At 59.1% G+C, this 55,913-nt stretch carries 55 protein-coding genes, 2 tRNA genes and 1 riboswitch (2 of these 58 only partly in view); of the genes, 19 read left to right on the top strand and 38 right to left on the bottom strand.

Annotated elements, in window-relative coordinates; genetic code table 11:
* Positions 1-606: the start of a ligase-associated DNA damage response DEXH box helicase gene (locus AC5I5B_RS13660; RefSeq protein ID WP_336377026.1), read on the bottom strand. Its footprint begins 1,986 nt before the window's first position; only the first 606 of its 2,592 coding nucleotides appear in the window; its start codon is at positions 604-606; its stop codon lies beyond the left edge, outside the window.
* A 50-nt stretch (positions 607-656) separates the two neighbouring features.
* Between AC5I5B_RS13660 and AC5I5B_RS13655 the strand changes: the two genes are divergently transcribed.
* Both AC5I5B_RS13655 and AC5I5B_RS13650 read left to right on the top strand, forming a co-directional pair.
* On the top strand, positions 657-1,160 hold the full coding sequence (locus AC5I5B_RS13655) for an RrF2 family transcriptional regulator (protein WP_003503511.1): 504 nt from the start codon (positions 657-659) through the stop codon (positions 1,158-1,160).
* A gap of 99 nt (positions 1,161-1,259) precedes the next feature.
* Positions 1,260-1,721, top strand: a complete 462-nt coding sequence (locus AC5I5B_RS13650) for a carboxymuconolactone decarboxylase family protein (protein WP_111791877.1) — start codon at positions 1,260-1,262, stop codon at positions 1,719-1,721.
* Between the two features lie 26 nt (positions 1,722-1,747).
* Here the strand turns inward: AC5I5B_RS13650 and AC5I5B_RS13645 are convergent, their stop codons facing one another.
* From AC5I5B_RS13645 to AC5I5B_RS13635, 3 genes are all read right to left on the bottom strand, one after another.
* Entirely contained in the window at positions 1,748-2,389 is a 642-nt protein-coding gene (locus AC5I5B_RS13645) for a YitT family protein (protein ID WP_020010974.1), read from the bottom strand.
* 72 nt (positions 2,390-2,461) lie between these two features.
* Positions 2,462-3,073 carry a YitT family protein gene (locus tag AC5I5B_RS13640; RefSeq protein WP_003503514.1) on the bottom strand — a complete coding sequence of 204 codons (612 nt, stop codon included), beginning with the start codon at positions 3,071-3,073 and terminating at the stop codon, positions 2,462-2,464.
* Between the two features lie 134 nt (positions 3,074-3,207).
* A complete protein-coding gene (locus AC5I5B_RS13635; RefSeq protein ID WP_162690242.1) occupies positions 3,208-4,149 on the bottom strand; it encodes a class I SAM-dependent DNA methyltransferase in 942 nt (313 codons plus the stop codon).
* A 169-nt stretch (positions 4,150-4,318) separates the two neighbouring features.
* On the opposite strand from AC5I5B_RS13635, the gene AC5I5B_RS13630 reads away from it, so the two are divergent.
* Both AC5I5B_RS13630 and AC5I5B_RS13625 read left to right on the top strand, forming a co-directional pair.
* A complete protein-coding gene (locus tag AC5I5B_RS13630; protein WP_003493739.1) occupies positions 4,319-4,585 on the top strand; it encodes a DUF6460 domain-containing protein in 267 nt (88 codons plus the stop codon).
* Between the two features lies 1 nt (position 4,586).
* Complete coding sequence (locus AC5I5B_RS13625; protein WP_003503518.1) at positions 4,587-5,084, top strand: CAP domain-containing protein; 498 nt, start codon at positions 4,587-4,589, stop codon at positions 5,082-5,084.
* 173 nt (positions 5,085-5,257) lie between these two features.
* Here the strand turns inward: AC5I5B_RS13625 and AC5I5B_RS13620 are convergent, their stop codons facing one another.
* Positions 5,258-6,349, bottom strand: a complete 1,092-nt coding sequence (locus tag AC5I5B_RS13620; RefSeq protein WP_111833722.1) for a quinone-dependent dihydroorotate dehydrogenase — start codon at positions 6,347-6,349, stop codon at positions 5,258-5,260.
* Positions 6,349-6,702, bottom strand: a complete 354-nt coding sequence (locus tag AC5I5B_RS13615) for a DUF952 domain-containing protein (RefSeq protein ID WP_495752740.1) — start codon at positions 6,700-6,702, stop codon at positions 6,349-6,351. Before AC5I5B_RS13615 ends, AC5I5B_RS13620 begins: the two co-directional genes overlap by 1 nt.
* A 252-nt stretch (positions 6,703-6,954) precedes the next feature.
* On the opposite strand from AC5I5B_RS13615, the gene AC5I5B_RS13610 reads away from it, so the two are divergent.
* Positions 6,955-7,605, top strand: a complete 651-nt coding sequence (locus AC5I5B_RS13610) for a response regulator (RefSeq protein WP_099085675.1) — start codon at positions 6,955-6,957, stop codon at positions 7,603-7,605.
* A 112-nt stretch (positions 7,606-7,717) separates the two neighbouring features.
* Positions 7,718-8,368 carry a S24 family peptidase gene (locus AC5I5B_RS13605; RefSeq protein ID WP_003503527.1) on the top strand — a complete coding sequence of 217 codons (651 nt, stop codon included), beginning with the start codon at positions 7,718-7,720 and terminating at the stop codon, positions 8,366-8,368.
* 68 nt (positions 8,369-8,436) lie between these two features.
* On the opposite strand, the gene AC5I5B_RS13600 is transcribed toward AC5I5B_RS13605, so the two are convergent.
* Positions 8,437-9,189, bottom strand: coding sequence for a polysaccharide deacetylase family protein (locus tag AC5I5B_RS13600; protein ID WP_099085676.1), 753 nt, complete (start codon positions 9,187-9,189; stop codon positions 8,437-8,439).
* 26 nt (positions 9,190-9,215) lie between these two features.
* Positions 9,216-10,511, bottom strand: coding sequence for a Wzy-type polysaccharide biosynthesis protein UppY (gene uppY / locus AC5I5B_RS13595; protein ID WP_111833723.1), 1,296 nt, complete (start codon positions 10,509-10,511; stop codon positions 9,216-9,218).
* A 286-nt stretch (positions 10,512-10,797) separates the two neighbouring features.
* Here uppY and uppX point away from each other — a divergent pair, with 286 nt between their 5' ends.
* Positions 10,798-12,090 (top strand): Wzx-type polysaccharide biosynthesis protein UppX, encoded by a 1,293-nt coding sequence (gene uppX, locus AC5I5B_RS13590; protein ID WP_162695475.1) that lies wholly within the window; start codon positions 10,798-10,800, stop codon positions 12,088-12,090.
* A gap of 37 nt (positions 12,091-12,127) precedes the next feature.
* Here the strand turns inward: uppX and AC5I5B_RS13585 are convergent, their stop codons facing one another.
* Entirely contained in the window at positions 12,128-12,889 is a 762-nt protein-coding gene (locus AC5I5B_RS13585) for a transporter substrate-binding domain-containing protein (RefSeq protein WP_060722864.1), read from the bottom strand.
* A 170-nt stretch (positions 12,890-13,059) separates the two neighbouring features.
* On the opposite strand from AC5I5B_RS13585, the gene AC5I5B_RS13580 reads away from it, so the two are divergent.
* A complete protein-coding gene (locus AC5I5B_RS13580; protein ID WP_162695462.1) occupies positions 13,060-14,991 on the top strand; it encodes a glycosyltransferase in 1,932 nt (643 codons plus the stop codon).
* 212 nt (positions 14,992-15,203) lie between these two features.
* Here AC5I5B_RS13580 and AC5I5B_RS13575 read toward each other — a convergent pair whose 3' ends face one another.
* The 5 genes from AC5I5B_RS13575 to AC5I5B_RS13555 all read right to left on the bottom strand — a co-directional run bounded on the left by AC5I5B_RS13575 (position 15,204) and on the right by AC5I5B_RS13555 (position 18,262).
* Positions 15,204-15,497 carry a hypothetical protein gene (locus AC5I5B_RS13575; RefSeq protein ID WP_035212595.1) on the bottom strand — a complete coding sequence of 98 codons (294 nt, stop codon included), beginning with the start codon at positions 15,495-15,497 and terminating at the stop codon, positions 15,204-15,206.
* 52 nt (positions 15,498-15,549) lie between these two features.
* Positions 15,550-16,275 (bottom strand): aquaporin Z, encoded by a 726-nt coding sequence (aqpZ, locus tag AC5I5B_RS13570; protein ID WP_003503541.1) that lies wholly within the window; start codon positions 16,273-16,275, stop codon positions 15,550-15,552.
* A 153-nt stretch (positions 16,276-16,428) separates the two neighbouring features.
* Positions 16,429-16,977 carry an RNA 2'-phosphotransferase gene (locus AC5I5B_RS13565; protein ID WP_111833724.1) on the bottom strand — a complete coding sequence of 183 codons (549 nt, stop codon included), beginning with the start codon at positions 16,975-16,977 and terminating at the stop codon, positions 16,429-16,431.
* Positions 16,978-17,035: 58 nt separating this feature from the next.
* A tRNA-Gly gene (locus tag AC5I5B_RS13560) sits at positions 17,036-17,109 on the bottom strand.
* A gap of 55 nt (positions 17,110-17,164) precedes the next feature.
* Positions 17,165-18,262 (bottom strand): 2'-deoxycytidine 5'-triphosphate deaminase, encoded by a 1,098-nt coding sequence (locus AC5I5B_RS13555; protein ID WP_111833817.1) that lies wholly within the window; start codon positions 18,260-18,262, stop codon positions 17,165-17,167.
* Positions 18,263-18,335: 73 nt separating this feature from the next.
* Positions 18,336-18,414: riboswitch (SAM riboswitch) on the top strand.
* 43 nt (positions 18,415-18,457) lie between these two features.
* Between AC5I5B_RS13555 and AC5I5B_RS13550 the strand changes: the two genes are divergently transcribed.
* Positions 18,458-19,642 carry an O-succinylhomoserine sulfhydrylase gene (locus tag AC5I5B_RS13550; protein WP_003503544.1) on the top strand — a complete coding sequence of 395 codons (1,185 nt, stop codon included), beginning with the start codon at positions 18,458-18,460 and terminating at the stop codon, positions 19,640-19,642.
* A 233-nt stretch (positions 19,643-19,875) separates the two neighbouring features.
* On the top strand, positions 19,876-20,268 hold the full coding sequence (gene apaG, locus AC5I5B_RS13545; protein WP_003503545.1) for a Co2+/Mg2+ efflux facilitator ApaG/CorD: 393 nt from the start codon (positions 19,876-19,878) through the stop codon (positions 20,266-20,268).
* A 53-nt stretch (positions 20,269-20,321) separates the two neighbouring features.
* Here the strand turns inward: apaG and AC5I5B_RS13540 are convergent, their stop codons facing one another.
* From AC5I5B_RS13540 to AC5I5B_RS13530, 3 genes are all read right to left on the bottom strand, one after another.
* Positions 20,322-21,311: an Hsp33 family molecular chaperone gene (locus AC5I5B_RS13540; RefSeq protein WP_003503547.1), complete on the bottom strand. Its 990-nt coding sequence runs from the start codon at positions 21,309-21,311 to the stop codon at positions 20,322-20,324.
* A gap of 240 nt (positions 21,312-21,551) precedes the next feature.
* Positions 21,552-22,469, bottom strand: coding sequence for an ornithine carbamoyltransferase (gene argF / locus AC5I5B_RS13535; protein WP_003503550.1), 918 nt, complete (start codon positions 22,467-22,469; stop codon positions 21,552-21,554).
* A 56-nt stretch (positions 22,470-22,525) separates the two neighbouring features.
* Positions 22,526-23,725, bottom strand: a complete 1,200-nt coding sequence (locus AC5I5B_RS13530) for an aspartate aminotransferase family protein (RefSeq protein WP_003503552.1) — start codon at positions 23,723-23,725, stop codon at positions 22,526-22,528.
* Positions 23,726-24,156: 431 nt separating this feature from the next.
* Here AC5I5B_RS13530 and AC5I5B_RS13525 point away from each other — a divergent pair, with 431 nt between their 5' ends.
* Positions 24,157-24,690, top strand: a complete 534-nt coding sequence (locus AC5I5B_RS13525; protein ID WP_003503553.1) for a GcrA family cell cycle regulator — start codon at positions 24,157-24,159, stop codon at positions 24,688-24,690.
* A 314-nt stretch (positions 24,691-25,004) separates the two neighbouring features.
* Here the strand turns inward: AC5I5B_RS13525 and phoB are convergent, their stop codons facing one another.
* The 7 genes from phoB to phoR form a co-directional block, all read right to left on the bottom strand.
* Complete coding sequence (gene phoB, locus AC5I5B_RS13520; protein WP_003493692.1) at positions 25,005-25,688, bottom strand: phosphate regulon transcriptional regulator PhoB; 684 nt, start codon at positions 25,686-25,688, stop codon at positions 25,005-25,007.
* Between the two features lie 30 nt (positions 25,689-25,718).
* Complete coding sequence (gene phoU, locus AC5I5B_RS13515) at positions 25,719-26,444, bottom strand: phosphate signaling complex protein PhoU (RefSeq protein WP_003503555.1); 726 nt, start codon at positions 26,442-26,444, stop codon at positions 25,719-25,721.
* 96 nt (positions 26,445-26,540) lie between these two features.
* A complete protein-coding gene (pstB, locus tag AC5I5B_RS13510) occupies positions 26,541-27,356 on the bottom strand; it encodes a phosphate ABC transporter ATP-binding protein PstB (RefSeq protein WP_003503557.1) in 816 nt (271 codons plus the stop codon).
* 14 nt (positions 27,357-27,370) lie between these two features.
* Positions 27,371-28,693, bottom strand: coding sequence for a phosphate ABC transporter permease PstA (pstA, locus tag AC5I5B_RS13505; protein WP_003503558.1), 1,323 nt, complete (start codon positions 28,691-28,693; stop codon positions 27,371-27,373).
* Positions 28,690-30,174 (bottom strand): phosphate ABC transporter permease subunit PstC, encoded by a 1,485-nt coding sequence (pstC, locus tag AC5I5B_RS13500; RefSeq protein ID WP_111833725.1) that lies wholly within the window; start codon positions 30,172-30,174, stop codon positions 28,690-28,692. Before pstC ends, pstA begins: the two co-directional genes overlap by 4 nt.
* A 261-nt stretch (positions 30,175-30,435) precedes the next feature.
* Positions 30,436-31,470, bottom strand: a complete 1,035-nt coding sequence (locus AC5I5B_RS13495; RefSeq protein WP_060722859.1) for a substrate-binding domain-containing protein — start codon at positions 31,468-31,470, stop codon at positions 30,436-30,438.
* Positions 31,471-31,665: 195 nt separating this feature from the next.
* Entirely contained in the window at positions 31,666-32,928 is a 1,263-nt protein-coding gene (phoR, locus tag AC5I5B_RS13490; protein ID WP_050816415.1) for a phosphate regulon sensor histidine kinase PhoR, read from the bottom strand.
* A gap of 242 nt (positions 32,929-33,170) precedes the next feature.
* Between phoR and ppk2 the strand changes: the two genes are divergently transcribed.
* Positions 33,171-34,052 (top strand): polyphosphate kinase 2, encoded by an 882-nt coding sequence (gene ppk2, locus AC5I5B_RS13485; protein ID WP_003503570.1) that lies wholly within the window; start codon positions 33,171-33,173, stop codon positions 34,050-34,052.
* Positions 34,053-34,104: 52 nt separating this feature from the next.
* Here ppk2 and AC5I5B_RS13480 read toward each other — a convergent pair whose 3' ends face one another.
* A complete protein-coding gene (locus AC5I5B_RS13480; RefSeq protein WP_111833726.1) occupies positions 34,105-35,250 on the bottom strand; it encodes a hypothetical protein in 1,146 nt (381 codons plus the stop codon).
* 255 nt (positions 35,251-35,505) lie between these two features.
* Between AC5I5B_RS13480 and AC5I5B_RS13475 the strand changes: the two genes are divergently transcribed.
* A complete protein-coding gene (locus AC5I5B_RS13475) occupies positions 35,506-36,468 on the top strand; it encodes an NAD(P)H-dependent flavin oxidoreductase (RefSeq protein ID WP_003503575.1) in 963 nt (320 codons plus the stop codon).
* A 136-nt stretch (positions 36,469-36,604) separates the two neighbouring features.
* Positions 36,605-36,680 (top strand) — tRNA-Thr (locus AC5I5B_RS13470).
* Positions 36,681-36,793: 113 nt separating this feature from the next.
* On the opposite strand, the gene AC5I5B_RS13465 is transcribed toward AC5I5B_RS13470, so the two are convergent.
* Positions 36,794-36,982, bottom strand: coding sequence for a hypothetical protein (locus AC5I5B_RS13465; protein WP_162692525.1), 189 nt, complete (start codon positions 36,980-36,982; stop codon positions 36,794-36,796).
* Positions 36,983-37,306: 324 nt separating this feature from the next.
* Between AC5I5B_RS13465 and AC5I5B_RS13460 the strand changes: the two genes are divergently transcribed.
* Positions 37,307-37,465 carry a YqaE/Pmp3 family membrane protein gene (locus AC5I5B_RS13460; protein ID WP_003503579.1) on the top strand — a complete coding sequence of 53 codons (159 nt, stop codon included), beginning with the start codon at positions 37,307-37,309 and terminating at the stop codon, positions 37,463-37,465.
* Positions 37,466-37,782: 317 nt separating this feature from the next.
* A complete protein-coding gene (locus AC5I5B_RS13455; RefSeq protein WP_003503584.1) occupies positions 37,783-38,025 on the top strand; it encodes a DUF982 domain-containing protein in 243 nt (80 codons plus the stop codon).
* A 94-nt stretch (positions 38,026-38,119) separates the two neighbouring features.
* On the opposite strand, the gene AC5I5B_RS13450 is transcribed toward AC5I5B_RS13455, so the two are convergent.
* The 6 genes from AC5I5B_RS13450 to AC5I5B_RS13425 form a co-directional block, all read right to left on the bottom strand.
* Positions 38,120-38,512 (bottom strand): PRC-barrel domain-containing protein, encoded by a 393-nt coding sequence (locus AC5I5B_RS13450; RefSeq protein WP_111833728.1) that lies wholly within the window; start codon positions 38,510-38,512, stop codon positions 38,120-38,122.
* 129 nt (positions 38,513-38,641) lie between these two features.
* Positions 38,642-39,523, bottom strand: a complete 882-nt coding sequence (locus tag AC5I5B_RS13445) for a helix-turn-helix domain-containing protein (RefSeq protein WP_162695464.1) — start codon at positions 39,521-39,523, stop codon at positions 38,642-38,644.
* A gap of 107 nt (positions 39,524-39,630) precedes the next feature.
* Positions 39,631-41,820 (bottom strand): TonB-dependent siderophore receptor, encoded by a 2,190-nt coding sequence (locus AC5I5B_RS13440; RefSeq protein WP_111833729.1) that lies wholly within the window; start codon positions 41,818-41,820, stop codon positions 39,631-39,633.
* A gap of 181 nt (positions 41,821-42,001) precedes the next feature.
* Complete coding sequence (locus tag AC5I5B_RS13435; RefSeq protein WP_020810559.1) at positions 42,002-43,678, bottom strand: ABC transporter permease; 1,677 nt, start codon at positions 43,676-43,678, stop codon at positions 42,002-42,004.
* 73 nt (positions 43,679-43,751) lie between these two features.
* Complete coding sequence (locus AC5I5B_RS13430; protein WP_111833730.1) at positions 43,752-44,768, bottom strand: extracellular solute-binding protein; 1,017 nt, start codon at positions 44,766-44,768, stop codon at positions 43,752-43,754.
* Positions 44,769-44,923: 155 nt separating this feature from the next.
* Complete coding sequence (locus tag AC5I5B_RS13425; RefSeq protein ID WP_003503604.1) at positions 44,924-45,973, bottom strand: ABC transporter ATP-binding protein; 1,050 nt, start codon at positions 45,971-45,973, stop codon at positions 44,924-44,926.
* A gap of 359 nt (positions 45,974-46,332) precedes the next feature.
* Between AC5I5B_RS13425 and AC5I5B_RS13420 the strand changes: the two genes are divergently transcribed.
* The 3 genes from AC5I5B_RS13420 to AC5I5B_RS13410 all read left to right on the top strand — a co-directional run bounded on the left by AC5I5B_RS13420 (position 46,333) and on the right by AC5I5B_RS13410 (position 50,769).
* Positions 46,333-48,045 carry a long-chain fatty acid--CoA ligase gene (locus AC5I5B_RS13420; protein ID WP_060722850.1) on the top strand — a complete coding sequence of 571 codons (1,713 nt, stop codon included), beginning with the start codon at positions 46,333-46,335 and terminating at the stop codon, positions 48,043-48,045.
* Between the two features lie 139 nt (positions 48,046-48,184).
* Positions 48,185-49,810, top strand: coding sequence for a glucose-6-phosphate isomerase (gene pgi / locus AC5I5B_RS13415; RefSeq protein ID WP_111833731.1), 1,626 nt, complete (start codon positions 48,185-48,187; stop codon positions 49,808-49,810).
* Positions 49,811-49,899: 89 nt separating this feature from the next.
* Entirely contained in the window at positions 49,900-50,769 is an 870-nt protein-coding gene (locus AC5I5B_RS13410) for a Rossmann-fold NAD(P)-binding domain-containing protein (RefSeq protein ID WP_495752739.1), read from the top strand.
* A gap of 15 nt (positions 50,770-50,784) precedes the next feature.
* Here the strand turns inward: AC5I5B_RS13410 and AC5I5B_RS13405 are convergent, their stop codons facing one another.
* From AC5I5B_RS13405 to AC5I5B_RS13380, 6 genes are all read right to left on the bottom strand, one after another.
* Positions 50,785-51,513, bottom strand: coding sequence for an esterase family protein (locus tag AC5I5B_RS13405; protein WP_111833733.1), 729 nt, complete (start codon positions 51,511-51,513; stop codon positions 50,785-50,787).
* Positions 51,510-52,475, bottom strand: coding sequence for an acetylxylan esterase (locus AC5I5B_RS13400; protein WP_111791939.1), 966 nt, complete (start codon positions 52,473-52,475; stop codon positions 51,510-51,512). Before AC5I5B_RS13400 ends, AC5I5B_RS13405 begins: the two co-directional genes overlap by 4 nt.
* A gap of 124 nt (positions 52,476-52,599) precedes the next feature.
* Positions 52,600-53,526, bottom strand: coding sequence for a carbohydrate kinase family protein (locus AC5I5B_RS13395; protein ID WP_020011013.1), 927 nt, complete (start codon positions 53,524-53,526; stop codon positions 52,600-52,602).
* A 99-nt stretch (positions 53,527-53,625) separates the two neighbouring features.
* Positions 53,626-54,324 (bottom strand): orotate phosphoribosyltransferase, encoded by a 699-nt coding sequence (locus AC5I5B_RS13390; RefSeq protein WP_003503621.1) that lies wholly within the window; start codon positions 54,322-54,324, stop codon positions 53,626-53,628.
* Between the two features lie 168 nt (positions 54,325-54,492).
* The gene (gene pyrC / locus AC5I5B_RS13385) at positions 54,493-55,530 is read right to left on the bottom strand and encodes a dihydroorotase (RefSeq protein WP_111784804.1); all 1,038 of its coding nucleotides are present in this window, start codon (positions 55,528-55,530) and stop codon (positions 54,493-54,495) included.
* Between the two features lie 113 nt (positions 55,531-55,643).
* Positions 55,644-55,913 carry the end of a 4-hydroxyproline epimerase gene (locus AC5I5B_RS13380; protein WP_060727044.1) on the bottom strand. It continues 768 nt past the right edge of the window, so only the last 270 of its 1,038 coding nucleotides appear in the window; its start codon lies off the right edge, out of view; it ends in the stop codon at positions 55,644-55,646.

Below are 55,913 nucleotides of genomic sequence, written 5' to 3'. Positions count from 1 at the left end.
TTTGGAGGTGACGAGTGAATGTAATTCATCGAGCACCACATATTTCAGGTCACGGAAAAAGCGCTCGGCCTCCTTGTTGGCGAGCAACAGCGAGACCTGTTCCGGCGTCGTCAGCAGAATATCCGGCGGTTTGACCTTCTGGCGCTGGCGTTTGCCCTGCGGCGTATCGCCTGTACGGGTTTCGATGGAAATCGGCAGGCCCATTTCGGAAACGGGCCTGGTGAGGTTGCGCTCGATATCGACCGCAAGCGCCTTGAGCGGCGAGATATAGAGCGTGTGCACGCCGACAAAGCCCGAGCCCGGCGGCACCTTGCCGCGTTCCGCGAGATCGGTGAGCGAGGCCATGAAGCCGCCCAGCGTCTTGCCGGCGCCCGTGGGCGCAATCAGCAGCATGTTCTCGCCGCCCAGCGCCCGCGCCATCAGCTCCAATTGATGCGCGCGCGGAGACCACCCCTTTTGCGCAAACCATTTCTGGAATGGAAGGGGCAAGGAACCGACATGCGTGCCGGAGATGGGAGACTCAGCGTGTTTCACGCTTTCAAGGTAGTGAGAAACCTTGAAAAAAGAAGAGCGGAACAGGACCGCTTGACAGGAATGCATAATCATGGATAAATTATATCCACGATACTTAAGCGAACCACAAAAGAGCAAAACGGATGAAACTCGGCGACGGCGTTGAACAGGCCATTCACAGTGTAGGCATGCTGGCGGGACTTTCCGAAGGCGGCGTGCTTTCAGCGGCGGCGCTTGCGGAATTTCACGGCGTTTCCACGAGCTATCTCTTGAAACACCTGCAATCGCTGTCGAGCGCCGGAATAGTCGCCACCGTGCCGGGGCCGAAGGGCGGCTATCGTCTTGCCCGGACGACCGACAGGATTACGCTGCTCGATATCGTTCTTGCCGTGGAGGGGCCGCAGCCTGCCTTTCGCTGTGCGGAAATTCGCCAGCGGGGCCCCAACCCCTTGCCGGGACGTTATTTCACCAAGCCCTGCGGCATCAATGCCGCGATGCTGAAAGCGGAGAAGGCCTATCGGGCGGAACTCGCCAAAACCAGCATGGCCGATATTCTGGGCGACCTTGCCGCCAATGACGACGGTGGCATTGCCGCACGCGGCTGTGCCTTTCTGGCGCTGAACGAGCGCAAGACGGCGGCGCGCTAAGACCCAAAAGAACCAATCACCCGAAATACCGGAAGCGTCACCGCTTTCCGGAACGATGACGCATACCCTTAAACAGACCCAACCAATGGAGAGAGACCCATGAAAACCCGTTTGAACTATGCCAAAGCATCCCCCGAAGCCTTCAAGGCCGTTATGGCTCTGGAAAATTACGTTCAGAGCAGCGGGCTTGAGCGCCGCTTCGTTCACCTCATCAAGCTGCGTGCCTCGATCATCAACGGCTGCGCTTTCTGTGTGGACATGCATGTGAAGGAAAGCCGTCATGACGGCCTTTCCGAACAATGGATCAACCTGATGAGCGTATGGCGCGAATCCCCCGTCTATACCGAACAGGAACGGGCGTTGCTCGGCTGGGTGGACGCGGTGACGAAGATTGCTGAAACCGGCGCTCCGGATGACGCCTTCGAGACGCTGAAGGCGCATTTCCCCGATGAGGACATCGTGAAGATCACCGTCGCCATCGGCGCGATCAACACCTGGAACCGCATCGCCGTCGGTTTCCGCTCGCAGCATCCGGTCGATGCGGCTGCGAAGGCGGCCTGACCTCTTAAACCCGGAACGGGCGGCCGCTACATGGCGATGTAGCGGTCGTTCCTGTGATTGATGGCAAGCGTGAGGTTCATGACCAACGCGCCAAGGATGGAGCAGAGGATGACGAAAGGTGTGGCCACGAAGAACGAGCAGGCCAGCACCATGCCGTCAAAGGCGAGCTGCACGAGGCCCGCGCGCCAGCCGAAACGATCCTGCAGATAAAGCGCCAAGATGCCGAAACCGCCGAGGCTGGTGCGATGGCGAAACAGCGCCAGCATGCCGGCCGCAACCGTCAGCCCGCCAAAAAGCGCTGCGGCAACCGGATTGATACTCTGAAAGGCGAAAAAGCCGGGCATATATTCGGAAAGCAGCGCCGTCATCGCGATAGCGCAGAAGGTCTTGACCGTGAAGGCGAGGCCGAGGCGACGGAAGGCGAGATAATAGAACGGTAGATTGGCAAGGAAAAACACCACGCCGAAGCTGAAGCCGGTGGAATAATGCGCCAGGAAGGCAAGCCCCACCACGCCGCCCGTCAAAAGGCCCGCGGACGAAAACAGCGTGACGCCCAGCGAAACCAGCATGCTGCCCGCCAGAACGCCCTGCGCGTCTTCCAGCAGCGAATGACGATCCGGCGCGGAGGCCCAAAGGTTCAGGCGCCTGCGCGCAGTCGTATCGTCCATGCCTTTTCCCCTGATTTTCAGGCCCTTGCCGAGCTATTGCACTCAAGCAGGACGGATTTCAAGCATGCTTATTCAGCGCACGACGATATATCTGTCCGAGCGGTGATTGATGGCCAGAAACATGTTGAGGACAAAAGCGCCGACAATCGAATAGGCGACCGTGGCCGGATCGATGACGAGGAAGGCGCAGAGCATCACGAAGGCGTCGAAGGCCAGCTGGATCAGACCGGCGCGGATGCCGAAACGGTCCTGAATATAGATGGCGAGAATGCCGATACCGCCTAGGCTGGCACGGTGACGATAGAGCGCCAGCAATCCGTAGCCCAGAAGCAGACCGCCGAGCAGCGCCGCCCAGAGCGGATTGATACTGTCAATCACCATCCAGCGCGCCTCCACTTCCGTTAGCACCGAAACAAGGCCGATAGCGATGAAGGTCTTGAAGGAAAAGGCAAGACCGAGACGGCGGAAGGACAGATAATAGAACGGCAGATTAACGACGAAGAACAAAAGGCCGAAGCTGATGCCGAAGGCATAATGAAGGAGGAAGGCGACGCCAGCGGTGCCGCCGGTCAGAAGGCCGACCTTGTTGAGGAGATAAAAGCCGAGCGCCGAGACGATGGCGCCGGTGACGATGCCCTGCACGTCTTCCACCGGCGCATGTCTGGCCGGATCGGAACTCCACATGCCGTAAACGCTTCTCGTTATGCTCACGCTTTTTTCCTCTTGTTCAGGTATATTTTGCACTGCAAAAAACAGCCGATCAAGATGGATAAGTAAGCAAGACTGACCTATCGTGAAAAAGGCAAGAAACGGAATGTTCAGGCTTTCGCGCGGGCAAGAAAAAGAATGCCGGAAAGGGGTTTTCCGGCATCCTTGCGAATGGTGGTTTTACGGATGTCGAGGAGGGAAAAGCCCGTCCGCTCAAGAAGGTCGGTCACATAGCTTTTGGAATGGGCGTAACGAAGGGATTCCCGCAGGATAAAACCGTCCTCATCCCCCGCATCCTCCACCGAGAAGGCAAAAAAGCCTGAAGGCCTGAGCAGGGCGGAAACGAGCGGCATGACGGTTTCGAGGCTGCCGAGATACATCATCACATCGGCGGCGGCGACGAGATCGGCGCGGTATTGCGCCAGGGTGGATATGAAAAGTCCCGAGGCCTCCGCTTCCAGCGAAAGATCAGCCTGACCCAGATAATCGTAAAGCCCCTTTTCCTCCGCCTTGGCCAGCATGTTCTGGGAAATATCGAAACCCTCAAGCCGTTTTGCGAGGGTGCGGATTTCGACACCGAGGAGACCCGTGCCGCAGCCGATATCGACAATGGTATCGAAGACGCCGCCATCCGCCGCCTTGCCTATCAGTTCCGCCAGCTTTTGCGGCACGCTGTAGTCAAGCTTCTCCACAAGCGAGGTTTCGAAACGGTCGGCATAATCGTCGAACAGCCCTTCCACATAACGGCTCGGCGGCTGCTCGGGTGTTTCCGCGGCGCCGAGAACCGCGAGCTTCAGTTCGGCTGCAAACAGCCCTTCCGTATCCAGTTCAGCGACTTTCTCGTAAGCCGCCACGGCTTTTGCCGTCTCCCCCGCCTTTTCATGATATTCCCCGAAGCGAAACCAACCCGCCGTCCACCGTGGCGCAAGTTCAAGCGCCTGTTCCATGAGTTCGGCGGCGGCGGGATAGTCACCGCCCTCCGCCAACATGCGGGCATAGTCCGCCCGGCGGTCGGCAATGACGTCACCGGAAGAAAACTGGTTTGGGGCCATCAATTATTTCCTGAGAAGATGCTGGCTGTCATTTATCAAGCCATAAAAAAACTCAAGTCCTATTTCATGGCCCCTGCGTGGAATTGACGGATATGGCGCGATATAATGCGCGAAAACTTGCATCGAAGCGGTGCGCCCCATATGTCAGGATAAAACAGGAGACTTGCTGATGGCCGGTGAGGTCAACAAAATGCTGGGTGATACGGTGGCCCGCACCGTGGTGAAACTACTCGTCGTTTCATTGCTCGTCGGCTTTCTGATGGCGATCTTCGGATTGACTCCGTGGAACATCATCTATGGCGCGCGCGATTTCGTGGTCGACCTGTGGCGCAGCGGTTTCCATGCGCTCGGCGCAATCGGCGACTATCTGATCCTTGGCGCGACGATCGTCATTCCCGTTTTTATCATCCTGCGCCTCCTGAGCTATCGCCGCTGACATGACCGATTCCACGTTTCAAACGCTTTCACGGCGCGGCTTCGTGCTGCTTTCCGCTGGTTCCGTTCTTTCCGCCTGCGTTTCCATGCCCACCAACAAGGGCATGCCATCGGGCACCCGCGACGAAACGGCGGCGGCACTTCCCATGGTCAATGACCTGCGCCGCACGAAGGGGCTTTCCCCGCTTTCCATCAATGGTCCAGCAAGCGGTGCTGCCGCCTATCAGGCCGGCCGCATGGTCAAGGCGCAGAAGATGGCGCATCTGATCGGCCTGACCGACAGTTTCCTTATCCGCATGAAGGACGGCAATGTCCCGCTTCCGGCGGCGGAAAACGTGGCTGCAGGGCAAGACAGTGTCGAGCGGGTGGTGAAGGCCTGGATCGGCTCCAAACACCATCTCGAAAATATGCTCGGGCCCTATAATGGTCTCGGCGTCGCGGTGGCCTATGACGCCGCCAGCCGCAACCGACCCTATTGGGCCATGGTGCTCTGCGCCTGAGAATGGGCGGAGACTAGGGTACCCCCGCGCCCTCATGCCTGCGCTCGTCACAGGAATCCAGTCGAAGCGCGTCTGCGCGGCGGAGAGACTTCTTTCAGCCCAAGGACTTGGGCTGGCTGGATTCCTGTGACAAGCACAGGGATGAGGGTAGAGAAACCCCACCCAGGTCGTACTCAACCGAGCTTACGGTCGGCCCAGCGATCCACCGCGCTGTCGCGCAGTTCACGGATCGACTCCACGCCCTCGCGGGCGACCAGCTTCGACAGTCCCTTGACGATGGCCGATGGCAGGCCGGGACCTTCATAGACCATGCAGGAATAAAGCTGCACGAGATCGGCCCCTGCCCTCACCTTTTCCAGCGCCGTTTCCGCGGAGGAAATACCGCCAACGCCGATAATCGGCAGATTGGCGCCGACGCGACGGCGCATCTTGGCGAGAACCGTGGTGGAAAGCTCGAATAGCGGCTTGCCGGACAGGCCGCCGGCCTCGCCCTTATGCGGACCGGGGCGCAGGCCTTCGCGGGAAAGCGTGGTGTTGGAGACAATCAGTCCGTCGAGATCATGGGCCAGCGCCTCTTCGGCAACATCATCCAGCCCCTCTTCAGTCAGATCGGGCGCGATCTTGAGGAAGACCGGGATGCGTTTGCCGAAACGTTCGGCTTCCGCCTTGCGGCGTTCCAGCACCGCCGTGAGAAGGGCGGCAAGGCTTTCGCGCGCCTGCAGGTCGCGCAGACCGGGCGTATTGGGCGAGGAAATATTGACGGTGAAATAGGACGCAACCGAATAAAAGGCCTCGATGCCCTGCACATAATCGGCGATGCGAGCTTCGCTATCCTTGTTGGCGCCGATATTGACGCCGACAATGCCGCGCAGACGCGCCTGCTTCAGACGCTCCAGCGCAGCGGCATGACCTTCATTGTTGAAGCCGAGGCGGTTGATGACACCTTCATCTTCGACCAGGCGGAAGATGCGCGGTTTGGGATTGCCGGATTGCGCCTTCGGCGTGACGGTGCCGATTTCGGTGAAGCCGAAACCGAGCCGGAGAAGCGGCCCCGGCACTTCCGCATTCTTGTCGTAACCCGCCGCCATGCCGAGCGGATTGGGGAACACGAGACCCGCCACGGTCTGCTGCAGACGCGGATCGTGCGGCACCATGCAGGTGGGCAGAAAGCCGCTTTTCAACGCCGCGATGGACAGGCCATGCGCCTTTTCCGGATCGACGAGAAACAAGCCCTTGCGGCCCACAGAGGAAAATAATCCGCTCATCACAAAATCTCCGGAAACTGGTGCTGGCCGTCGTGGCCGAGTGAAAGCGGCGTTTCCCAAAGCACGGCGGTCAAGGGAAGAGACGCGTAGAGATGCGGGAAAAGATCGCCGCCTCTGGAGGGTTCATAGACCAGCTTGTCGCCAAGGGCCACGCCATCGACTGCAATCAGAAACAGATCGACCTGGCCGGAAAAATGCCGTGCGGCGGTCTCGGCCACCTGTTTTGCCGTTGAAAAATGAATGAAACCATCGGTCAGATCGATGGCTGCGCCTTCGAAGACGCCCTTCGCCCTGGCCGCACTCCACAACGTCTCCGGCACGATTTTATAGATGATCGCGGGCGTTTCCTGCATGGGGCTCTCCAAGGCTTTCCAGCACTTTCCTGTCCGGGCGGTTTGCCGCAAAGCATGGCAATTGTCCACAGTTTCCACGGCATTTTTATTACGGAAGCCCTGAAAGACCGCCTGTCCACAAGCTTTTCCTTGTAATGCGGGAGCGATTGGCGCAACCTTTGGCAAAGGAGCCGGAAGCGTTCGACCGCCGGCAAATGGGAGTGCGCCAGTACCCAAAAAAGAACCGCATAACGCCCTTGGGAGGGGGCCAGAATGTCGGAACTTGTCATTATCATAGCAGATGACCACCCGCTTTTTCGCGGCGCCCTGAAACAGGCCGTATCCGGCCTCGACGGGCAGCAGACCATCGTTGAAGCCGGAGATTTCGAGGCTGCCCGAAGTGCGGCCGCAGCGCGCAACGACGCCGATCTCATGCTGCTCGACCTCGCCATGCCGGGGGTCAGCGGATTTTCAGGCCTGATGGCGCTGAGAGCGGAATTTTCCAGCCTGCCGATCGTCATCGTTTCGGCAACGGACGATGCGACCACCGTTCGCCGATCCATCGAACTCGGCGCTTCCGGTTTCATTTCCAAGTCCTCTGGTATCGATGATATCAGAGACGGCATCCGCGCGGTTCTGGAAGGTGATGTCTGGATACCGTCAGGTCATCAGGGCGATAAGGAACAGGATCCTGACGTGGCCGATCTCATCGGCCGGCTCAGAACACTGACGCCGCAGCAAAGCCGGGTTCTGGGCATGCTGGCCGAAGGGTTGCTGAACAAGCAGATCGCCTATGAGCTCAATGTTTCCGAAGCTACCATCAAGGCGCATGTCTCCGCGATCCTGCTGAAGCTCAAGGTCGACAGCCGCACGCAGGCGGTGATCCAGCTGGCCAAGATAAATACGTCGGCCATGGTGGCGTAGAGCAAGGATTTTATTCCTTTCCTTGCTTTACTCCTGACCGGATATGGTCTAGATTCCGGTCAATATACGACAGGAGCTTTCCGCTATCGGCTCCACTTGCGGGCTTTCTATCATGCTTTCACACGAGACGATCTGGAGCGCCATCGATACGCTTGCTAAACGCCATCAGCTGACGCCTTCGGCATTGGCGAAGCGCGCCGGTCTCGATCCCACCTCGTTCAACAAATCGAAACGTTTCGGGCCGGATGGCCGCAAACGCTGGCCTTCGACGGAATCCGTCTCCAAGGTGCTGGAAGCGACGGGGGCAAGCGTCGACCAGTTTTTCGGTTATGCTTTCGGCAGGGCGCAGACGATGCAGCCTTCGGGCGCGGACAACGCCATTCCCCTGCTCGGTTTCGCCCAGGCAGGCTCCGGCGGCTTTTTCGATGATGGCGGTTTTCCGGCCGGTCAGGGCTGGGATGTGGTAGAATTCCCCTCCTCTCCCGAGCGCAAACAGGGCGTCTATGCGCTGGAAGTACAGGGCGAGAGCATGATGCCGCTTTACCGTGACGGCGACATCCTCATCGTGGAGCCGGGCGCACAGGTGCGGCGCGGTGACCGCGTGGTGCTGAAAAGCCGCGACGGCGAAGTGATGGCCAAGGTGCTGGCGCGGCAAAGCCCCAAGAACATCGAGCTTCTTTCGCTCAACCCGGAACATCCCAACCGCAGCTTCGACATGGCCGATGTGGAGTGGATTGCCCGCATCATCTGGGCCAGCCAGTAGCCCGCAATTGCGGACACGGGCCTGCCGTTTCAGCCGTTGCAGCTCGGGAAACGCGCCGAGAATTTCCTCTACAGGCCGAGCGCCGTTGCCGCGGCATCGACCGTCATGATCTTCGCACCACCGGATACCGCCCTGCGGACGAGGCTCTGAAATCTGTCTTCAGGACAACCGTAAAAGCTTGGTGTGCGCGAAACATCATGGGTGAAGATGATGAGCCAGCCGCCTTTTTGCAAAACATCTTCCAGCCAGTGGTCGGCGGCGTCGAGGTAGTTCTGATCCGCACGCAACTCGACTGCGGCAAGATTATACGGGTCGACGCTGCCCCTGTTGATGCCAGGCATGATGCCGCGCGCAGTCCTGAACCGGCGCCGCAGTAGCGGCTGCATGACCGGTGAGGCCATGCCGAAGGGAACGGAGAAATTACGCCCGTGGCGGCCTCCATCGAATGATCCGAGCACGGTGTCATTACGATCGAGATCCGCCTCGAACCCCCGTCGTGAAAAGCTCGAAAGTTTGCGATGGGAAAAAGTGTGGCAGGCAAGTTCATGGCCGGCCGCTGCCAGTTCCGAACAGCCTTTTGTGGAAATCATCTGCTGCTGTTCATCGTATTTGTCGATGAACACGCCGGCGATATAAAACGTCCCGCAGACGCCCTCGTTTTCCAGAATGCGCGCACCCGCCGTCCAGGCGCTTGCCGGCACATCGTCGAATGTGAAGGACACGATCGGTTCGGATGTTTCGATCCGTGCCGCCGGCCCCGGAAAATAGCGCACCAGCCGGTTATTGATCCGGTCTGCAAAAGTCCCGATTTTTTGCGTCATACAAAGCCCCCCGGCCTGTCTGCAAATTACTGCCCCTGTTCAAGTATGTCGTAAGCCTGATGCCTCAAACAATAGATTGCGATCAGCAGAGAAGACCAGATAGGCCCGGTTCCGGTAAAGAAATTACTCTCAAGACACGAAGAAAGCAGCGCATACACCCAAATTCGTGCAAAAAGTCGGGTCAGGCCCGGATCAGTACCCTTGTCCACTGCGGTGCGGAAATCGTTCGCGGGGATGATGACCAGCCAGATGACGGTGAGAATGAAGGCCGGCAAGCCGCCATTCAGCAGGCTTTCGATATAGCCATTATGGGCATGGAAGGCTGTAACGGCCCAGGTGCCGGCTATATCGGCCTGCGACAGGAGCCGGTCGCTCGCCCAGAATGCCTGGAACCCCTGCCCGAAGATCGGCGATTGCGCGAAAGTGTCGAAGGACAGCCGCCATATGTCCGTGCGGCCGGTGAAGGTGGAATCGATGCCCAGGCTTTCGACAAAATTCTGTATGCTCGGGAAATAAGTGGAGCCAACCGCGGATATGTTGATGAAGGCGAGAAGACCGCCGATCATCAGCAGAGTGCGGTGGGCATGCCTTTCCATGACCCAGATCAGCGCCACGGTGACGGGCAAAAGCATGGCCGCGGTTTTTCCATTGGTCTTCCACAGGAAGAAACCGGCCAGCAGCGTGATGGCGATGCCGCCCAGCGTCGACCAGGCATTGCGCAGGTAAAGCCCGATCATGAAAAGAATGATCATGGCCGGAGCGGCGGCGTTCTTGTGGTTGAAAATGCCGCGCCAGTCTCCCGCGAGCGCTTTTTCATCGAGATCATAGGGCTGATGGATCGAGCGCGAGCTGAGGAAGATCACCCCCAGATAACACAGCGCCAGGAGAATGATGGCGAAGATGGCCATCATCCGGTCGAACTGCCGCCGGTCGCGCGGCATGACGACGAGAACGCTGGTGATGAAGCACAGGAGCGCCGTGAAGACCAGACGTTGCAGCGACGTGCTTGGCTGGGTTCCGACCACCGAACATATCGCCAGCCAGAAGAATAGCAGCAGAATGGGCAGTCGCGGTCGCAGCAGTAGACCCGTCAGCCGGTGGCGCAGCGCAAAAACGCCGAGGATCAATGCGATCACGAGGCCGGTTAGTTGGTTTGCGGCGGCGTGCGGCACCGGCGGCGCTGCCAGATTTTCGAAAGGGGCGACGGAAATCCAGATATAGAGCATGGTGGCGACGAAAAAAATCGCGTCGCGCCGGCCGCCGGCGAGTGATATGGCGCTGCCCTGTGCAGAGAGGGGCTGCGTGTCAGCCAAACGCGGCATGGTCGCCTGCACCTGATATGGATGATCGGATCATTGGCCTGCCTTGTGACGAACAACGAAACCCTTCTGAAACAGGGCCATGTCCAAATAACCATAAACAGTCATTATCATCATTATTATGCAATTGCTTTAACCCTCTCTTACCTCAAGAGGGATATGACAGGATAAACTGCCATTCATTCGGGTCGCGGACCTTCACATTATTGGCCGGTTGCGGCTTTTTCAGTTCGCCAGATTTTAAAAACAGCGCAGTCATTTTTGAATTCGCCCGGCAATGCCGGAAAACATGGAGAATGAGGTGTCGTTCAATACGCCGCGGCTCGGCCATCTAGTCAGACTGGGATTGACCTACATGGCGTCAGGCGGAGCGCTCCTCATGTCCAGCGCCGCCCAGCTTTTGACCTTCGCGTTGCTTGCCCGCCATCTCGGTGTCGAACAATTCGCGCTTTACGCCTCCATCACGGCCGTCACCAATCTCGGTGTCCAGATTTGCGGTATCGGTTCGCAGGAATCACTGATCCGCCGCGTCGCGCAGGATCGCAGCATGTTTCCCGTCATGCTCGGCCACAGCTATCTCCTGAGCGCCGCGACAGGCGTGGTGCTGACAATCATCGGCATGGTGACGATCCCGGTATTTTTCCCGACCTCGGAAACCCTGCTGCACACGCTGATCACCACCTTCCTGATCCTGTTCACCAACCTCGTCCTCCTGAAAGTCATCTCGCTTTCCACGCAGAGCTTCATCGCCCATTCCAACTTCGCCTCCGCCAACAAGCTGGAAGTGATGTTTGCCGTCGCCCGCACCATTGCCGCGGTAGTAGCCTGCCTCATCTTCAAGGTGGAAACCGTGGAGGCCTGGGCGCTGTGGAACCTCGCAGCCCACACGATTGCGGCCATGATTTCGGTGAAGGCGATCGCGAGACTCGGCCGCCCGGTGTTCCGCATCGTGCGCGAGGAAATCCGCATCGGCATCCTGTTCTCCACCCAGTTCCTGTTCAAGGCCGTGCGCGGCAATGCCGATATTCTCGTTCTCGGCGCCATTGCCAGCGCCGAGGTGCTGGGCAGTTATTCCATCGCCCGGCGCATTCTCGACAGTTCCTATCTCTCCGTCGAGGCCCTCAACCGGCTGATCTATCCGGGTTCGGCCTCCGCCGCCCTGCAGGGCATCACCAAGACCATAGAACGCGCTTATAATGTGCTGAAGGCTGCACTTTTCATCGCGACCGGCAGTGCGCTCGTCATTTTCATCATCGCACCCTTCCTGCCGCTTTTGTTCGGCGATGAATATGTCTCGCTGCCCGTCATCACCCGCGTGCTTTGCTGGGCGGTTCTGCCCATGGCCGTTGCCGCCACCGCGCTTGAGGCGCTGGGCGCATCCGGACGGCAGGATATTCGCGCGAAGATCTGGAACAGCGGCAATCTCATCGGCTCCGTCGTCGTCGCCTTCTTCACCTGGTCCTTCAGCATTTCGGGAACGATCGGCAGCTATTTCATGGTGGAAACCGCCATCGCCGCCGCCGTGTGGATCGCGCTGCTGCGCCTGCGCCGAAACGAAGAGGTTTTCGCGCCGGCCAAATAAGAGCGGGCGTCAGAACCGATCTGGTGGCCGGCTCTCTCTAATAGAGCCCGTAAGGGAAATAACGCCGGTATATTTCTTCCAGCCGGCCGTTGCGGGAAAGGGCCGCCAGCGCCTGATCGAAAGCCGGAACAAGCACGTTGTCGGGATCGACGGTCATGATGGACAGGCCTTCGCCGAGAAACCTGTCGGACATATAGGGACCACCGAAGAGCGCGCAGCAGCCTTCGGACGCGCTTCCCGAAACCCAGAAAGGCAGGCGCAGACCGTCGGCGAGGATGGCGTCCACCTTGCCTTTCTTCAACGCGTCATACATGGGTTCATAGCCCTCGAAACCCTCGGCCGCGGCCTTTGGAAAGAAAGCTTTCAGCATCTGTTCGTGCCGAGAACCGGCAACCACACCCACCTTCTTTCCAGAAAGCGCATCAGCGCCGGAGCCGGTGAATTTCGCCGCCTTGTTCACCGCAAGACGGGCAGGCATCAACAGATAGGGCCGCGAGAAAGTGAAACTCTTGCGCAGATCGGCAGTGGTGGCGAGGCCGGAAATGACCGCTTCGCCCTCCCCCATTTCAAGCGCCGCCTCCAGCTCGTCAAACGGCAGCGCCTGCACCTGGCATTTGCTTTCGACCTTCAACTGGGCGCAGATTTCACGCACCAGATCGACATGGAAACCTGCAAGCCGGCCTTCCTGATCGGTAAAATTGAACGGCGGAAAATCGACCGACATCAGAAATCTGATGCGGGGAACTGAAGAAAGGTCGCCGCCCGGAAATCGCTCCTGCGCATCGAACAACACCGGCATCCGGTTTCCGTCCGACAATCCCTCCGCACGAACTTCACCAATAAAACCAGTCAATTTTAAAGCGAGAGCTAAAGTAAAACCGATACCTATATTCCGCGTTACATTCGTCATTCTCATCTATACTATCCGTGACAGAAAGTGGGGCGGCACCATGACGGCGGCGGCGATGCATGGATTATTTTAGGCAATATACACGAGATTCGTTTTGTACGACGCCGGCGACACGAAAAATTGCATTTTCCCGTACCAGCGATGATCCGCTTTGGGCCGCTTCCGAACAGGACCAGGCCGAACAAGCCCGCTTTCTCTCTTCGCTGGGATTTGGCAAGACCTATATCGAGGCATTCGAACAGCGGGCGCTGGAAAATGGCTCGACTGTAGAAGACGAATTGCTGGCAAGCAGTCTCGTAACGGCGGATGCCTATTTCAGCGCTTTCGCCAGATTGCTGCGGTTGCCATTTCTTCCGGAAATAAGCCCGGGCCGGGTGGTGGACCTGAACCGACTGGACACTCAACTTGCCGAACCAAGGTTGCTGCGGCTGACACCGCTGCACGGCACGCCGACGCTGCTGATCGTGCCGGAACTGGCGCGGATGGCGTCTCTGAAAAACATGCTGGATCAGCGCCCGCGTCTTCTCGACGAATTTGCCGTAACCACACCGCAAGCCATGCGCAACGCAATCTGGAAAGCGGGCGAGGCCCGCCGCCTGGCGGAAACCCAGCAGCGGCTTTTCAATACGGCGCCACACCATTCCGCCAGGATCACGCTGCACGGCCAGCAGGGTTTCTGCAGTGGCGTTCTCGTTACCCTGCTCATTCTGTCGCTGCTGTTTTATACGGAAGCGGCATTTGCCTATCTGCATATCACCCTGACGCTTCTTTACCTCTTTACCCTGCTTTTCAGGCTGTTCGCCCTCGTCCATGCACCCACGGAAAACGGTGCCGTCTCGCTTTCTCGGCAGGAAAACGAACTGCCTGTCTATACCGTTCTGGTGGCGCTTTACCGGGAAGAGGCCGTCGTCGGGCAGCTCATCGGCGCATTGGAACGTCTGGACTGGCCCAGATCCCGACTGGACATCAAGCTTGTCTGCGAGGCTGACGACGACGCAACGATCGAGGCGATCCGGCGGATAAACCCCGGCCCGCATATAGAGGTTGTCAGGGTGCCGCCTTCCCTGCCGCGCACCAAACCCAAAGCCCTCACCTATGCGCTTTCCGGCGCGCGCGGCGCATTCGTTGTGGTCTATGATGCCGAGGACCGGCCCCATCCGCAGCAATTGCGTGAAGCCTATACCACCTTCCGCAATGAGCCAGACGAGGTGGCCTGCCTGCAGGCGCCGCTTATCATCAGCAATGCCTCTTCCTCCTGGCTCAGCGCCTGTTTCGCCTTGGAATATTCCGGTCTCTTCCGCTGCATGTTACCTGTGCTATCCGCACACGGCTTGCCGCTGCCGCTTGGCGGCACCTCCAATCACTTCCGGACCGCCGTGCTGCGGCGGGCCGGTGCCTGGGATCCCTATAATGTAACCGAGGACGCCGACCTCGGACTCAGGCTGCATCGGCTCGGTTATCGTTGCGGCGTCATCCGACGACAGACGCTGGAGGACGCGCCGACCTCGCTGCCCGTGTGGCTGAACCAGCGAACACGCTGGTACAAGGGTTGGCTGCAAAGCTGGCTGGTGATGACCCGTGCGCCTTTTGCGACCGCGCGCGACATGGGATGGTTTGCCTATATGGTTTTTCAGCTGCTGATCGGCGGCATGCTTCTGTCGTCGCTTGCCCATCCCCTGCTCTTCGTTTCCCTGGCATTCATGACTATCGCCATCCGGGAAAACGGTGCTGATCTGCTACTCACCTGGCAAGGTCTGCTGTTTTTTATCGATGTGCTGAATATCGCCGGGAGCTACACGATCTTCGTGCTGATGGGCCGAAGCAGAATGATCGCCTATGAAAGACGACATGTCGGAAGGCGATGGCTGGCGATGCCCGCATATTGGCTGATGTTATCAGTCGCGGCCTGGCGGGCCGTGGTGGAGCTCAAAACCAAACCCTTCACATGGAACAAGACACCACACGCGCCGGTCGTCAAAAAAACCGACTGACCCGGCATTTTCGAAAACAGTCAAAATAGATTTGGTGCTTCTTTCGGTCAACCGCGGCGACGCTTCATGGTTTCAGCGACATGCTGTTATCCGCAAATCCGCTTCAGGCCTTGCATTACCGGTGTCATCAATAATAGAAGCCAATGCCTTGCCGAACGAAGCTCCTCCTTCGGCAAGGTCCGTCATTTCATCCTGAAGGCGACCGAACCGCTCTACTTGGCAACGAGCTTGTTCTTGATCAGGCCGACGATGATCTGCACGATCAGACCACCGACACCGCCGCCAACGAGCTGACCGGCAAGAGCGCCGATATCCACGCCGCCAGCTGCTGCACCTCCGGCCGCGCCAAGCAGCGATCCGAGCACGGTTCCGCCGCCGAGGCCGCCAATGGCGCCGGCAATCAGGTTGCCGAGCGAACCAAGATCGGAGTCCTTCACTATCTTTCCACCGGCCGTGCCGCCTACCGCACCGCCAACGATTTGGGCCAATATCGAAGCAAGATCCATGTCATCCTCCTCAGTCGTTTCCTCGACCATTCGAGGAAACAAAGCCTCTTATTCATGTCTGCGCAGGTTGAACCGAACCGGTGTGGCCGGCCTTCTCTTCCTCGCCGAAAATTTTCCAGATCACGGCCCCGATGGCGCCGCCAAGGATCGGAGCGAGCCAGAACAGCCAGAGCTGCTGCAGCGCCCATCCGCCGACGAACAGCGCCTGTCCTGTCGAGCGGGCCGGATTGACGGATGTGTTGGTGACCGGAATGGAAATCAGATGAATAAGGGTAAGGGCAAGACCGATGGCGATCGGCGCGAAGCCGGCCGGAACCCTGCCATGCGTCGAGCCCAGAATGACGATAAGAAAAAATGCCGTCAGAATGACTTCGATCAGCAGCGCCGATACGAGAGAATATCCGCCCGGCGAATGTTCGCCATAACCATTGGCGGCAAAACCGCCAATGTCAGCCCCTGCCTTGCCGGTGAGGATGACATAAAGCGCCGCAGCCGCGACGATCGCCCCCAGAACCTGCGCCACGATATAAGGCACGAGGCTTGCCGCCGGGAATTTACCGGCAACCGTGAGGCCAACTGAAACAGCCGGATTGAAGTGACCGCCTGAAATGCCGCCAACCGCGTAGGCCATGGTCAGAACCGTCAGACCAAAAGCGAAAGCGACACCAAGGAAGCCGATGCCGAGTTCGGGAAAGGCGGCGGCAAAAACCGCGCTGCCGCATCCTCCGAATACGAGCCAAAAGGTTCCCAGAAATTCCGAAAGAAGTTTGCGACTCATAACACTTTCCCTATGTTACGACTGCATCAACTATTACGTGCAATTTAATCGTAGTCAAGCTAAATTGTGTACTACTCCCAAAAGCCGGCTCCACGACGATCCGGCCAAGACCGTATCCCACCATTTCAGGCTGTTCCGCGGAAAATAGTGGCTTCAGCCCACCTCTTCCGGCAGCCCCGGAAGAGAGCCCGGCTCTATCTCATTCGTGAGCCAGACACCATTTTTGGCCTGAAAGAAACGATGGCCTCCCTGATGCAGCGCCAGGGCGGAGATCGTCAGAATAACAGGTTTTCCGTGCCTTTCTCCAACTCTTCTCGCTGTTTCTTTATCAGCGGAGAGATGGACATATTGCCGGTTCTGCGGGAGCAATCCCTTTTCCCTGATGCTGCCGAGAAAACGGGTGGCTGTGCCGTGATAGAGCAAAACGGGTGGCTTTACAGGCTCGAGACCGAGATCCACCACCACCGAATGGCCCTGATTGGCCCGGATGAATTGCCCATCGGCAGAAATGGCGAACCGCTTCTTGTCGCTGGTATCGACAATCTCAAGCAGCAACTCATGCGTAAGGGGAATATCGGCTCTTGCTATCAACTCGTCGATATTGGCCCACCCTTCCGCGTCGAGTTCGATACTGATCGCATCCGGTTTGTGACGAAGGACATAGCTTAGAAATTTACTGATCTCGCTGAGGGACTGCGCCATCGGGATGCTGCTTTCTCTTATGACCTTTAATATTCCGGCACATGGATCGCGGCATCGCTGGAGCGGGTGAAGGGAATCGAACCCTCGTATTCAGCTTGGGAAGCTGCTGCTCTACCATTGAGCTACACCCGCGCGCGCATAAGACATCGGATAGTTCGCAGCGGGTGTCAAGCACCCGCCGGGTTCGTTATTCCGCGCGAAAATGCTTGGAGAGCTTCAGTCCCTGCGCCTGATAGTTGGAGCCGAGGCCGCTGCCATAGAGGCCTTCCGGTTTTTCCAGCATATGCTCGTAAACAAGCCGGCCAACGATCTGCCCGTGTTCCAGAATGAAGGGCACTTCGTGGCTGCGCACTTCGAGCACGGCGCGGCTGCCCGTGCCGCCGGCCTCGGCATGGCCGAAGCCCGGATCGAAGAAGCCGGCGTAATGCACACGGAACTCGCCCACCAACGGGTCGAAGGGCGTCATTTCAGCCGCGTAAAGCGGCGGAACGTGGACAGCTTCGCGTGAGACGAGAATATAGAATTCATCCGGGTCGAGGATCAATTCGGCGCGGCCGCGTGCGTAGAGCGGTTCCCAGAAATCGAGAACGTCGTGCTGGGCCTTCTTGTCGACATCCACCACCGCCGTGTGATGTTTGCCGCGATAACCGATCAGCCCGTTTTCACCGAAACCCTTGAGGTCGATCGAAAGCGCGATGCCGCCGCCGGTCACGTTGGGCGTGTCGCTTGCGACCAGCATTTCCGTCTCGTGCAGCTTCAGCAGTTCACTTTCGTTGAGCAGCGAATGGCCAATGCGGAAGCGGATCTGCGACAGGCGTGAGCCCCGGCGCACCACGATGGGGAATGTGCGCGGGCTGATTTCCAGATAAAGCGGGCCGGCATAACCGGCCGGTATCTTGTCGAATTCCTGCGCATTATCGGTCATCACGCGGGTGAAGATATCGAGACGGCCGGTCGAGCTTTTCGGATTGGCCGAGGCAGACATGTCCGCCGGCAACGCAAGGCTTTCCATCAAGGGAACGATATAAACGCAACCGGTTTCCAGCACCGCGCCCTGGGTGAGGTCGATCTCGTGCAGACTGAGACGATTGAGCTTGTCGAGGACGTGGGTTCCGGGGCCGGGCATGAAACTGGCGCGCACGCGATAGGCCTTCGAGCCGAGCCTGAGATCAAGGCTGGCGGGCTGCACCTGATCAGCATCGAGATCGGCCTCGCTCTTCAGCTTGCCGCCTGCAAACAGCGCCTTGATCGCGCCATCCGCCAAAATGCCCGTGGTTCTCGTCATGGTCATCATTCCTTTTTACGGCGACAAAACCAAAAGGAAAGCATTGACGCAAGCCGGTAACGGCAGTATGGCAAGCTTATCCCGTGGTGATTTGGCCGGTCGGCTTGCAGCCACGTTAAACAAGTGGCTAAAAAGACCGGGTGCTAGGAACCGGTCTGCTTTTGCGGCCGGTTTTTTTGTTTTGAAGGTGATCACATGAGCAATAAATGGCGCCCGGCAACCCAGCTCGTTCACGGCGGTACGCTACGCTCCCCTTACGGTGAAACGTCGGAAGCGATCTATCTGACCCAGGGTTTCGTATACGAAAACTCCGAAGCAGCCGAAGCGCGCTTCAAGGGTGAAACGGACGGGTTCATCTACGCCCGTTATGCGAGCCCTACCAACGACATGTTCGAAAAGCGCATGTGCCTGCTGGAAGGCGCTGAAGACGCCCGCGCACTTGCGTCGGGCATGGCCGCCGTCACCGCCGCCATCATGTGCCAGCTGCGCGCCGGCGACCATATCGTTGCTGCCCGCGCCCTTTTCGGCTCCTGCCGCTGGGTGGTCGAAACGCTCGCGCCGAAATACGGCATCGAATGCACGCTGATCGACGGTCGCGATCTCGGCAATTGGGAAAAGGCGATCCAGCCCAACACCAAACTGTTCTTCCTCGAAAGCCCGACCAATCCGACGCTCGAAGTGGTGGATATTGCCGGCGTGGCAAAGCTCGCCAACCAGATCGGCGCCAAGGTGGTGGTCGACAACGTCTTTGCGACGCCGCTTTTCCAGAAGCCGCTCGAACTCGGCGCCCATATCGTTGTTTATTCGGCCACCAAACATATTGACGGTCAGGGCCGCTGCCTCGGTGGCGTGATCCTTTCCGACAAGAAGTGGATCGAAGAAGAGCTGCAGGATTATTTCCGCCATACCGGCCCGGCCATGTCGCCGTTCAATGCCTGGACGCTACTGAAAGGCATCGAGACCCTGCCGCTGCGTGTGAAACAGCAGACGGCCAATGCCGGCAAAATCGCCGATTTTCTCGCCGATAACGGCAAGGTCGCCAAGGTCATCTATCCCGGCCGCGCCGACCATCCGCAGGCCGACATCATCGCACGGCAGATGTCCGGCGGTTCGACGCTGGTGGCCTTCGAACTGAAGGGTGGCAAGGAAGCGGCCTTCAAGCTGCAGAACGCGTTGGAAATCGTGAAGATTTCCAACAATCTCGGCGACGCCAAGAGCCTTATCACCCATCCCGGCACGACGACGCACAAGAACCTCTCCGACGAGGCGCGTGCTGAACTCGGTATTTCCGGCGGCACCCTGCGCCTTTCCTGCGGCATCGAGGATACCGACGATCTGCTGGAAGATCTGGCGAAGGGTCTGGCGGCCGTTTCGGCCTGAAAATTCAATCAGCAAATCGCCATGGCCTGACCGCGTGTCGGGCCATGGTTCGCCGGTGCGGTCCGAAAAGACCCTATCAGGCAACCAATATTTACCTTTCCCGTTATCCCTAACGGTGGAAAGCAGCGCAACAGGAGATGCCCCCTGCCCGTCAAGTCATTCATTTTCTTGACGATAGCCAGAACCTATAGTGTAGGATGTGGCGGCAGGCATAATATCGAGGTGTGGCGCGTATGTATCGTGCTCTGACAAGGGATATCGAGGTAACGGTCGACCCGTATTATCTCGAGGAACAATCCGACCCGGATGACGATCGTTACGTCTGGGGCTACAAAGTCGTGATCGCGAACAACTCCGATATTCCGGTTACCCTCGTCAATCGCTATTGGCACATCACCGATCAGAACGGACAGGTCGATGAGGTCTATGGGCCTGGCGTCGTGGGTGAGAAGCCACATCTTAAACCCGGCGACAGCTACGAATATTCCTCCGGTTGCCCGCTGGACACACCTTCGGGCCTGATGTTCGGCCACTATGAAATGGAAACGGAAAATGGCGAGGTGTTCAACGTCACCATACCCGCCTTTTCGCTGGATTCACCGGGCCTGATGCGGGTTCTGAACTAACCACTCGCCCGGCAATGAAAAAGCCGCACCCTTTGTGGGGCACGGCTCTCTATTCAGGCATTTTCAAATTCGCTGACATCGTAGCGATAGGTGGTGGAGCAGAACTCGCAGGTCACGGCAATGGCGCCGTCTTCCTCGCTCGCCTTGATCTCTTCGGCGGTGAAGCCTGACAGCACACCCTTGATCTTGTCCCGCGAGCAGCTGCAACGGTCGAAAACCGCCTGCGCATCATAGATGCGCACGCCGCTCTCATGGAAAAGCCTGAAGAGCAGGCGTTCCACCGGCACCTGCGGATCGGTCAGCTCGTCGGTATCCACCGTGTTCAACAGCGTGACGGCTTCCATCCAGGCATCATCCTCCTGCACCTCGTGACCGCTTTCATCGCCGTCGCCGCCATGCAGGTCGCGCATGCGCAGCCGCTCGGGCGCCTGCGGCAGGAACTGCGCGATAACGCCGCCCGCACGCCAGCCATGACGCGGCTTGCCTTCGCCATCACGGTCGAAGAACTCGGCAACGCCCAGCCGCACGCGGGTGGGCAGCTGTTCCGACTGACGGAAATAAACCCCGGCAATGTCTTCCAGCGATGAGCCATCGAGCGGCACGATGCCCTGATAAGGCTGCATGCCCACGCCCTGATCGATCGTGAAGGCCAGAATGCCGGTGCCGAGCAATTGCTCCGGCGAGGTTGCGCCTTCCGCGATCGCCGCCGCCAGCCGCTCCTCGTCGAAACGGGCGTAAGCGCGCATGCTTTCAGGCGCGGTAAAATCCGCGACCAGCAGGTCAACCGGGCCGTCGCCCTTGGTCTGGAGGGTCAGCTTGCCGGAAAACTTGAGCGACGTGCCGATCAGCGCCGTCAGAACAGTCGCTTCCGCCAGCAGGCGGGCGACCGCGGCAGGATAATCGTGCCGCTCGAGAATGGCATTCAGCAGCGGCCCAACCTGTACGGCGCGGCCGCGCACATCCAGACCTTCGACCTGAAAGGGCACAACCTTGTCGTCGCCAGCAAAATCGAGATCGTCCAGTTCAACCGTTACATCTGCCATGTCATACTCCTTGGCGCAGCCGTGGCGCCGCTACCGTCCAAAAGTCCGGCTTTTAAAATGTGCTTTTTCCGCTTGTCGCACAGAGACCCGGGAAGAGAAACCGCTTCCGGGGAAAAACGTGCAAATCGTGATGATGGCCCGCCAGCAGAACCGACGAGCCTCTTCGAAGTCCCACAGATGGTAATCTATGCGGGCAAGTTCAAGCACCCGGCGTGACGCGTGTCAGGCCGGGGGAATTGCTCAGATGGCGCCCATGCACCAGGCAATGATGGACTTCTGCGCGTGGAGGCGGTTTTCCGCCTCGTCGAAGACCACCGATTGCGGACCGTCGATCACGGCATCCGTCACTTCTTCACCGCGATGGGCCGGCAGGCAATGCATGAACAGCGCGTCTTTTTCCGCCTTGGCCATCAGGGCTTCGTTGACTTGATAGGGCTGGAAGATGTTGTGGCCGCGCGCCTTGTGTTCCTGGTTCATGGAAACCCAGGTATCGGTGACGACGCAATCGGCCCCGGCCACGGCCTTGTCGGCATCGTGGCACAACATGATCTCGCCGCCATTGTTGCGGGCCCAGTTCAGGAACTTGTCATGGGGTTCGGAACCCATCGGCACCGCCATTGTCATGCGGTAACCGAAGCGGGCCGAGCCTTCCACGAAGGAATGCAGGACGTTGTTGCCGTCACCCGTCCAGGCAATGGTCTTGCCTTTGACCGGGCCGCGATGTTCCTCGAAGGTCATGATGTCAGCCATGATCTGGCAGGGATGCGTGTCGTCAGTCAGGGCGTTTATAACTGGCACGGTTGCGTGCTCGGCAAGCTCCAGCAGGCGCGAATGATCCGTCGTGCGGATCATGATGGCGTCGACATAACGCGACAGCACCTTGGCCGTATCGCCGATCGTTTCGGCACGACCGAGCTGCATTTCAGTACCGGAGAGGAAAAGCGTCTCGCCACCAAGCTGGCGCATGCCGACATCAAAGGAGACGCGGGTGCGGGTGGAGGGCTTTTCGAAGATCATTGCCAGCATCTTGCCGGCAAGCGGCTTTTCCGCCGTTCCGGCCTTGGTTGCGGCCTTGCGCGCGCGGGCATCGTCGAGAATTGCCCGCAGGTCCTGCGAGCTGACGGCCGACAGGTCAAGAAAATGTTTAGGTGAAGCCATTTCAAACGTCCCATGCTCGCGAGCCTCCGGGAAGAGGCCCGCCCTTTATTGTTTCCTCAGGCGATTTTTGCCTGTTTCGCTGTCAGGGAAGCGGCGGCCGCTTCCACGCGTGCCAGCCCCTCACGGGCTTCTTCCGCCGTGGTAACGAGCGGCGGCAGGAGACGGATGACGTTGTCGCCCGCGGGCACGCCGAGCAGATGCTCGCCGCGCATGGCCTGCAGCAGTTCGCCCGACGGGACCTTCGCCTTGATGCCGAGAAGCAGGCCTTCGCCGCGAATTTCCTCGATGACATCAGGATAACGATCCTTCAGCGAAGCAAGGCCCTGGCGGAAGACCAGCGCGACATCACGGACCTTCTCCAGAAAGCCCTCGGAGAGGACGACATCGAGCACGGCATTGCCCACAGCCATGGCCAGCGGGTTGCCGCCATAGGTGGTGCCGTGCACGCCCGCCGTCATGCCGGAAGCGGCATCCGCCGTCGCAAGGCATGCGCCGAGCGGGAAACCGCCGCCGATACCCTTGGCCACCGCCATGATATCGGGCGCGACACCCGTCTGCTCATAGGCAAACAGCTTGCCCGTGCGGCCGACGCCGGTCTGGACCTCATCGAAAATCAGCAGCATGCCATGCTCATCGCAGAGCGACCGCAGCAGCTGCAGGAATTCCTTGCTGGGCGCACGGATGCCGCCCTCGCCCTGAATGGGCTCGATCAGAAGTGCAGCCGTCTCGGCCGTGATGGCGGCTTTCAGCGCATCAACGTCACCGAAGGGCACCTGGTCGAAACCTTCGACCTTGGGACCGAAACCTTCGAGATATTTCTGCTGGCCGCCGGCGGCGATCGTCGCCAGCGTACGCCCATGAAAGGCGCCTTCGAAGGTGATGATCCGGAACTTTTCCGGATGCCCCTTGGAATAATGATAACGGCGCGCGGTCTTGATCGCGCATTCCAGCGCTTCCGCACCGGAATTGGTGAAGAAGACCTTGTCTGCGAAGGTCGCTTCCGTCAGGCGCTTGGCGAGCTTTTCCTGGCCCGGCACTTCATAAAGGTTCGAGACGTGCCAGACCTTCTCGGCCTGGGTCTTGATCGCTTCCACGAGGTGCGGATGGGCGTGGCCCAGCGAATTGACCGCTACGCCGGCCGCAAAATCCAGATATCGTTCGCCGCTCTCCGTGAACAGCCAGACGCCCTCGCCTCGCTCGAAGCGCAGGGGGGCTCTTGCAAACGTATCGAACAATGGCGCGGCGGCTTCGGCCATGGCTGTATCACTCCTTGCGCGGATGCGCTGTCAGACGGTTGTCAATAGGCTCTGAGGGTTATCCCTCGCCTGAAAATCAAAAATGCCGCCTCGCGGCGGCAGGGGCACTATTGTCACTTCGCCTGCCGATGTCAACAAAAGTCCGTATTTCCCGGGCTTCTCAAGCCCTAGTAGGTGGCGGCCTGCGAGGCCCAAGGTGTTGCCTTTCAGACTCAACTCGCCAGCAAGTTGGGGAAAACCGGAAAATCGATTCGAGATGATTCCCGTGACTCTTGCCACGGAGTCTGCGTGGCACTAGGTTAATCGCTAATTACTAGACTGCATTGCGGCGGAACTAGTCACCAAAAATCCGGCAGAAACCACGCTCGCGGCACGCCCGCGAGACGGAGAAGGATTCTGCCGACATTATACGCGACGAGCGGAGAAGCGGCATGAACTGGACAGACGAACGAGTCGAGAAACTCAAGAAATTATGGTCCGAGGGCCTTAGCGCCAGCCAGATTGCAGCGCAGCTCGGCGGCGTCAGCCGTAATGCCGTGATCGGCAAGGTCCATCGCCTCAATCTGCCGGGACGCGTCAAGGCTGGCGGCCCGGTCACTTCGGCGCGCTCTGCGCCCAAGCGCACCGCTGCACCTGCCCCACGCGCGACGACCTTTGCAGGCCGCGTCAATGCGGCGCCGGCGCGGATCCTCACCCGTTCCAACGCGGCAACCGCGCTGAATGAGGAGATCGACATCGAGACCGCACAGGTTCTTGATTACGTTCCTTCCAAAAACGTGGTCTCGCCGATTTCCCGTCGCCTGACGCTGACGGAACTGACGGAGCGCACCTGCAAGTGGCCGGTCGGCGATCCGCTGAAGGATGATTTCCATTTCTGCGGTTGTGAAGCGCTGGAATCTTCGCCCTATTGCAAGTTCCATGCGAAACTCGCCTATCAGCCGGTAAGCGAGCGCCGCAAGGCTTGAGTGTTGCGGCACGCATTCGACACTCAAAAACTACGGGCCTTCGGGCCCGTTTTTTTATGACAAAGTTCAGGCGGTTCCGGGGTCAACTCACCAGCGAAGCGCCGAACCCTATCCCCCATCGCTGTCGAACCCGACCCACAATCCCGATTGAGCGGGCGGGATTTCAGCCAATTGTCCGTCATCCCATCAAGAAGGATGAAGCCGTCGTGTTTGGGGACGTCCAAAAACCGAAAGGCCCGACACCATTCCGGTTTCGGGCCTTTCGGTTTTTGGCGGGATGTTGCCCCGAGTGTAACTCGTCGGTCGAGTCTTGCTCAGGCTTCCATCGAATATCCGGCGCCGCGCACGGTACGGATGACATCCTGCATATGCGAAAAATTGAGCGCTTTGCGCAGGCGTCCGACATGCACGTCGACGGTGCGCTCATCCACATAGATATCGTGACCCCACACGCCATCCAGCAATTGCGAGCGGGAGAAAACCCGGCCTGGAGAGGTCATCAGGAATTCCAGCAGGCGGAACTCCGTCGGGCCGAGGCGCACTTCGCGGCTCTTGCGGTGAACGCGATGGGTCTCGCGATCCAGCTCGATATCACCGCATTTCAGCACCGAGGAGAGAACCTCGGGACGGGCCCGGCGCAGCATGGCCTTGACCCGGGCCATGAGTTCTGGCGTCGAAAACGGCTTGACGACATAGTCGTCGGCGCCGGTGGCAAGGCCGCGAACCCGTTCGCTTTCTTCGCCGCGCGCCGTCAGCATGATGATGGGCAGGCGTTCTGTTTCCGGCCGCATTCTGAGCCGACGGCACAGTTCTATACCGGAAACGCCGGGAAGCATCCAATCCAGGATAAGAAGGTCCGGAATACGTTCCTGCAGCCTGATTTCTGCTTCGTCTCCACGGGGTATCGTGTCGACGTCATATCCCTCAGCCTCGAGATTGTAACGAAGGAGGACGCTCAGCGCTTCCTCGTCTTCCACAACTGCAATCTTGGGCACCATATGCTAACTCCGCAAGCCGCTGCTCGTCTGTTACTCGGTCACCGAACCGAGCGTGTTGGAACTGTCGTCCTTCGGACGCTCACCTTCCGGCTGGCTGCCGGTGGTCATGTAATAGATCGTCTCGGCGATATTGGTGGCGTGGTCGCCGATACGCTCGATGTTCTTGGCGCAGAACAGAAGATGCGTGCAGGTGGTGATGTTGCGCGGATCTTCCATCATGTAGGTCAGAAGCTCACGGAAGAGCGACGTATACATGGCGTCGATTTCCTCATCGCGCTCGCGGATGGCATTGGCCTTCTCGGCGGAACGCGTGGAATAGACGTCGAGGACTTCCTTGAGCTGCACCAGCGCAAGCTCCGACAGGTGCTCTATGCCGCGGGCGAGCTTGCGCGGTACACCGGTTCCGGCAACCGCGATCACACGCTTGGCAGTGTTCTTGCCAAGGTCGCCAACGCGTTCAAGGTCGCCGGCAATACGCAGCGTGCCGATGATCTCGCGAAGGTCGGCCGCCATCGGCTGGCGTCTGGCGATGGTGACGATGGCCTTGTCGCCGATCTCGCGCTCGGAATGATCGAGGATCGCGTCATCGGAAATGACCTTCTGAGCGAGCGCGGCGTCGGAATTGACGAGCGCACGCACGGCATCGGCGCACATCTGTTCCGCGAGACCGCCCATTTCGGCGATGCGGCGCGTCAGGAATTTCAGTTCGTCGTCATAGGCCGACAGGATATGCGAATGGGTCGTTGTCTGTGTCATGGTCTAGTCCTCCGGCTTGGCCTGCATGCGCGTACCCGGAAGCGGGCACGGCAGAGGCACCAGTCTTGTTCGGTTTCGATAAAGCGCCGGCCGGGATCAGCCGAAGCGGCCCATGATGTAGTCCTGCGTGCGCTGGTCGTCCGGATTGGTGAACATCTTGTCGGTTTCGTTTTCTTCGACAAGATGACCAAGGTGGAACATGGCAGTGCGCTGGGAAACACGCGCCGCCTGCTGCATGGAGTGCGTGACGATGACGATCGTGTAATTGGTACGCAGCTCGTGGATCAATTCCTCGACCTTTGCGGTCGCGATCGGGTCCAGCGCCGAGCAGGGCTCGTCCATCAGGATCACTTCCGGGCTGACGGCAACCGCGCGCGCGATGCACAGGCGCTGCTGCTGACCGCCGGAAAGGCCGGTGCCGGACTCCAGCAGGCGATCCTTCACTTCGTTCCAGAGACCCGCCTTCTGCAGGCTGTGCTCGACGATCTGGTCCATATCCGCCTTGTTGCGGGCAAGGCCGTGGATACGCGGGCCATAGGCGATGTTCTCGTAGATCGACTTCGGGAAGGGGTTCGGCTTCTGGAACACCATGCCGACGCGGGCGCGCAATTCCACGACGTCGATCGCCTGATCGTAGATATCGTCGGTATCGAGCGTGATCTTGCCGGTGACCCGGCAACCGTCGATCGTGTCGTTCATACGGTTCAGGGTGCGCAGGAAGGTGGATTTACCGCAGCCGGACGGGCCGATAAGCGCGGTCACCGTATTTTCCCGAACGTTGAGGTTCACGTCGTAAAGCGCGCGCTTTTCGCCGTAATAAACCGAAACGTCCTTGCCGATCATCTTGTATGAGACTTCATTCATTTTCTTGTCCAGCGCCTTTTCAACTGCTGCTTCCGACAACATGTTCATTGCTCAATCTCCCTCTACCAGCGCCGCTCGAAGCGGCGACGCAACAGGATTGCGCCAACATTCATGACGATGAGGAACAAAAGCAGGATGATGATAGCGCCGGATGTCCTTTCGACAAAGGCGCGCTCGGCTTCGTTCGCCCACATGTAAATCTGCACCGGCAGGGCCGTGGACGGATCCATAGGCGTTGTCGGGTAATTCGCAACGAATGCCACCATGCCGATCAGGAGCAGCGGCGCCGTTTCGCCCAGCGCGTGGGCGAGACCGATGATGGTGCCGGTCAGAATGCCGGGCATGGCGAGCGGCAGCACATGGTGGAAGATCGTCTGCATCTTGGAAGCGCCGAGGCCGAGGGCTGCGGCGCGGATAGACGGCGGCACGGCTTTCAGGGCAGCGCGGGTCGCGATGATGATCGTCGGCAGGGTCATCAGCGTCAGGACAAGACCGCCGACCAGCGAAGCCGAGCGCGGAAAGCCCATGAAGTTGATGAAGACGGAGAGGCCGAGCAGACCGTAAACGATCGAAGGAACAGCCGCGAGATTGTTGATATTCACCTCGATAAGATCCGTCAGACGGTTCTTCGGGGCGAATTCCTCGAGATAGATCGACGCCGCGACGCCGATCGGCAATGACAGCACCAGCACGATCAGCATCATGTAGAAGGAACCGATCAGCGCCACGCCGACACCCGCCGCTTCCGGACGGCTCGAAGCGCCGTTGACGAAAATGCCGGTGTTGAAATGTTTGCCGAGCTGGCCGCTTTCGGCGAGCTGGTTCATCCAGCCGAGCTGCTGGTTCGAGATACGGCGATTGGCTTCATCGGCGGTCATATCGACCTGGCCCTTGAAGGCGCTGTCGACGTCGCCCGAGGCCAGGAGCGTGACCGTGCGCGTGGTGCCGATGACGGCGGGATCGGCGACGACGATGTCGCGAAGCTGCGTGCGCACGCTGTCGGAGATCAAGAGGTTGACGGCACGAAGACCGGCGCGGTCCGTCGGCGCAACACCAAGGACCTTGGCGACCGCGTCACGGGCAACAACGGGATAATTGGCCGTCATCAGCTTTGCCGGATTGGTGGCGCGCTCATTTTTCGGATCGATGATCTGTTCGGAAAACTCGACCGGAACGGTGATCATCGTCTGCTGGAAGGCGGTGTAACCCTTGGAAACCACCGAGAAAAGCAGCAGGAAGAGAAAGATGAGGCCGAAGGAAATCGCTGCCATGCCGTAAGCACGGAAGCGGCGTTCGGCGGCATAACGGCGCTTGATGCCGATATCACGGCGCGTGGCCCTGTTCGCGGCGTTCGCGCCGGCTGCGGGAGAGACGATGTCGGTCATTCATATTGCTCCCGGTATTTGCGCACGATGTAAAGCGCGTAGATATTCAGGCAAAGCGTGATGGCGAAAAGCGTGATGCCGAGCGCAAAGGCGACCAGCGTCTGCGGCGAGGTGAATTCAAGGTCGCCGGTCAGCTGGCTGACGATCTTGACCGTCACGGTGGTCATGGGCTCGAATGGATTGAGCTGCAGGCGGGCCGCAACGCCGGCCGCGAGAACCACGATCATGGTTTCGCCGATGGCGCGCGATGCCGTCATCAGCACAGCGCCGACGATGCCGGGAAGAGCGGCGGGAACGATGACCCTCTTGATGGTTTCGGACCGCGTGGCGCCGAGACCGAGGGAACCGTCACGCAGCGAGCGTGGCACGGCGGTGATGATATCGTCCGACAGCGACGAGACATAGGGGATCAGCATGATGCCCATGACGAAGCCGGCGGTGATGACGCTCTGCGCCTGGATGAAGTTGGCGTAATTACCCGTCGCGAGACCATTGATCTGCGTGGAAATGTCTCTGAGGAAAGGACCAACCGTCGTCAGCGCGAAGAAGCCGTAGACGATGGTGGGGATGCCGGCGAGCACTTCGAGCAGCGGCTTTGCCACGGAGCGCAGACGCGGCGAGGCATATTCGGACATGTATATCGCCGAAAACAGACCCACGGGAACCGCGACCAGCATGGCGACGAAGCCGATGTAAAGCGTACCTGCGAGCAGCGGGATCAGGCCGAACTGGCCGGAGGAGTCGGTCGCACCGGCTGCCGCAAAACGCGGATCCCATACCGTTCCGAAGAAGAACTGGTGCGCCGGGACCATGGTGAAGAACTGGATCGCCTCCGTCAGCATCGACAGGACGATACCGATGGTCGTGAGGATAGCGATGGACGAGGCGACGAGCAGGGCCGCAAGAATGACCTTCTCGACCTGGTTGCGCGCCCGGAAGCGCGGCGCGATCGCACGCAGCGCATAGGCGCCCCCGCCGAGCGCGGCTAGCAGCACGACGGCAATCATCGCGATGCGGCTGGTGGAGGTCATGCCGTTGAGCGTCTGGGCGGCATCAACCATGAAGCGCTCGGGATCACCGGCGATCGCCACACCCTTCGATGCCAGAAGAGGCCGGACCGCAGCCGTATCGGCCTCAACCTGAGCGGTTTCTTCCGGCGTCAGCCGCTGAAGACCGCGGGCGATGGAGGTCACCATACCATAGGTCAGGCTCTGCTGCGCTTCGGATAGCGCCCGCACGTCCTCGGGGAAATTACCGCGCACCGCCGATGTGACGAACAGGGGGCTGATAACGAGCCAGGCACAGAGAATGAACGCCGCGGGCAAAACAGCCCAGACGACCGCGTAAGAGCCGTGATAACCGGCACGGGAATGCATGCTGGAGGGGCGACCACCAGACAGGGCAACGGCGCGGCGGCTGCCGAGCAGATAGCTGCCGATGCCGATGAGCGCCAGTATCAGCAAAAGGATCGATGTGTTCATTAGAGTTCCCTCGGCGTGCCTCAAGAGCACGGTGCGATATCGGGCAAATCAAAAAGTCATCAAAACGAGACCGCTGGACCATCCCATGATGCCTGCCGCCTGACTGTATCATCGTCTGGCAAGCGTCAAGGTTGATACATCCTATCCATCTGTAATCCATCGACAATCATGTGGATGGCGATGAGTAGGAACTGTCAACCGCGGATAACGGCCTCAGCGAAGTGGAATGAGGGGCACGGCAGAGCCGCACCCCTCTTTCTATTACATCGTGGAACCGGCCGAGAACTTCGAGCGGATTTCTTCGCGCTCTGCGTCCGGGGCGGCAACCAGGCCGTAGTTGGCGAGCGGGGAATCCGGGCCGATCATCTCGTCGGAAACGAAGAACTCGACATATTCCTTAAGGCCCGGGATAACGCCCAGGTGAGCCTTCTTCACGTAGAAGAACAGCGGGCGGGAAACCGGGTACTTGCCGCTGGCAACGGTTTCGGTGGACGGAACGACGCCCGAAACGGTCGCGACCTTCAGACGGTCAGCGTTGTTTTCATAGAAAGCCAGGCCGAAAACGCCAAGGCCGGTCTTGTTGGCATCGATACGAGCGAGCGTTTCGGTGTAGTCGCCGTCGATGTCGACAGCTGCGCCGTCCTTACGGACTGCAACGCACTTTGCAGCAGCCTGCTTGGCGTCGGTGATGAGCGTCTTGATGACGTCGGTCGCCTTGGCTTCCTTGCAGCCGTCAGCCATGATCTTCTCTTCGAAGACTTCGCGCGTGCCGTGCTTGGAACCCGGGATGTAAGCGGCGATCGCTACGTCAGGCAGTTCCTTGTTGATTTCCGACCACTTCTTGTAGGGGTTGGCAACGAGCTTGCCGTCCTTGACGACTTCAGCAGCGAGCGCGAGGTAAAGATCCTTCGGCTCGAGCTTGATGTCCTTGTTGGAAGAGTCCATCGCAAAGACGATACCGTCGTAACCGATCTTCACTTCCTGAACGTCGGTGACGCCAGCAGCCTTACAGGCAGCCAGTTCGTCGCTCTTGATCTTGCGCGAAGCGTTTGCAATGTCGATGGTGCCTTCGCCCACGCCCGAGCAGAATGCCTTCAGACCACCGCCCGTGCCGCCGGACTCAACAACCGGAGCCTTGAAGTTCGGGAAGGTTTCGGCAAAAGTCTCGGCAACGATCTTGGCGTAGGGCAGAACCGTGGAGGAACCGGCAACCTGGATCTGGTCGCGAGCAGCGGCGGCGCCAGCGAAGGCGACAGAAGCCACCAGAGCTGCTGCGGAAAATTTAACGATGTTCATTTGTCTCTCCCGTCGTGGGCTTTGTTGTGGACGCAGCCGATAGCGACACTCGCTCTTAGCTTGCGCTCGGCGACCTTTTCTTAACCACCGTAGCCACATCCTTTTATGTCACTTTGACGAAAGATTTGTGACAGTCTAAATTACTGATTTAATTTATAAATATTCACGACGTTAAAAGCAGATGCATATTTTATGTCAGAATCTCACGGTGAAGTCCGTGCCGCTGCCCAATTCCGATTTAATGATGAGGCGGGCGCGGTGGCGGGTGAGGATGTGCTTGACGATGGCAAGCCCGAGGCCCGTGCCCTTTTTCGAGCGGCTGTCGGCGACGCTGACACGATAAAAACGCTCCGTCAGGCGCGGCACATGTTCGGCGGGAATGCCCGGCCCCTTGTCGATGACACTCACCTCCACCGGCTTGCCGGGTTCGGCGCGCAGCCAGACATCCACGACCTTGCCTTCCTGGCCGTATTTGCAAGCATTTTCAACTAGGTTCTGGAACACCTGCACCAGCTCGTCGCGATCCCCCTGCACTTCCGCCGGCCGGTCCGGCAGGTGCAGCGTGATGGTTACATCAAGCTCGTCGGCAAGGGGCAGCAGCGTATCGCGCACATGGCCGATGACGGGAACGAGATTGACTTTCTGGTCGGGCGCGATGTTTGCGCGCAGTTCCAGCCGCGAAAGGGACATGAGATCGTCCACCAGCCTGCTCATGCGGGTTGCCTGATCCAGCATGATGGCAAGGAAACGCTCTTGTGCCTTCGGGTCGTTGCGCGCCGGCCCCTGCATGGTTTCGATGAAACCGCGGAGCGAGGCGAGCGGGGTGCGCAATTCATGGCTCGCATTGGCGACGAAGTCGCTACGCATGCGGTCGATGCGACGAAGCTCCGAAACGTCGCGGAACGACAGGATGTAGAACGGCGGACTGGCCCCCTCTCCCACATCCGCACGGGCGATGCGGACGATAAAGACCCGTTCGGAAGGAAAGCGCTCCGAATGTTCGACCTGGTTGGGTTGGCCGGTGGTGATGGTTTCGCGAATGACATCCAGCAGGCCGGGAGAGCGCAGCCGGGCGGAAATATGTGCACCGGCAAGCAGCTGGCCGAAGGCGCGTTCGGCCGCACCGTTCTGAAAGAGCACGCTGGCATTCTTGTCGAGAATGAAAACGGGGGTATCCAGAACCGCGAGGCCCGCCCTTACGCCCGAAATGACGTTTTCGCCGGGCACTTCCGGCTCATCCGTCTCCGCCGCCGCAACTCCGTCCTTTGCGGAGGCGGCCGCCGGGCCCTCCGCAACGGCCAGAATGGCAATGACGGCGCAAAGCCAAAGGGCGGCGGGCATATAGGGTGTATGGAGTTCCGCAACGGCCACGATTGCGAGCATGCTGACGATGAGGACAGGCAACCAGTTCCGGCCGAGCTTCCTTCCCAAAAGCCTTAATCCACCATCGCCTTTCATGACTGCCATTTCAGCCTGCTCTTTCCATTCTCATCTGACAGCGCATCGAAATCTCATAGGCCAGCTTCATGACAGAGATTCATCATCGCGCATTTTCCACAACGTATATGCGCAAAATCGACGCGGCAATCGCTCCCGCCGCCGCATCCCGGTCAACCGGTCCTGTTTCACTTGAATTCTGGCAATGGATGTGAACTCATTGGCGGCGAGTTGCCTTTACACAACAACATCTGGAGGAACCCATGGGCGAAGAAACGAAGAAGCGGACGGTCGAGATCACCATTGGCGGCAAACTGCGCAGCTTCGACATCGACAATCCGGTTCTTCCTGAATGGGTTGAGGAAAAGAAACTTTCCGCCGGCAATTTTCCCTACGACAAGAAGATGAAGCGGGAGGACTACGACACCGCTCTCGAGGCGCTGCAGGTGGAACTGGTCAAGGTTCAGTTCTGGCTGCAGGCGACCGGCAAAAGGGTCATGGCGGTTTTCGAAGGCCGCGACGCCGCGGGTAAGGGCGGTGCGATCTTCGCGGCCCGGGCCTATCTCAACCCCCGCTATGCCCGCGTGGTTGCGTTGACCAAACCCACGGAAACCGAGCGCGGCCAATGGTATTTCCAGCGCTACATCTCGCATTTTCCGACCGCCGGCGAATTCGTTCTCTTCGACCGCTCATGGTATAACCGCGCCGGGGTCGAGCCGGTCATGGGTTTCTGCACGCCGGAAGAACACAAGCTCTTCCTCAAGGAAACGCCGCGTCTGGAAAAGATGTTGGCCCATGAAGACATCAATCTTTTCAAATTCTGGCTCGACATCGGTCGCGAAACGCAGATCGAGCGCTTCCATGATCGCCGCCACAGCCCGCTGAAGTGCTGGAAGCTTTCGGATATGGACATAGCCGCGCTGACGAAATGGGACGACTATACGCAAAAGCGCGACGAGATGCTGGAAAAGACCCACACCGATGCCGCCCCCTGGACCGTGGTGCGCGCCAACGACAAGCGCCGCACGCGGGTGAACCTCATCCGTCACATTCTTCTTACGCTCGACTATGAGGGTAAAGACGAGAAGGCGATCGGCGAAATCGACGACAAGATATTGGGATCAGGACCGGATTTTCTCAAATGAGACCGGAAGACGATGACAGGCGCCGCCACTCGAGGCGCCTGTCGTTTTTCCGTTACTGGCCCGGCAGAATGCGCACGGAATAAAGATTAACCGGGCGGCCGCTGCCGTCGATATCGCTGTTGATGAAGATCTTCCCCGGCGCATTGGGGGCGAGAGATCGTTCGAATGTCGTGTTCAGCAGCATGTCCGCGCGCTCGGCCGTGGCGGTGAAGCGGTGGCGGGAGCAATCGCCCAATGTGGCGAAATCGCAGGCAACGGAAACCTGGGTCTGCCGGTCGCTGGAGGATTGCAGCGTGATCGAAATGGTCGAGGACTTGCCCGCCATATCCCGCATCACCTCCACCGGAACCTCGACGCTGACGGCGCCATCCTGCGCCACACTTCTCGAGGTTATCTTTATAGCCTTGCCGGCGGGTGTGGCGATGTTTTCGACATTGGCGCGCTGGCCGGCCGAAACGCCCGAACTGCCACGCTCCGCATTGAAGACCTCAACCCAGTCATCGGAAAAACCCCGGCCGGCGGAAAGGCTCGGCGCAGGCTCCGTCCCGTTGAAATCCTCCGCCTGCACCTGCGCCGGCGGATTGGGTACGCTGGTATCACGTTGCTCCGGCGAGAGCAGGAGACCGGAGGAATAAACCCACCAGGCGCCGAAACCGATAAAAGCCAGAAGCGTCACATAGATAAAAAGCCGGGCAAAAAGCCCCCGGCGCTTGCGGCGGCCAACCGCGCCCTCCGGACGGAAAGCAAGCGAGGAGTCGCTGGCGCGGGAGCCTCTCTTCGGCGGCTTTCCATTGCGCTGCCCCGCATTCAGCGGCGCCGGAGCAACGGCAGCACCCGGCTGCACATCGCGCGTTTCACCGCGCAGTTCCGGCTCAACACCCAAATCGCCGTGGTGAGGCGTCTGCGAAACGGGATCGACCGCGTGATCATCCTGCGCCGGACTTTCCGGTGCTGGTGGGCGCAATTGCTGCTCCACCCTGTCCAGAAGACTGTTGCGCTCTTCATTCTCGATCTGGTGGATCAGGCCTTCAAGCCGCTGCCGCTGCTGGGCGACGACCTGTGGATCGTCTATGCCCTGCTTGCGCAGCCCTGCTTCCAGTGCCTGACGGGACGATTGGTAAATCCGTGCACGAACTTCGGCGTTCGATCTGTCCGATTTTTCCAGAGCATTTCTGATTGCCGTTTCCAGTCCGCTCACGACCGATCCTTGTTCTATTACGCTTTGCAAAAAATATGCGGCGCTGCGCCATTGGTTCACGATTCGGTAACGGCTATACCGCCCCTCCGCAAGCTTCGTTTATGATAAAGACCGGATTGCTTTCAGGAAAATCGATCCATTGTGGCGCTACGAACGCAGATTCGAGATGCAAATGCCACGCTGTTTTCGCTTTCAATCCGCTCCTGAACGCGATATTGAGTTACGTGCGCGTAAACGTAATTCGTGGGAGGAGACATGCTACCGTCCGTGCTGAAAGACAATCTGCGTCTTCCGGTCATAGCATCACCGCTATTCATTATTTCACATCCGCAACTGACGCTGGCGCAATGCAAGGCCGGCGTCATCGGCGCTTTCCCGGCGCTCAACGCGCGACCCGAAAGCCAGCTCGACGAGTGGCTGGCGATGATCACCGAGGAACTCGACGCGCACAACCGTGCCAATCCCGAGCGCCCGGCCGCACCCTTCGCGGTCAACCAGATCGTGCACATGTCCAATCGCCGGCTGGAGCATGATCTCGGCCTTTGCGTGAAATACAAGGTGCCGGTGGTGATTTCCTCGCTTGGCGCGGTGCCCGAGGTCAATGCAGCCGTGCATTCCTATGGCGGCATCGTGCTGCATGACGTCATCAACGACCGTCATGCCCGCTCCGCCATCCGCAAGGGTGCGGATGGGCTGATTGCGGTCGCGGCGGGTGCCGGCGGACATGCGGGCACACTTTCGCCCTTCGCCCTCGTTCAGGAAATCCGCGAGTGGTTCGACGGCCCGCTGCTGTTGGCCGGCGCCATCGCCAATGGCGGCTCCATTCTCGCCGCGCAGGCCATGGGTGCTGACATGGCCTATATCGGCACCCCCTTCATCGCCACTCAGGAAGCGCGCGCTTCCGAAGGTTACAAGCAGGCGATTGTGGAAGCCCAGGCCAAGGATATCGTTTATTCGAACTATTTCACGGGCGTGCACGGAAACTACCTGAAAAGCTCGATCGTCGCCTCCGGCATGGACCCCGACAATCTGCCCGAAGCCGACCCCTCGAAGATGGACTTTGAAACTGCCACCGGTGGCGCAAAGGCCTGGAAGGACATCTGGGGCGCTGGGCAAGGCATCGGCGCCGTGAAAACGGTGGAACCCGTGGCAGCACTCGTCGATCGTCTGGCAAATGAATATGAAACGGCCAAAAACCGCATCTGCGGGAAAGGCTGACGCCACCGCCAAACAACGGACAGGCAAAGCTTTTTGCGGAAATTTCAAAACCGGTACATTCAAGGCTTGAAATCCGTCAGCATTGCCTGTATCAGCCCGCCATGAAGCTGATCCGCAACAAACGGGTCACAATCGGGCCGCTTTAGCTCAGTTGGTAGAGCACGTCATTCGTAATGACGGGGTCACGTGTTCGAGTCACGTAAGCGGCACCATTTTTCGCATTCAAGATTGCCCAGCCGATTATATAAATAGACGCGCTGTCGGAAATCGCCCCATGGCGGGCCGCGCAGACCGGCGCGATAAGAACGCCGCCGTTAACGAACAATCACACCATATTGACCGTAAGACGGTGGGCGCGGGCGGTGACGATAGTCACCGCGCCAATCCCTGCGATCCCGCCACTCTCTGTGTTGTCGCCAGTTCCGGCGGTCGTAATCCCGGTAATATCTGTCTCGATCATAAGATCGATAATAGACGCCGGACGAGTAATACCCGCCTGTGCGGTAACCGCCATCGTCAACGCATCCGCTCAGGATGCCAACCGATAGGAAGCAGATTGCTGCGGTTAGAATTTTCATGATCTCATCTCCCAATGACGGACTTCAACGTCTGTCTGTGTCCTCGGTTCCGTGAGTCAAGAGTGATGCGGCACGCATGAACGAGGGCTGAATGGTGCTGAGCCCGCTCGCCTAATGCATCACGCGGGAGTGGATCCCTCAGAATTGGCGGCTTCCGGTTGCCAGATGAAGGAAAGTATTCGTCATCAATAGGACGTTGAAACCAACCGGGCTCCACTTACGTTGATTGCCTAGTCTTGGTTAACTTGAAAGCACCCACTGTGGACGTCATCCGTATCCTGATCGCCATCATCCTCCCGCCCGTCGGCGTCTTTCTTCAGGTCGGGCTCGGCCTGCATTTCTGGATCAACATTCTCCTGACACTCTGCGGCTATGTTCCCGGCATCATTCACGCCATCTGGGTAATCCTGCGCAGGTGACATAGCCTTTTATCGACGATGGGGTGTTCGCAACACTTTAGTACGTGATTAAATTCTCATTGGCTGCTGGAACCTCGTCTTCTTCCTCACGTTATGGTGATGACACCAGCCAAGGAGAAAATCATGAACCAGATCATCTACATCGTCGGCCTCGTCGTCATCGTTCTGGCGATCCTGTCGTTTTTCGGCTTCCGCTGATCCCCGTTGTCAATTCGATCGCTTGCGCATATCCTAAGCAGCAGTGACACACGACTGCGTTCATGGGTTGCTTCGCTGTCGGGTGTATTTCGGGATCGCGTTGCTCTGGGAGGTGCACGATGAAGAACGAGAGATGGACAGAACCTGTAGAGGTCAATCTTGAGGCGAATGGCAAGAGTGTCATCGCCGGCCCCTTCGAAGCACTGACATTGTTGACCGAAGGCTGGCCCAAAATCGGGGGGTTGAGCTTCGTAAGAGCGAGAAGCGCCTGCCGCGCCGCTCTTGACGGGCGCAAATCGCCCGAAGAGGCACGCAAGTGCTTTACCGATGCGGTTTCCGAGATGCAGAACAACACGCATTGACGCGCCAAACGAAAAACGGCTCCTGAAAAGGAGCCGTTCCTTTATGTGCGACACTTCCGGAGATAGAACAGCCGGAAGCGCCTTTTAGCAGATTTTACATCCAATACGGAGCGACGCCGTAATAGTCATAGACCTTGCGGTCCTTGGCGTTCAGCAGGTCGTTATCATCCAGATTGGCGAAGTGCGGCGCGTTTTCGATCTCTTCCTTGGTAAGATCGATACGGTAGCCGTCGAGTTCTTCGTCATAATGCAGCTTTTCCCAGGGCAGTGGGTAATAGTCGTCGCCGATTCCGAGAAAGCCACCGAAGCTCAATACCGCATAGGCGACGCGGCCGCCGCGTTTTTCCAGAATGATGCGCTGGATCGAGCCGATATGCTTGCCATCAGCACCATAAACGCGGGCGCCTTCCACCTTGTCGCTGGCGATCAGGCTCGGCGTATCCTTGACATAGGGGTCCTGTCCGGCGCGGGGTTCCTGATGCATCATGTGCCTTTCCTCCTTGTTTTTCCTCTTTGAGGTCACGTCTGGTAAACCCCGCGACAGGCAATTCGTTCCCCTGCGCTCCAGTCGCCTCGGCGGGAATTTTTTTGGAGGAAAATGGAACGAAATCCGTGCCTACTGACGGATCTTCTGCCAGACGGAGGGGGAAACACCGACCATCTTGCGAAAGACGCGGGAGAAATGCGCCTGGTCCGAAAAACCGGCGGCGATGGCGACATCGGTCAACGCCATGTCGGTCCGCATCATCAATTCCTTGACGCGATCAATGCGCGCCTGCATCTGCCACTGGTGCGGGGGCACGCCGGTAGAGGCCTTGAAGGCATGGCTGAAATGGGATTGCGAGAGGTTGGTGAGTTCCGCCAGCTCCTCCAGCCGGATCGACCGCAGGCAATGTTCGCGGATATAGTCCGTCGCCGCCCTTAATTGCCAGGCGGCGAGCTTGCTGCGTTTCTTGACCGGTTCCCGCTTCACTTTCAGGAAATCCATGAGCAGCGCCAGCACGAGGCTTTCGCCATAGAGGTCGTGCAGCGGATCGGGATTATCGCATTCGGCAGCAATCAGTCGCGCCAGCGCCAGTAGGCGCTCATCCTCGAACATCAGATGCGGATCGAGCAGCCCGTGCGGATCGAAGCCCTGCACCAGCCGGGCACCCAGCAATCCCGCATCGAAATGCAGATCGAGGTGGCGCACGAAGGAGACATTGCTCAGTTCCGCATGAACATCCAGATCGGCGGGAACGAAGGAAATCCGGTTCGCCTTTGACGACCCGTAATTATCGCGGCGGCAGCGGTTCATCATGAAGCGGCCGTCATCCGTCCCATCCATATCGAGCAGGAAAACGAAACGCGGGTCCTTGCCGACATAACGGCCACCCGCCTTCGGGGCGCAGCGCACGTCCCAGAGATCGGCGACGATGCCGTTCCACATCCTCGAGCGCGGGCCGCCAATGACGGCAAAACCCTCGATCTCATTTTCCATCCGCACGCGGAAAGCCATGGCCTCTCGATCCCGCAGGGCGCCATGGCGCCACTATAACATGATAAATCTATTCATGTTTATAGTGGCAAACCAATTTTCCCGCAACTACGGCCTTTGGCCGCCCATCACCACTTCTTGGAAAGCTTGAAAGTGATGGTGCGGCTATCGCCCCAGCCGCAGACGGAGACCCCGGCGCAGCTCTTCACATATTCCTTGTCGAAGACGTTGGCGACGTTGATCGATGCGGTCCAGTCGTTCTTCTCATAACGGATCGCGGCGTCGAAGACGGCGGCATCCGGCACGCGCAGCGTATTGGCCGCATCCGCCCAGGATTTGCCCTGATACCGCACGCCGCCGCCAAGGCTTAGGCCTTCCAGCGCATCATTGGTAAAGGCGTAATCCAGCCACAGCGAGGCGGTGTGGGCGGGCACGATCCATGGTGATTTGCCGATCAGGTTGGGATTGGCATCCTTGGTGATATCCAGATCGGTATAGGAATAGGACGCGATGGTCTTCCAGTTCTCACTGAGATTGGCCTTGGCCTCCAGCTCGAAGCCGGTGGATTCCACCTGCCCGAACTGGCCGCTCGTGGTCACGCCGCCCGCCGTATAGGACACGATGGCATTGTCCTTGACCAGCTTGAAGACGGAGGCGGTGATGCTGCCGTCAAAGAAGGTCGGCTCATATTTGATACCCGCCTCGAACTGGTGTCCCTCCTCCGGTACGGCGGGGGTGCCGTCGGCAAGCGTATCGATGAGGGGATTGAAGAAGGTGGCAGCCGAGACATAGGGCGTCAGGCCATTGTCGAATTCATAGGCGAGACCGGCGCGGCCGCTTAACGCATCGTCATTGGAGCGGCGGGACAGGCCGGCAGGCAGCCTGTTGTTCAGTTCCGTATCGACATAATCGTAACGGCCGTTCAGCGTGACCAGCCAGCCATCGCCGAAACGCAGCTGATCCTGGGCGTAGATGCCGATCTGCTGCTGGGTCACGATATTGTCGGCATAAACGAAATTCGTTCCCTGCGTCGAGCCATAGACCGGGTTGAGCGCGCCGATCGAATTCGATCCGCAGCAGGCCTGCACCTGATCCAGCCGGTAATATTTATAGTCGAGGCCAAAGAGCAGCGAATGGTTGACCGCGCCGGTATCGAACTCGCCTTCAACACGGTTATCCACGCCGAAGCTGTCGACCTTCGACACGCCGTCATAACCGAAGCGGGTCAGCATATAATCGTCGGTGGTGGCATCGAGGATCGGCTGGCCATTGGCGTCCGTATTGGCCCAGCCGCCCGCATAGGGTCCGGTCTCGTGCTTGTAGAGGTGGCCGTAACGGGCGTTCTGGCTGATTTTCCAGCCATTGTCGAATTCATGGCTGACTTCGTAACCCACCATCGACTGGTAGACACGGCCATTATCGATATCCGGCTCACCATAAAAGGCCTTGCGATCGAGCTTGCCGAAGGGCGCGTCCACGACCGTGCCGACATAGGGCAGGAAGCCGTTGCCGATATGGACCTGATCGAGCGCCGAGAAATAGCCGTAGAGCGTAGCGCTTGTCTGCGCATCCGGCTCGAAGGTGATCTGCGGCATGATGAAGCCGCGCAAATCCTCGGAATAGTCAGTGTAATTGTCGCCGCCGGAGACCTTGCCGGTGACGCGGTATTTCCACACGCCCTCACCATCGACCTTGTCGCCGAGATCGAAGCCGAAGAAGGCATTGCCGAAATTATTGATGCCGATTTCCGTTTCGCGCACCGGCTCATCCTGCGTGCGCTTGCGGACCATCTGCACGATGCCGCCGGGATTGGCGCCGCCGTAAAGCACCGAGGCGGGGCCTTTCAGGACTTCCACGCGCTCCAGACCGTAGGCATCCATCTGGAAACCGCCGAAACCGTAGCTGAACAGGTTCAGACCATCCAGAAACACGCCGGTCTGGGTGGCCTGAAAACCGCGAATATAAATCCAGTCCGTGTCCGGGTCCGTGCCGAAGGGTTCCGCTGTCACACCGGGGGTGTAACGCAGCACTTCATCGATTTTTGTCACCGCGCCGCGGGCGTTCATTTCCTGGCGGCCGACGACCGATACGGATTGCGGAATATCCTTGGTTTCCGTCTCGGTTTTCGAACCGGTCGCGCTTTTCTTTGCGACATAACCCCGGGCCGGACCTGTCGCGTTTTCCGCCCCCTGCCCTTCAACGGTAATCTGCTGCAGAACGGTTGTGTCCTGCGCGTGGCCCATAGCTGGCGCCAGCAAAACAATGGCGGCCGTGCCCAAAGCCAGACGGCTCAAAAACATCCCATGCAAATTTTTCAAGATATGCCCCGAAACAGATCGCAGCCGATGTCCTTATCCGACAGGCCGCAGCACCTCAATTAAGATGAGTGTTTACATCATGATTAAGTGGGGATGCTTGTCGTTTTCGGGGCGGATTTGAATCTTATTGGCTTCTCGCACAGTTTTTCGGACCCGTCATTTGTGAGGCAAGGCGTGGATGTCAGCCCTTGCGCCGGCCGATCCTCGCAAGCAGCACCACGGGCAGCATGCCGATGACGACAATCGCCAGGGCTGCGATAGACGCCTCCTCATAAGTGCCGCGCGCCGCTTCACCATAAAGATGGGTGGCGAAGGTCTCAAAATTGAGCGGCCGCAGGAGAAGCGTGGCGGGAAGTTCCTTGACGCAATCGACAAAGATCAGCAGCGCCGCCGCCGCAAGCGACGCCTTGGAAAGTGGCAGATGAATCTGGCGGAATGTCTGCGTCGCGGATCGCCCGAGCGTACGCGCGGCATGATCGAAGGATTGCGGGATGCGGCTGAGGCCGGCATCGACGCCGCCCGCGGCAATGGTGAGGAAACGCGCCGAATAGGCATAGATGAGGGCCGCGCCGCTGCCGATGAAGATCAGGCCGGTGGAGATGCCGAACCAGCCACGCATAGTCTGGTCGACAACCCGGTCGAAACCGCCGAGTGCAATCAGTACCCCGATGGCGATGACCGTGCCGGGGGCAGCATAACCCACTGTCGAAAGACGATAGGACCAGAGCGCGAGACGTCCCGGTGCAAGGCGCATGGCGTAAGCAACGGCAAGGCCCAGGATAAGCGTGATCACCGTCGCCAGCCCGGCAAAGAGGATGGTGTTCAGAGCCTCATCGGCGAAACGGGCCGACAGGCCGCTGAAGCGGAAGCGCTTCCAAGCCTCAATGACGAGATAGCTCGCGGGTGCTACGAAGCCGATCAGGACCGGCAGACTGCCGAGCACGAAGGCGCCCCAGCCTTTCAGGCCGGTGAGCCGCAGCGGTTCCAGTTCCCTGCTTTTCTGTGCAGAAACCGCGTAACGTTGCTTGCGCCGCGCCCAGCGCTCGAGCGCCACAAGGGCGACAACGATGAACAGCATGGAGAGCGCAATCTGCGCCGCACCCGGAAGGTCGGATTTCGTGACCCATGTGGTGTAGACGGAAACGGTGAGGGTGCGGACGCCGAGGAATTCCGATGCGCCGATATCATTCAGCGCTTCCATCAAGGCAAGGCTGATGCCGACCGCGATCGCCGGGCGCGCCAGCGGCACCGCGACCTTGAAAAAAGCCGCGCGTCTTGAAACGCCGAGCGTGCGAGCCGCTTCCAGCAGGTTGCCCGCTTGCGTCAGGAACATGGCGCGCACGGGAATATAGACATAGGGAAACAGCACGAAGCCGAGGAGAACGATGCAGCCCGTCATCGACCTTATGTCCGGCAGGCGGAATTCTCGTGGGCTTGAATAACCGAGCAGCCAGCGGATCGCACCCTGCACCGGCCCGATGGGATGCAGGATATCGAGATAGGCATAGGCAACGATATAGGTGGGCATGGCCAGCGGCAGCAGCAGTGCCCATTCCAATAATCTGCGGCCGGGAAAATCATAGGCGGTGACCAGCCAGGCGGCATAGGTTCCAATGACACCGGCCAGTAGCCCGACACCAGCGAGAAGGATCGCCGTATCCGGAAGCGCCGTCCAGAGCACGGTCGAGCCGAGATGCGCCCAAAGGCCTTCAGACCCCTGCAAAGCCTGTGAGACAAGCGCCAGAACCGGCACCATGGCGCCACAGACCGCCAGCACGGAGAGGCACAGCCACCAGAAGGAGGATGAAAACCTGGCTCGGGCACGAGGTGTCAATGGCTGGATGGCGTCTGGATTCATGTGCTTTTGGAAAATACGCGGAAAGGCGCCCGCAGATGCGAACGCCTTCCACCATGTTATCGCTGATTGGCCTTTACTTGTCGAAACCGACCTTGTCGACTAGCTCGCTTGCCTGCTTGCGATGCGAGACGATTTCCGTCAGCGGCTTGTTATCGATCTTCAGCGTGCCGAAGGAAGCGATGATCTCGTTGAGAGCAGCACCCTGCTTGACCGGATATTCGTAGTTGGCTTCAGCATAGATCTTCTGGGCTTCGTCCGAAACGAGATATTCCAGCAGCTTGACGGCTTCCGCCTTGTTCGGAGCATTCTTGGCCACAGCCGCGCCGCTGATATTGACCTGCGTGCCGCCGTTCTTGAAGGTCGGCAGAACCACCTTGATGGCGTCGCCCCACTTCACCTGCTCCTCGCCGCCCTTGCCCGAGCGCATCAGGCCGACATAATAGGAGTTGGCGATGCCGATGTCGCAAATGCCACCGAGGATGTCCTTGGCAACGTCGCGGTCGCCGCCGCCTGCCTTGCGGGCCAGGTTTTCCTTGACGCCGGCAAGCCACTTCTCGGTGTCCGCAGCGCCGTAATGGGCGATGTAATCGGCAAACAGCGCCGTGTTATAGGGATGCTGACCGGCGCGAATGCAAACCTTGCCCTTCCACTTTGCATCCGCCAGATCTTCATAGTTGAAGGAGGCGAGATCGACATCCTTCGCCGCGTAGAGAACGCGAGCGCGCATGGAAAGCGCGAACCAATGGCCCTTGGCGTCGCGAAGTTCAGCCGGGATGACCTTCGTGAGAGTCTCGGATTCAACTGCCTGGGTGACGCCCTTTTCAGCGAGATCAACGAGGTTGCCCGCATCCACCGTCATCAGAACGTCGGCCGGCGAGCTTGCGCCTTCGCTCAGAACGCGCTCTGCAAGACCGTCCTTCAGAAATACGGTGTTGACCTTGACGCCGCTCGAAGCGGTGAAGGATTCCAGCAGGGGCTGGATCAGGCCCGGTTCGCGGGTGGTGTAGATGTTGAGTTCAGCAGCGCTGGCCGTTCCGGCCGCAAAGGCAACCGTGCTGGCAAGCAGGGCAAATCTCGTAAATTTCGTCATGTTTTGTCTCCCTCTCCGATAGCGGCAATATAGGGGGAGCAGACATCATACATGACGGCCCAAATCAAGTTTTATTTCTTGGTTTTTTGAGCCGCTGCGATCACCAAGAGTTGAAAATAGACAGGGAATAAAAGCGCCAGTCCATTCATTCAACTTCAGGTAAAGATGAGAACCCCTTTGGGGTCTATACCGAAGCGCACCGCCGTGGTCCGGGCGGGTGTGCGCTGCATCGTCCTGACCCGCAGGTCGGAAGGCAGTCCGGGCACGGCTATGCCAAGCTGCTCGATCTCGCCGAGAAAAACGCGGCTCGATATTTCGCCGGCAATCCCCTCTTTCGCGGCGCCGTCCTCGATGATCGAAATCGCATTGGGGCGAACATAAGCGACGGCGGCGAGACCATCGGGCAGATCGGAGGCGTCACCCAACAGGCCGAGCGGCGTTTCAACACGCCCCTCTCTCACCCGGCCCTCGATCTTGTTGAAGGCACAGAAAAAATCGGCGGCATAGCGGGTTTTGGGATTGTCATGGATTTCGTAACCCGTGCCGCTCTGCACGATACGTCCGCGCTGCATCAGAACCACACGGTCACCTGCGGAAAGCGCCTCCTCCGGATCATGGGTGACCATGATCGCCGTCGTGCCCAGTTGCCGCAGGAGGCCGAGCGTTTCCTCACGCACGCTGTCGCGCAACCCCCTGTCCAGATTGGAAAAGGGCTCGTCCATCAGGAGCAGGCCGGGCTGCGGTGCAAGCGCACGGGCAAGCGCCACGCGCTGTTGCTCACCGCCCGAAAGCGTATGCGGATAACGTTTTGCCAGCTCCTGCAGGTGAACATGTTCGATCATCTCGGCAGCGCGGCGGCGAGCCTCCACCTTCGGCAAAGTGCGAAGACCGAACATGACATTCTGCTCGACGGTGAGATGCGGAAACAGCGCGTAATCCTGAAAGACAAAACCGATATTGCGCTTTTCCGGCTCCACGAAAACAGCGGGGCCGGCAACGACAGCGCCGTTCAGGGAAACGCTGCCATGATCCGGCGTCTCCACGCCCGCCACAATGCGCAGCAGGGTCGATTTTCCACAGCCGGAGCGCCCCACCAGACAAATGATTTCGCCACGTTCGACGGAAAGATCGATATCGGACAGCACGTCCGTATCGCCGAATCTTTTCCCGACCGATTTCAGTTCAAGCGCTGCCCTGCCTGCCATTTCCAATCCTGCCCTGCTTTGCGAATTATGTTGATCGCTCAAATCAGGATTAAAGTCAAAAAAGCCGGGAAAAATGCATTTCCCTTCACGAGTCGGCGAGATGTGCGGCAGCAATATTGACGTTTACGTTAGAGTTAAATAGGTTTTGCCGACGAGATGGACGCCAAGGGATTACGCGTCTATCATTCGTTACCGGGGAGCGAGAGGAGCGGTCGATCCGGTGACGCCACATGAGGTTTCCTCAACCCGGCCGATTGGGCCGGTTGAATGCGGGAGCCTCGTGAACATCAGGCAGCCGAAAGCGCCGTTAACGTATTTCAATGAATACGCGGCGCAACAAAGACTCTGGGAGGAGAAGCATGAGTGAACTGTCCCTGGGACACCCGGAAAATGTCGGCGCACAGAAGCGCTGGCTGGCATCCTATCCGCCGGGCGTACCTTCCGAAATCCCCGCATCCGCCCATGCCTCCCTTGTCGAACTTCTCGAAAAGAGCTGTGCGCAATTTGCCGACCGCAAGGCCTTTTCCAGCATGGGAAAGTCCCTGACCTATCGGGAACTGGACGCTGAAACCCGCGCGGTCGCCGCCTGGCTGCAATCCAGAGGACTGGAAAAAGGCGACCGGGTTGCCGTGATGATGCCGAATATCCTGCAAAATCCCGTCGCCGTATACGGGATCCTGCGAGCTGGCATGGTCGTGGTCAATGTCAATCCGCTCTACACACCGCGCGAACTGGAACATCAGCTTAAGGATTCCGGCGCAAAGGCGATCTTTGTGCTGGAAAACTTCGCCCATGTGGCGCAGCAGGCGGTGCCAAAAACCGCTGTCCGGCATGTGGTCGTCGCGGCGATGGGCGATCTGCTTGGTCTCAAGGGGCATATCGTCAATCTGGTGGTTCGCAAGGTCAAGAAACTGGTGCCCGCCTACACCATCCCCGGCTCCATCGGCTTCAAGGCGATGCTGAAGGAAGGTCAGGGATTTTCGTTGAAGCCGGTCAGCCTCACGGCGCAGGACATCGCCTTCCTGCAATATACCGGTGGCACAACCGGCGTATCCAAGGGTGCGGTTCTCACCCATGCCAATCTTCTGGCCAACAAGGTCCAGATCAGCCTATGGCTGGACGCGGCCTTCAATGGCAAAAAAGATCGCCCGGAGGTTCTCAACTTCATCTGCGCGCTGCCGCTGTGCCACATCTTCGCATTGACGGTGAATTCGCTGATGGGCATTGCGCTCGGCGGCCATAACCTGCTGATCGCCAATCCGCGCGATATTCCCGGCTTCGTGAAGGAGCTGGCGCATTATCAGCCGCATGTTTTCCCCGGCATTAACACGCTTTTCAACGCGCTGATGAACAACGAGGATTTCCGCAAGCTCGATCTGTCCTCCCTCATTCTGGTTCTCGGCGGCGGCATGGCGGTGCAAAGGCCCGTTGCGGAGCGCTGGCTTTCGATCGTCGGCTGCCCGATTGCCGAAGGTTACGGCCTCTCCGAGACATCACCCGTTGCAACGGTCAATCGTCTCGATTCCACGGAATTCAGCGGCACCATCGGCCTGCCGATTTCCTCGACCGAAATCGATATTCGCGACGAGGACGGCAACAGCCTGCCAACAGGGGAAGTCGGCGAAATCTGCATCCGTGGTCCGCAGGTCATGGCCGGTTACTGGCAGCGGCCGGATGAAACGGCAAAGGCCATGACCGCGGACGGCTTCTTCCGATCCGGCGACATGGGTTTCATGGACGAGCGCGGTTACACCAAGATCGTCGATCGCAAGAAGGACATGATCCTCGTTTCCGGCTTCAACGTCTATCCGAACGAGGTGGAAGAAGTGGCGGCCAGCCATCCGGGCGTGCTGGAATGCGCGGCAATCGGTGTTCCGGATGAACATTCCGGCGAAACCGTCAAACTTTTCGTGGTCAAGAAGGATCAGTCCCTGACGGAAGCGGAGCTCAAGGCCTTCTGCGCCAAGAACCTGACGAACTACAAACGGCCGAAAATCATCGAGTTCCGCACCGAGCTGCCGAAATCGAATGTCGGCAAAATCTTGCGGCGCGAATTGCGCAATCTGAACTGATTGTTTCAGCCAATGGGGAGAGCCGGGCGACCGGCTCTTTCTTTCATCCCGGCCCTTTTCTTTTATCAAAGTCGCCTTGATTTGGCCGCCTGAAAAAGAATAGTTTCCTCATCCTTCCACGGAAGCCGAGGAGCACAAGATGCAGGCCACCATCGAAAAACTGAAAGCAACGGCGAGCAGCACAGCCGCAACCGATCTTCGCGCCGCCTTTGCGGCCGACGACAAGAGATTCAGCCGTTTCAGCGCCAAATTCGATGACCTGCTGATGGATTATTCCAAATGCGCCGTGAATGAGGAGATCGTCACGCTTCTCGAACAGCTCGCACGCGAAGGCGGCGTCGAGGCAAAGCGCGAGGAGATGTTCTCCGGCAAAGCCATCAACTTCACCGAAGACCGCGCCGTGCTGCATACCGCGCTGCGCAATCGCTCCGACACGCCGGTTCTCGTTGACGGCAAGGACGTGATGCCTGATGTGAACGCCGTTCTGGCGGCCATGGGCAAGTTTGCCGATGCGATCCGTTCCGGTTCGCTGAAGGGCGCGACTGGCAAGAAAATTACCGACGTCATCAATATCGGCATCGGCGGCTCCGATCTCGGCCCCGTGATGGTGACGCTGGCGCTCGCACCTTTCCATGATGGCCCACGCGCGCATTTCGTTTCCAACATCGATGGCGCGCATATTGCCGACACGCTGAAGCTCGTTGATCCCGAGACTTCGCTCTTCATCGTCGCCTCCAAGACCTTCACCACCATCGAAACGATGACGAATGCCGCCACGGCGCGCCGGTTCATCGCCGAGAAGCTGGGTGAAGAGGCCGTAAAGCACCATTTCGCTGCCGTTTCGACCGCGCTGGACAAGGTCGCCGCCTTCGGCATCGAAAGCGACCGCGTTTTCGGTTTCTGGGACTGGGTTGGCGGACGTTATTCGATCTGGTCGGCCATCGGCCTGCCACTGATGATCGCCATCGGACCGGACAATTTCGGCAAGTTTCTGGATGGCGCGCACGCCATGGACAGGCATTTCCGCGAGGCGCCGATCCGCGAAAACCTGCCGATGCTGCTCGGCCTCATCGGTTTTTATAACCGCAACGTGCTGAATTATCCGACCCGGGCGATCCTGCCCTATGACCAGCGGCTCTCGCGTTTCCCCGCCTACCTGCAGCAGCTCGACATGGAATCGAACGGCAAGGGCGTAACCATCGACGGCACGCCGGTCGAAGGCCAGTCCGGCCCGGTTGTCTGGGGCGAACCCGGCACCAACGGCCAGCACGCCTTCTATCAGCTCATCCATCAGGGCACGAGCGTCATTCCGGCGGAATTCATGATCGCCGCCAACGGTTTTGAGCCAGAACTGCGCCATCAGCACCAGCTTCTCATCGCCAATTGCCTGGCGCAATCGGAAGCGCTGATGAAGGGCCGCACGCTGGCCGAAGCGAAAGCCCAGCTCACCTCCAAGGGCATGGAAGACAAGCTCGCCGATTTCATCGCGCCGCACCGCGTCTTCACCGGCAACCGTCCGTCCATCACCTTCGTCTACGACAAGCTGACGCCGTTTGCGCTTGGCCGCCTGATCGCGCTTTACGAACACCGCGTCTTCGTGGAAGGCGTGCTGTTCCGCATCAACTCCTTCGACCAGTGGGGCGTGGAGCTTGGCAAGGAACTGGCGACCGGCCTGCTTCCCGTCGTTGAAGGCAAGGAAAGCGCTGCCGGCCATGACAGCTCGACACAGGGACTGGTGAAGGCGCTGGCGGGACTGGCGGGATAAACCCCACACGCCGCAATTTACGAAAGCCGGAAGCAGACTTCCGGCTTTTTTCAATACAGCGTTGGTCGAATATCGTTTTGGAGGCGCATATGCCGTTGCCGCCGGGCAAGGACTTTCTGGAGTTTCACGACCTGCCCGCGGATGCGGTCTTCTCGATCATCGACCGCGCGGGCGCTCTGGCCGAGGACTGGTCAAAGGCCGCGACGCCACAGACCCTGAAGGGAAAGCGCATCGGGCTGATCGTTGATGACACCGGCTGGCGCAATACCGCGGCATTCGATCTCGGCATTCAGGCGATGGGCGGCATTTGCGTTACCGTTCCGATCAGCTTTAACGGCCGCGAAGACATTGCCGATTTGGCGGGCTATCTCGACAACTGGTTCGACCTGCTGATCGTCCGCACGAAGGAACTCTCGACCCTCGGGGCGCTTGCAGCCGAAATGCGCGCGCCTGTCATCAACGCGCGGACGAAGTCCAATCATCCATGCGAAACGCTTGGCGATTTGGCCTATGTCAAAAGCGTAAGAGGCCGGATAGACGACCTCAAAATCGTCGGTGTGACATCGGACGCCAATATTTTGCGCTCATGGGTCGAAGCCTCGATTTCCTTGCCCATTCAGGTCACACAGGTTTACCACGATCAATGGCACGTCACCGATGCCGCGCTCATCAATCCGAACTTCCGGGTGAGCACTGATATGGCAGAGTTGCTGGATGCGGATGTGGTCATTACCGATTCCTGGCCAGCCGGCCCTGATCATCATCTGGCCGATTACCGCATCTCCGCATCCCTTCTCGACAGGATGCGGCCCGATGCGATCTTTTTGCCCTGCCCGCCGGTCGCGCGTGGTCAGGAGGTGACGGCGGACGCCATGGTGCACCCGGGCTGCCAGAGCCGGGCAGCGAAGGCATTTCTCCTACATGCCCAGAATGCCCTGATGGAATTCCTGCTCGCCTGAGACGCGGGCCAGACCTCAAATATAAAGCGCCGCCATCTTGCGCCATGCCCCTGCCCGGTGGGCGCGACCCTCCCAGACATGCATCTGATGCCCCACCTGCTTGTCCAACAGAACCCGGCTCAGATGATGATTGTTGTCCAGAAACGGGTCGGCATCGCCGATGGTGAAGACCATGTCGATACGCCGCAGGTGATCAAGCCGCCATGGGCAGGCGAGGCCCGGCAGGAAATGGCTCGGCATGTGGAAATAGACGTCGTCATCGTAATAACCGTCGAACAGATCACCGAAGGATTCCACCTTCATCGTCAGATCATAACGACCGGAAAAGGCGACGAGCTTGCGAAACAGATGCGGGTGGCGAAAGACGAGGCTGGCGGCCTGAAATGCACCGAGACTGCAGCCCTGCACGATCGTGTCACTATTCGGGTTTTTCTCGGCCATCAGCGGCAGCACTTCGTTCAGAATATACTCTTCGAAAGCGGCATGCCGGCGAATGCGATCGGCGGGATGATGCCCGGCCGCATAGAAGGTCTCTCTGGCCAGCCCCTCTATGCAATAAAGCTGAAGGTGGCCCGCCTCTAGCTTGTCGGCCAGACTACCGACAAGGCCCAGTTCCTCATATTCGAAGAAACGCCCGTCGCGGGTGGGAAACATCAGCACTTTGGCGCCAGAATGTCCGAATATTAACAGCTCCATGTCGCGATGGAGCCTTTGACTATACCAGCGGAGATATTCGCGTTTCATAGCACCTTGAAAAACCGTCTGACCTTGTCCTTATGGACCGCATCTTGCGATGCGCTGTCAGGGTAATCGAAATGTCCGGCGTCGAGGATGAAGATTTCATTAAATTTTGATTGTGGCAGCGCATTGGCCACCGCGAACTGGCAAGGCGGCGCCACTGCCGGATCGAAAAGCGCAGGCGCGACCAGCATCGGCACTTTTATGCGGGCGGCGGCGCAGGCGGCATCGAACAGGCGCAGCGTTTCAAGCACATTGGCATGGGTCTTCTGGTACGTCTGAACCGCATCCGCGCTGCCGACGGTGGGCAGCGTCAGCCAGAACGGCCGGTGTCCGAATGTCGGGACCACCAGATGGCCGCGATCAATACGCTCGTCGAAAGGGATGGCCAGGGCGCCAATGCCGCCGCCGAAACTGATGCCGCTATAACCCACCTGCCCGTCCAGCCAGGGATAAAGGCTTATGAGCGTGGAAACGGCAACCCACAGATCATCGACGCAGCCGCCAATGATGTAATCGTCTTTCCTGTCGATATTATAGAGAACATGGAGGGCCGGGTCGGACGAGATCGGCGGGCAGGCGCTCAGCGAAAGCCCGCGAAAACAGGGAAACAGCACGGCTGTTTCTTCCACCGGCACGTCGAAATCAGGAGCCTCGCGACCGCCATAACCATGGCCCACAACGAGGCCGCGACGCACCTGCCCCTCGCGCGGCAGCAGCATCCACCCGCCGATACGAAAACCGCCGGTGGAGGTGTAGGTCATATCGAGGACATGCCAGCGGGGGTCGCTGAGCCTGCTCTTGCGCAGTACCGGTCGAGGATCCGTGGCGAGCGCGCGGCGATGGCGCTTTTTCCAGAAATCATCGAAGCCCGGCGGCGCCTCGGGCGGGGTGATGGCCAGCAACTGTTCACGCTGCATGCCATAGGTCGGGTCGAAATCAAAAGGATGGGACTTGGGAACGCTCATGCGATGCTTGTTTCGTGAAAAAACAGCGGACACAAGCTTCATAATATCGAAATAACGGTTTTTTACGGCTTTAGCGGCGGGAAGAGTGTTGAACCACCTGTTCAAAATGGTTCAACCGCGCCCATCACAAACCGATCTCATGCGCAAAGGGTGGATTCGCGCCGGCCCGCGAGACCGTGACCGCCGCAGCCTTCGCACCCAGCGCCAAAGCCTTCCTGATCTGCTCTTCCGTCAGCGAGGCAACCTGCGCCTTGGTCAGAAGGCCCTGCATTTTCAGCGAAGCGAGAATGCCGGCATCGAATGTATCGCCCGCACCGACCGTATCGACTACCTCTACCCGTTCGGACGCCACTTCCACCTTGAAATTGGCCGAATAACCAACGGCACCCTTGGCGCCCCGGGTGACCACGACGAGTTTTGCGCCATGATGCAGCCAGTGGCGTGCAAGCGTCTCCTCGTCGCCTTCCACTCCGAACCATTCAAGGTCTTCGTCGGAGAATTTTACGATGTCAGACTTCGCCGCCATACGGAGGATGCGAGCCATATGCGCCTGCTTGTCCTTGATGAAACCAGGGCGGATATTCGGATCGAGCGAAATGACGCGGCTTTGGTGCTCGCGCACCAGCAGCGCCTCATAGGTGCTGCCGCAGGGTTCCGGAATGAGGCTGATGGCGCCGAAATGCAGCGCCTCGCAATCCGCACCAAGTGCCGGAAGATCGGCCTCGGTAATCATCCTGCCGGCAGTGTTCTCGTCATAAAAAGCGTAGGTGGCATGGCCATCGACGAGCTTGACGAAAGCGATCGTGGTCGGCCGCGAAAGCATTGCGCAATAGCTGAAATCCACATTGCTCGCCCGCAGGGTTGTCCGCAGGATATCGCCCATCATGTCGTCGGAAAGACCCGTGAAGAACGCGGACGGGACGCCGAGACGCCCCAGCGCAATCGCCGTGTTGAAGACCGCTCCGCCTGCATAGGGGGCAAAACCAGCCTCACCCAGCGTCGTCTGCCGGGGCAGCATGTCGATCAGGGCTTCACCACAACACAGGATCATTACGGTCCTCCTCAAACAGCAAATCAAATGGACTTAAATCGATTTAGACGAAGATCGATCGGAAGGCCAGCCGCAAAACCGGGCTGGCCGCATCCGAAATCACGATTGCGGCAATTCGCTGACACCGCCGCGCTTTGCCGACCACGGCAGGGGGTTATCGAGGAAGGCCTCGACCTCGGACAGGGTCTCTTCGTCAAACAGTTTTTCAGCGCGGGCGACCGCCAGAACGTCGCGCCAGGTCGTCAGGTAATGCAGCTTGACATTGCCGTTGGCGAAGCGCGCTTCGGCCTCTTCGAAGATGCCGTAATAGAAGAGCGCAATGCCGTGATCGACGATACCGCCCGCCGCACGGATGGCGTCGATGAAGGTGAACATCGAGCCGCCGGCCGTCGTCAGATCCTCGATGACGAGAACGCGTGCGCCTTCAGGCATATGGCCTTCGATCTGGGCGTTGCGGCCGTGGCCTTTCGGCTTCTTGCGGCAATAGATCATCGGCAGGCCAAGGCGCTCGGCAAGGAAGGCGGCAAAGGGAATGCCGGCCGTTTCACCGCCCGCCACACAGTCGAACTTCTCGAAACCGGCCTCGCGCATGACAGCCGCCGCCGCAAAATCCATTGCCGCCGAGCGGATGCGCGGGAAGGAGATGAGCTTGCGCATATCGATGTAAACCGGGCTCTTCATGCCTGAAGCGAAGGTGTAGGGGCTTTCGGAATTGAAATGGACCGCCTTGATTTCCCACAACATCTTCGCAACCAGTTCCGCAACAACGGTGCGGTCAGTGAATGTGAAATGGTTCATAGGCGTTCTCCTTTTTCGGCCTTGGTTTATCGCTCCGAAAACCCGGATCGGTTTTCGGAAAGCACAGCGTCTCGATTCAGCATTGCAGGCATCCGCAGGCGGCACCGAAGGGCGAATGCCTGGGGACCATAACAAAACCGCCGGCAGTGCCGGCGGTCATCAAAAAAATCAGCTTACATCCCAATGAAGCGGGAACATCGGGTCGAATACGGTCACCGGCCCGGCGCCCGTCTCGATCTTGGCGGGAAACGACACCGGCTTCTCGCGTTTGACCAGCGTGATCGTCTCCTCGTTCGGTGCAAGACCATACCAGGCCGGGCCGTTGAGCGAAGCGAAGGCTTCCAGTTTATCGAGGGCGTTTTCATCCTCGAAGACATGGGCAAGGCAGCTCATGGTGTTGATGGAGGTGTAAATGCCGGCGCAGCCGCAGGCGCATTCTTTCAGCGGGTCCACATGCGGGGCGGAATCCGTGCCGAGGAAGAAGCGGGCGTCGCCCGAAGTCGCAGCAGCCCGCAGCGCCAGCCGGTGCTCCTCGCGCTTGGCAACGGGCAGGCAATAATAATGCGGCTTGATACCGCCGACCAGAATGGCATTGCGGTTGATAATGAGGTGGTGCGTGGTGATCGAGCCGGCCAGATTGGCCTTGGACGACTTGATATAATCCACGCCGTCGCGGGTGGTGATGTGCTCCATGGTCACCTTCAACTCTGGCAGACGCTGGCGCAGGGGTTCCAGAACCGTATCGATGAAGGCTTTCTCGCGGTCGAAAATATCGACTTCCGGTGTCGTTACCTCGCCATGCACGCAGAGCGGCAGGCCGATCTTCGCCATGCGCTCCAGAACCGGCATGGCCTTGTTGAAATCGCGCACACCCCCGTGGGAGTTGGTGGTCGCGCCAGCCGGATAGAGCTTTACGGCGGTGATGAGGCCGCTTTTTTTGCCCTCTTCCACGTCGTCGGCCTGAGTGTCCTCGGTGAGATAGAGGGTCATCAGCGGCTCGAAACGATCGCCCGCCGGAATGGCCCTGACAATGCGTTCGCGATAGGCGCGGGCATCGGCGGTGGTGACGACCGGCGGCACCAGGTTCGGCATGATGATGGCACGGGCGAAATGGCGGCTCGTATCCCCGATCACCCCTTCCAGCATTGCCCCGTCACGCAGGTGCAGGTGCCAGTCATCAGGGCGGCGCAGGGTGAGCGACTTCATCGGGATACCTCGGAGCATGACGGAATTGGCGCCCGCTTAGCATCTTTTGCCGCGGGAAAACAGCCGCCAAAGTCCATCGGGCGGCTGTAAATGTCATTTTTTTGAGGCGTGGCTCAGATGTTACCCGCCTCCGGACCCCAGACATCGGTCATCGCGAAACCATCAGCCAGGGGGTCAAAGGGATCGAGACCAACCTGATGCAGACCGAAGGTGAAGCCGCGCCCGGCGATGGTTGGAATGACGGCAGGACGGCCCGCCACCTCGGTGACGGCGGAAAGGCCGACATCGAATTCCGAACCGATGATCGAGCGGGATTTATATTCATCTCCCACCTTCACCTTGCCGCGCGCATAAAGCGTGGCAAGATTGGCGGAGTTGCCGGT

This window comes from Agrobacterium sp. (genome assembly GCF_059499945.1).
Note: the sequence above shows the minus strand (reverse complement) of the source record. Positions and strands in the feature narration are given on the sequence as shown.

Bases quoted from the DNA above. Each gene is read 5' to 3' on its own strand.
- AC5I5B_RS13655 (WP_003503511.1), top strand. From the start codon at position 657: ATGAAACTCGGCGACGGCGTTGAACAGGCCATTCACAGTGTAGGCATG.
- AC5I5B_RS13650 (WP_111791877.1), top strand. From the start codon at position 1,260: ATGAAAACCCGTTTGAACTATGCCAAAGCATCCCCCGAAGCCTTCAAG.
- AC5I5B_RS13645 (WP_020010974.1), bottom strand. From the start codon at position 2,389: ATGGACGATACGACTGCGCGCAGGCGCCTGAACCTTTGGGCCTCCGCG.
- AC5I5B_RS13640 (WP_003503514.1), bottom strand. From the start codon at position 3,073: ATGTGGAGTTCCGATCCGGCCAGACATGCGCCGGTGGAAGACGTGCAG.
- AC5I5B_RS13635 (WP_162690242.1), bottom strand. From the start codon at position 4,149: ATGGCCCCAAACCAGTTTTCTTCCGGTGACGTCATTGCCGACCGCCGG.
- AC5I5B_RS13630 (WP_003493739.1), top strand. From the start codon at position 4,319: ATGGCCGGTGAGGTCAACAAAATGCTGGGTGATACGGTGGCCCGCACC.
- AC5I5B_RS13625 (WP_003503518.1), top strand. From the start codon at position 4,587: ATGACCGATTCCACGTTTCAAACGCTTTCACGGCGCGGCTTCGTGCTG.
- AC5I5B_RS13620 (WP_111833722.1), bottom strand. From the start codon at position 6,349: ATGAGCGGATTATTTTCCTCTGTGGGCCGCAAGGGCTTGTTTCTCGTC.
- AC5I5B_RS13615 (WP_495752740.1), bottom strand. From the start codon at position 6,702: ATGCAGGAAACGCCCGCGATCATCTATAAAATCGTGCCGGAGACGTTG.
- AC5I5B_RS13610 (WP_099085675.1), top strand. From the start codon at position 6,955: ATGTCGGAACTTGTCATTATCATAGCAGATGACCACCCGCTTTTTCGC.
- AC5I5B_RS13605 (WP_003503527.1), top strand. From the start codon at position 7,718: ATGCTTTCACACGAGACGATCTGGAGCGCCATCGATACGCTTGCTAAA.
- AC5I5B_RS13600 (WP_099085676.1), bottom strand. From the start codon at position 9,189: ATGACGCAAAAAATCGGGACTTTTGCAGACCGGATCAATAACCGGCTG.
- uppY (WP_111833723.1), bottom strand. From the start codon at position 10,511: ATGCCGCGTTTGGCTGACACGCAGCCCCTCTCTGCACAGGGCAGCGCC.
- uppX (WP_162695475.1), top strand. From the start codon at position 10,798: ATGGAGAATGAGGTGTCGTTCAATACGCCGCGGCTCGGCCATCTAGTC.
- AC5I5B_RS13585 (WP_060722864.1), bottom strand. From the start codon at position 12,889: ATGCCGGTGTTGTTCGATGCGCAGGAGCGATTTCCGGGCGGCGACCTT.
- AC5I5B_RS13580 (WP_162695462.1), top strand. From the start codon at position 13,060: ATGGATTATTTTAGGCAATATACACGAGATTCGTTTTGTACGACGCCG.
- AC5I5B_RS13575 (WP_035212595.1), bottom strand. From the start codon at position 15,497: ATGGATCTTGCTTCGATATTGGCCCAAATCGTTGGCGGTGCGGTAGGC.
- aqpZ (WP_003503541.1), bottom strand. From the start codon at position 16,275: ATGAGTCGCAAACTTCTTTCGGAATTTCTGGGAACCTTTTGGCTCGTA.
- AC5I5B_RS13565 (WP_111833724.1), bottom strand. From the start codon at position 16,977: ATGGCGCAGTCCCTCAGCGAGATCAGTAAATTTCTAAGCTATGTCCTT.
- AC5I5B_RS13555 (WP_111833817.1), bottom strand. From the start codon at position 18,262: ATGACGAGAACCACGGGCATTTTGGCGGATGGCGCGATCAAGGCGCTG.
- AC5I5B_RS13550 (WP_003503544.1), top strand. From the start codon at position 18,458: ATGAGCAATAAATGGCGCCCGGCAACCCAGCTCGTTCACGGCGGTACG.
- apaG (WP_003503545.1), top strand. From the start codon at position 19,876: ATGTATCGTGCTCTGACAAGGGATATCGAGGTAACGGTCGACCCGTAT.
- AC5I5B_RS13540 (WP_003503547.1), bottom strand. From the start codon at position 21,311: ATGGCAGATGTAACGGTTGAACTGGACGATCTCGATTTTGCTGGCGAC.
- argF (WP_003503550.1), bottom strand. From the start codon at position 22,469: ATGGCTTCACCTAAACATTTTCTTGACCTGTCGGCCGTCAGCTCGCAG.
- AC5I5B_RS13530 (WP_003503552.1), bottom strand. From the start codon at position 23,725: ATGGCCGAAGCCGCCGCGCCATTGTTCGATACGTTTGCAAGAGCCCCC.
- AC5I5B_RS13525 (WP_003503553.1), top strand. From the start codon at position 24,157: ATGAACTGGACAGACGAACGAGTCGAGAAACTCAAGAAATTATGGTCC.
- phoB (WP_003493692.1), bottom strand. From the start codon at position 25,688: ATGGTGCCCAAGATTGCAGTTGTGGAAGACGAGGAAGCGCTGAGCGTC.
- phoU (WP_003503555.1), bottom strand. From the start codon at position 26,444: ATGACACAGACAACGACCCATTCGCATATCCTGTCGGCCTATGACGAC.
- pstB (WP_003503557.1), bottom strand. From the start codon at position 27,356: ATGAACATGTTGTCGGAAGCAGCAGTTGAAAAGGCGCTGGACAAGAAA.
- pstA (WP_003503558.1), bottom strand. From the start codon at position 28,693: ATGACCGACATCGTCTCTCCCGCAGCCGGCGCGAACGCCGCGAACAGG.
- pstC (WP_111833725.1), bottom strand. From the start codon at position 30,174: ATGAACACATCGATCCTTTTGCTGATACTGGCGCTCATCGGCATCGGC.
- AC5I5B_RS13495 (WP_060722859.1), bottom strand. From the start codon at position 31,470: ATGAACATCGTTAAATTTTCCGCAGCAGCTCTGGTGGCTTCTGTCGCC.
- phoR (WP_050816415.1), bottom strand. From the start codon at position 32,928: ATGAAAGGCGATGGTGGATTAAGGCTTTTGGGAAGGAAGCTCGGCCGG.
- ppk2 (WP_003503570.1), top strand. From the start codon at position 33,171: ATGGGCGAAGAAACGAAGAAGCGGACGGTCGAGATCACCATTGGCGGC.
- AC5I5B_RS13475 (WP_003503575.1), top strand. From the start codon at position 35,506: ATGCTACCGTCCGTGCTGAAAGACAATCTGCGTCTTCCGGTCATAGCA.
- AC5I5B_RS13465 (WP_162692525.1), bottom strand. From the start codon at position 36,982: ATGGCGGTTACCGCACAGGCGGGTATTACTCGTCCGGCGTCTATTATC.
- AC5I5B_RS13455 (WP_003503584.1), top strand. From the start codon at position 37,783: ATGAAGAACGAGAGATGGACAGAACCTGTAGAGGTCAATCTTGAGGCG.
- AC5I5B_RS13450 (WP_111833728.1), bottom strand. From the start codon at position 38,512: ATGATGCATCAGGAACCCCGCGCCGGACAGGACCCCTATGTCAAGGAT.
- AC5I5B_RS13445 (WP_162695464.1), bottom strand. From the start codon at position 39,523: ATGGCTTTCCGCGTGCGGATGGAAAATGAGATCGAGGGTTTTGCCGTC.
- AC5I5B_RS13435 (WP_020810559.1), bottom strand. From the start codon at position 43,678: ATGAATCCAGACGCCATCCAGCCATTGACACCTCGTGCCCGAGCCAGG.
- AC5I5B_RS13430 (WP_111833730.1), bottom strand. From the start codon at position 44,768: ATGACGAAATTTACGAGATTTGCCCTGCTTGCCAGCACGGTTGCCTTT.
- AC5I5B_RS13425 (WP_003503604.1), bottom strand. From the start codon at position 45,973: ATGGCAGGCAGGGCAGCGCTTGAACTGAAATCGGTCGGGAAAAGATTC.
- AC5I5B_RS13420 (WP_060722850.1), top strand. From the start codon at position 46,333: ATGAGTGAACTGTCCCTGGGACACCCGGAAAATGTCGGCGCACAGAAG.
- pgi (WP_111833731.1), top strand. From the start codon at position 48,185: ATGCAGGCCACCATCGAAAAACTGAAAGCAACGGCGAGCAGCACAGCC.
- AC5I5B_RS13410 (WP_495752739.1), top strand. From the start codon at position 49,900: ATGCCGTTGCCGCCGGGCAAGGACTTTCTGGAGTTTCACGACCTGCCC.
- AC5I5B_RS13405 (WP_111833733.1), bottom strand. From the start codon at position 51,513: ATGAAACGCGAATATCTCCGCTGGTATAGTCAAAGGCTCCATCGCGAC.
- AC5I5B_RS13400 (WP_111791939.1), bottom strand. From the start codon at position 52,475: ATGAGCGTTCCCAAGTCCCATCCTTTTGATTTCGACCCGACCTATGGC.
- AC5I5B_RS13395 (WP_020011013.1), bottom strand. From the start codon at position 53,526: ATGATCCTGTGTTGTGGTGAAGCCCTGATCGACATGCTGCCCCGGCAG.
- AC5I5B_RS13390 (WP_003503621.1), bottom strand. From the start codon at position 54,324: ATGAACCATTTCACATTCACTGACCGCACCGTTGTTGCGGAACTGGTT.
- pyrC (WP_111784804.1), bottom strand. From the start codon at position 55,530: ATGAAGTCGCTCACCCTGCGCCGCCCTGATGACTGGCACCTGCACCTG.